Source organism: Candidatus Stoquefichus massiliensis AP9 (assembly GCF_000455285.1).
Classification (GTDB): Bacteria; Bacillota_I; Bacilli_A; order Erysipelotrichales; family Coprobacillaceae; genus Stoquefichus; species Stoquefichus massiliensis.
This window is the reverse complement of sequence record NZ_HG005290.1, coordinates 21979-73188: the sequence shown is the minus strand read 5'-3', so window position 1 is coordinate 73188 and position 51210 is coordinate 21979. Positions and strand designations below refer to the sequence as shown.

Sequence of the window (51210 nt, the reverse complement as noted above, 5' to 3'; positions counted from 1 at the left end):
CGTTCTTTTTGAATTTCATAACCAATAAGTTGGTCTAATGTATTATTCCCAATATGATCGATTGGGATAATTGTATCATTTAAATAACGAAAAGCTTTATTTAATCCATACTTCCCTACCCCATAGTGATTGTAATGATTATATAATATATTATAAAATTCTTCCACTGATGTGCTCTTAGAAAGTTGAAATTGTAGATGTGTCAGTAAATCAAAAATTTCTTGGTTCACAATAGGTTTACTATGTGGAAAATCATAAAAAACATCTTTATATAAAGAATCTAAAAAAGAAAAATCATAATGAAACATATGATAAAGTAATGATATATCATTCATGATTACTTGTTTGAATGGATAAGATATATCTTGTTTACGTTCCAGCGAAAGCGTAAAAGGATTTTCATGATGGGCCAAAAGATAAGTCATCAAACTTTGAAATAAGTGTCCATGTAGATCATATGTTTCAGTTAACTGAAACATTAATGATATAAATTCATCTTCACTTAATAAAGATTTATTCTGAATGAAAGATAAACATTTATAAATATCATTATCATCTGTTAAATTTCTATAAATAATCAATTGATCTTGTTGCATATGTATCCCTCTTTCTGTAAAAAAAGACGATATCATCGCCTTTTTAATTTTTAAAACTATGAATTGGTGCAGGAATTCGTCCTCCACGATCTATAAACTCATCACATGAAAATTGATTCACAGGCATAATTGGAGCATAGCCTAACAAACCACCAAATTCTACAGTTTCTCCAACATCTTTACCAATGACTGGTATAATTCTCACAGCTGTCGTTTTTTGATTAATCATCCCAATAGCCATTTCATCAGCAATAATTCCAGATATTGTTTTTGCAGATGTTTTACCAGGAATAGCAATCATATCTAATCCAACTGAGCAAACACAAGTCATTGCCTCTAATTTTTCTAATGTTAATGCACCAGCTTCTACAGCATCAATCATTCCTTGATCTTCACTCACTGGAATAAAAGCACCAGATAAGCCACCAACATATGAAGATGCCATAACGCCACCTTTTTTCACTTGGTCATTTAAAATTGCTAGAGCTGCTGTTGTACCAGGAGCTCCTACTCTCTCCAATCCCATTTCTTGTAAACAATCAGCAATACTATCGCCTACAGCAGGTGTCGGAGCCAATGATAGATCAATAATCCCAAAAGGAATATTTAACATTGCTGATGCCTCACGTGCAACTAATTGACCAACACGAGTAATCTTAAATGCTGTTTTCTTAACAATTTCACATAACTCACCAAATTCTTTCCCTTTAGCAGTTTTAATTGCGTTTCTTACAACACCTGGTCCACTAACCCCAACATTAATGATAGAATCTGCCTCACTTACACCATGGAAAGCTCCAGCCATAAATGGATTATCATCTGGGGCATTACATAAGACAACTAATTTAGCACAACCAATTGAATCATTCTCTTTTGTAATTTCAGCAGTATCTTTAACGATCTTCCCAATTAATTTTACAGCATCCATATTAATACCAGTTTTTGTAGATCCCACATTAACAGAACTACAAACCAGTTCAGTTTCTTTCATTGCTTGTGGTATTGAACGAATGAGTAATTCTTCAGCTTTTGTCATACCTTTTGAAACAATTGCACTATATCCCCCAATAAAATTAACTCCAATCTCATGAGCACAACGATCCAATACTTTGGCTATTTTAACAAAATCCTCTGATGAACAACAAGCACTTGCCCCAACAAACCCAATTGGTGTAACAGAAACTCTTTTATTCACAATTGGAATACCATATTTCTTTTCAATATATTCTCCTGTTTCCACAAGATCTTTTGCTACAGTAGTAATTTTATGATAAATGTTTTGACAAAGAACATCAATATTTGCATCAATACAATCCAGCAAACTAATACCAATTGTGATTGTACGTACATCTAAGTTCTCTTGTTCAATCATTTTATTTGTTTCTGCAACTTCAAATAAATTAATCATCTTCATCCTCCTTAGATTCTATGCATTTTATTAAAAATATCTTCGTGCTGTAGTCTAATTGTGACACCAATTTCATCACCTAAAACAGCTAATTGATCAGTTAAAACAGAAAATTCATCTGCTGCATGTGATGTATCAACAATCATCATCATATTAAAATATCCTTGTAAAATTGTTTGAGAAATATCGAGAATATTAATTTGTGCATCTGCTAAATATGTACATACTTTTGCAATAATACCAACTTGATCTTTTCCAACAACAGTAATAATCGCTTTTTTCATTTATAAACCCCTCCTAATATTTTTTAATATTATAGCAAACCTACGTAAAAAAAGAAAGAAAAAAAGGAGCATACGCTCCTTTTTATGGAAATTTAATTATCCTAACATTGCTAAAGCTTTATCAAATACAGCTTTACCATTCATTGTTCCATAATCTCTCATATCGATAACATCAACAGGGATTGGTCCAGCCTTTCTTGAAGCAGCTAATTTTTCAATTGCAGCTTTTTGGAATCTTACTTGTGGGCCAAGTAAAATGCAATCAACTTCTTCTAATACTCTTGGTGCATCAGAGAATGGTAATGCAAAGATTTTACATTCAACTCCTGCTTCCTTAGCAGCACCTTCCATTTTTGTTACTAATAAACTTGTAGACATTCCTGCAGAACATACTAATAAAATAGTTTTCATATTTGTTACTCCTTTTCTAGTTATTTCACTGATATTATTTTACCAACTTTTAGAGCAATTGTAAACACTTACGAGACAATTTTTTTCTATTTCAGAAAATTTCATCAATTCATCAACTGAAATTAAATCAAAAAAATTTTTATTTCATAAAAATTATGTTTTGTTAAATGTTTTATATCAACCATTTTTATTTTATAATAAAATGTACGTGATATAATAAATATTAAAAATGATTTTTTCTTATTAAATTATCATATGAAAAAGTGTATACTAAAAAGAGAGTATCATATTATAAAGAAAGAAGCTGATTTTATGAAAATATTAGTTGTGAGTGATAGTCATTTATTTGGTGATGATTTAAAACGAGTTGTTAATTTGTATCAATTAAAAGTTGATCTGATGATTCATTGCGGTGATTCTTCACTTCCATTAGACGATCCTTTAATCCAACAGTTTGATATTGTAGTTAAAGGAAATCATGATGATGCTATGTTTCCACTATATAAAATATATCAAAACATATGCGTTACTCATGGACAATACTATAGTGTCTACTATGGATATGATGAATTAATTACATTGTGTCAAGAAAATCATTGTCATATATGCTTTCATGGACATACTCATGTTCCAACACATCAAATTCATCAAAACATACATTTTATTAATCCTGGCAGTTTAATGATGAATCGTGGTAGTTATGGATATGGAACTTATGCAATTGTTAATCTTGATAACCAAATCGATGTACATTACCATCATCATCATACAGATAATGTTTGTAGTCATGAAATTCTAGATGAGGGACTAGAATTGTTAGAAGAGTTCAAAACATTATTATAAAAAAACAAAAATATTTATGAGTATTCTTGCTTGATAATATCTCAGCAAATAGAAACAATTCGGTTATCCAAATAACATATTTTTCTCATATATTCAATTAGTTTAAGATGATTAACTTCTTAATACAAAGAGTGAAAAATAATGGTTCTTACTTAGCTATGGGTAATCATAAAATGAGAGGCTTCAATATTATTGAAGCCTCTCATTTTATTTACACCCTAAAGTAAGAAAAAACCAATAATATCCCACCTTTTTATTATAATACCTGTTAAATCATCTCAGTTGGATATTCCAGAATATATTGATCTTTAAAATTTCAGAAAATAAAAAAGAAAGAAAACTCCTAATTCTATAAGAATTTAACTTCTTCTTTATTAGTCATTTGTACTTGTACTTCAAAACAAGAAGAAAGCCTAAATAGTTTTGCTTTTTTCTTCAATTCTCTTACGTTTGTATTCAATAATAAACATGACTTCTTTTAAATCATCATCAGGTAACTCAGTTAAAAGACGGGCAATATTTGCAATATTATAATAATCATATTTTTTGCCACTCATGATTTCTTCAACACTTCGCCCATATAAATGAGATAAGATTTTTAATTCTCCAACTGTCACATCACGTTTACCATTCTCAATATCAGATATTGCGGAATGTGGAACATTAAGATGTGCAGCAACTTCTTTTTGTGTCAAATGCTTGAAGTTACGATAAACTTTCAATCTTTTTGCCAAATCCATATCTATTGACATAAATGCCACCTCCATACATCTATTATATCATTATTCGAAAACGATATCAATTTAGATTTATAAAAAAGTTATTTTATGAAAGACACAAACATTAAATACATTATATAATTCGATATTATTCTTTATAATATCCTGAAGTTGTTTGTATTTTTTCTTTTATGCGACTCTTTTTTTCTTTTTTTAATAAAGAAAGGAAATGATTTATAACAAATTTTGTCAATTCTTGATTTTCATTTGTAAAATGAATGAATATTCCCTGAGCATAACATTGCTCAACTTGAGAAAAATACAGAGTTCGACAGTTTAACAGATGCATTCGGCATTGTTCATCCATTAACAAATCGAATCTTTCATTTTTACGATCAATTAAAGAAAATTGATGGTTTTGACATATATGACATTGCTTTTTTTGATATCCAAAATAATACTGCGATATTGGACAATACTCACTTATCATATTTTCTACTTTACCATAAACCTGAATAATACACTTTGAAAAATCAGTTTTTAATTGATTAATTTGATGAAGTGACATTTCTAATGAAAGGATGTGAGGCTCATGATAATGAGCTGATGCATATGAATTATAAATATTGGCACCCATCCCAATAATTCTCAATTTATCCTTGAAATGATAATATGCACCATAATCATTGACCAATACAGTTGTTATTTTTGAAAAAATATCTGATTGATAAATGTCATCAATTTCTTTTTGTTTAATAGCACGAGGTAATCCTAAAATTAATTCTTTATTGCTTTGTTGACATAACAAATAAGCTTTGTCTATATTGGATTGATAAGGATATATCACAGAATCAATCGGATATTGAATAACAACTTTTAACTGTTCTAATGTAGTGACTTGAATGAAGAGTTTTTTAGAATGTTGTTGAGCAAACTTCTGGCTTAATAATGGTAATGGCTGTTTTGCCATGTGATGAATGGTTTGGTTTGATAACTTATTTTTTAATAGTTCACTGCAATCTCTTCTTAACTGATTGATGACTTTGATAGGAATATTCATATTTTGATCTATATCCAATTGCATATTTTGAGGATAAAATGGTGTATCTTTAAGTTTTGATAGTTGCTGAATAATACGTTGTTGGTTAAGTGGGGTTTTTTGAGCATGCTCAACAAGACAATCTGTTAATAATGTGACTTGATGATCGTTATATTGAAATGTAAGTTTAGCTGGTTGTTGGATTTTAGCAGTAAAAAAGACGTTTATAGGTAACTGGCGGTTTTCTTTTTCATAAGTCTGCTGCATTCTTTTTATAACCGTTGTATCAACTGTTTTACGGACATAACCTTGTGAAACCGGATAATCAAATTCGATTTCAACAATTTCTCCAGGATTCCCCTTTGCAACCAATCGCTGCTGATGATAGATTTTATTAACTGGTCTTCCTTTATCTATGTTTTCAAAAACTATGCTATCTCCTTGATATAAAGGTGCATTCAATTGAATAGAAACTCTTTTTTGATCACGCAAATAACGTATAACTTCTCCAAGAATAACACCTTTATTGCCAGAATAATCTCCATCAACAAGATTTTTATCGTTATTGAGATATCCTGATGTATAATTACGATTAAACATAGCTTTCATATCAGCAATATCACAATCTAATTTTGCTGATATATTTTGATAATAATTATCTATTGCTCGACGATATGCCTTTACAACACTTGCTACATATTCTGGTTTTTTCATTCTTCCTTCTATTTTTAAAGAAGTCACACCTGCCTTAATCAGTTCAGGAATTTGATGAATTGTCATCATATCTTTTGGCGATAGAAGAAATGGATATTTATTATCTAATACTTTACCATCTTTTGCTAGCTGATATTGCAAGCGACATGGCTGTGCACATGCTCCTCTATTTCCACTACGCTTACCAATCATGCTGCTCATCAAACATTGCCCTGAATAACAGACACAAATTGCTCCGTGAACAAAAACCTCTACTTCTAATTTTGTAGATTGGCAGATTTCTTGAATTTCTAATAGTGTGTTTTCTCTCGCTAAAACAATTCGAGAAGCTCCCATATCCTCAAAATAGGCCACTGCTGAGCAATTCATAATAGTCGATTGTGTACTCATATGAATCTCAAAATCAGGATAAACAGCCTGTATAACGTCAAATAACCCAATATCCTGTACAATTAAAGCATCAACCTGATTATTATATAAACAATCAATATAACGAAGTAATTCATTAAATTCCTTGTCCTGGTAAAGTGTATTTACAGTAACATAGACTTTGACATTATGACAATGAGCATAGGCAATTGCCCATTTTAATTGCTGATCATCAAAATTTTTAGCAAAAGCACGTGCATTAAAAAGTGTCCCACCTAAATAAATAGCATCAGCTCCATTTTGAACAGCAGCCACAAAAGCCTCTTGATCACCAGCTGGAGCTAATAATTCAATTTTTTTCAATAATTTCACCTCCAAAAAATAAGCAATAACACAAGTTATTGCTCTAAAGAAGAAACAAGCGCATAGCACATTTGGGCTGATGCCTGACTTGCTTTCTTTAAATATTCATCAAATTGTACTGCATTTTCTCCTTTATGAAACACATCACTCAAAGAACGCGTAATAATAAAAGGAATACCAAAAACATGACAGACCTGTGCAATAGCTGCCGCTTCCATTTCAGCACACATTGCTTGCGGAAAGTGATTCACAATCTGTTCAACCTGTTCATCTTGACAAATAAACTGATCACCAGAGGCAATTAAACCAATATGAGAAGAAATATTTTGTTGCTGAAGAATTTCTTGAACAGATGCAAGTAATGCTTGATCAGCAGTAAAATAAAGTGGCATTCCAGGCACTTCACCATAAACTCTTTGAAAAGCTGTAACATCTACATCATGATGAACAACTTGTGAAGAAATCACAACATCACCAACATTTTGCATTTGTGGCAATAATCCACCTGCTGAACCAACATTAAGAACAAGTCCTACTTCATAATGAGTCAATAATAACGTCGTAGAAATGGCTGCATTGACCTTTCCAATACCACCTTGCAATAAAACAACAGAACGTCCATTCATTGTTCCTTCATAAAAAGTATATTCTAAATATGTTTTCTGTACCTTTAAATCAATTAATTTCAATATTTCAGTTACTTCCTCTTCCATTGCACCAATAATACCAATCATGCTTACTCCCCTTTCTGACATACAAAAATTACTCTCTCACAGTCCTCATGATAATCACCAAAATCACTGTAATATTTAATATCAGAAAAACCAACTTCATTTAACCAATACAAATACTGTGAAACACTATATGTCTTTTGATAATGATCCTCATTAACAATTTCATTTTCTATTTTATCTTCAATATAAATATGATGATGAATATAACCATCATCTAAATTTTCAACTTGCCATTCAAATGCAAATTCATTATCCTCTTCTTTTTCATGATAATCTTTAAGAATAACATTCATCTTATAAAGACTATCTATATCAAAAATAAATGTCCCCTGTTCTTTTAAAGATTGATAAACATTAATAAATGTTTTTAGAACATCTTCTACATCTAATAAATAATTCAAAGAATCACAAAGACATAAAATCAAATCAACCTGATGAGATGTAGAAAAATCACTCATATCAACTCTTTGTAACATCAAATTAACATTTTCTGACATTGCCTTTTGTTTTGTTACTTCTAACATATCAATTGAGAGATCTGTTGCAAAAATATTTTTTTGATCTTTTGCAAATCGAATAGCCATTTCTCCTGTGCCACAACCTAATTCTAAAACCTCATCAAATTGACAATTCTTTATAATGAATTGATAATAATCTTCATAAAACAGAGGATCCATTAGACTATCATAATAATAGGCAAAATTTTCATAACTCATTTAGCAAGCATTCCTTCAACATTAATACGAGGCATATCTCCCCATAACTTTTCGAGATTATAACTTTCTCTCTCACTTGCTTCAAAGATATGACATACAATATCACCCAAATCAATCAATAGCCATTTTGAATTTCTTAACCCTTCAATACTTTTAATTTCATATCCCGATTTATCACATTCATCTTTAATATTTTGACTAATTGCCTGCATCAAACGTTCATTACTCGCTGTGCATAAGACAAAAGTATCAAAAATAGGACTAGCATCACGCATATCAATTGCAACAATATGAGTTGCTAATTTATCATCCATTGCTTTTACTACACACTCTAATTTTGTCATTTATATTTCTCCTCCCGTTACAAAATAATCATAAATTTCATAAAAACACCCATCAATAGGACGCTGTTTTTTTGTTGAAAATTCATAAAAATCAATTAAAGAATCTCTAAATCCCTGATGAATATTCTCCATACAAACCTTGATTTGTTCAGATGAATCATAACCACGTAATGGATCAAGTTTATCTGCCACATATACACATTTACCAATTGGCGAAATATGAACTGATCCAGTTGTATGATGTTCAATAGCCTCTAAAACAATCTCATCATCAATTAAATATTCATGTTCACTCACATAACGTGACACCCATTGATGCCAAATGGCTTTTGGTTTATCCATATATAATGAAAAATGCTGTTGCATAATAAAGGAGGCCTGCTCATCATCCATTTCTTTAGCAATATCATGAAACATTCCAGCAATATAAGCCTGATGAGAATTAAGTCCATTACTTTTGGCAATTTGGGCTGCTAAATGTGCAACGCTACATGTATGTTTCCAACGTTTTTCTTTCATTTTACAAGCGACTATTGTTTCTAGATAAAGTCCCTGACAAGTTATATACTTTAACACACCCGGATTCAGCATTTCTATATGACCATTTCTAACATCACTACTAGAAGCATAAACTGGTTCGTTATTAAGTTGTATGAAATGATATTTTTGAATTGATACCTGATTAATCGGATAACCACCACGTTGGAAGGCAACTAATTGAACCATCTCGCTTATTGCTTCAGCATTTTTCCATTCGCTAAATAGATTGGCCTGATCCATCCCCATAATATATGTATATTGCACTTCAGGATTATCCTTAATCAACTGCAATAAAGTATTATAGGTATAATTTTTTTGTTGTCCTTCGGTATTAATTTCAATGGTGTTTACTGTCATTTGTTTATGTGAACCAATGGCAATTTTTATCATTTCGACTCTTTGTGAAGCACTCGCCCCACTTTCATTTTTCCACGGATTGTTTTTTGTCGGAATAAACTGAATTTCATCAAGCTGTAACTGCTTTAAAGCCATATATGCAATATCAATATGTGCTTTATGGATTGGGTCAAAACTTCCTCCCAATAAACCTATCTTTTTCATGGTAATTTATATATTCCTTTATCAGATGATTTATAAAGGACAATAGTATGACCAATAATTTGCACGACTTCTGACTTTGTTTGAACACTTAATTCTAAAGCAACACTGTGAACATCATCAGGACAACTTTCCAAAAGTTTAACTTTCATTAATTCCTGAGAATCTAATGCCTCAATAATACCTTTTACTTGATTGCTTGTTACACCATCTTTTCCTACCTGAAAAATAGCATTTAAATGATGCGCTTCACTTCTTAAATATCTTTTTTGTTTTCCTGTTAACATATAATTTTCCTTTCTTTTATATAATAGCTTCTCTTATCATAACATTCACATGTGGAGGGGCCATGACTTTCACTTTTCCACCTTGTGAACTTATTGTAATAAATCCTAAACCCGAAATCACAATATCACATTTACCTTTAGGTAATTGAAATTCATATGATTTCATCTGATCAATTGTTTCTATCCCTTCAACTTCATATTGTAGAGTAAGATGTCGATTATACAAATCATCAGCTTTCATTGTTTTCGTTCGATGAATTTTCAAATTTTTTGAAAAATAAGCAATAAAATTAGCTTGTTCTCCAGCAATAAAATCCAAACGTGCTAATCCCCCAAAATAAAGTGTTTGATCGCTATTTAACTGATATATCATTGGTTTTAATTCACTTTGTGGAATAACACTTTTTATATCCTGTGGTCTAATCAGATGTGTCATCTGTGATTCATTAATGATGCCCGGTGTATCATATAAATGGGTATGCTCATCTAATGGTATTTCAATGAGATTTAAAGTTGTCCCTGGAAATTCAGAAACAGTAATTAAATTCTGATTCTCAACATCTGCATAATGCTTTAATAAAGCATTTATAAATGTTGATTTCCCAACGTTCGTTACACCAACAACATAAACATCACGATTTTGACGATGTTCCATAATTGCATCATAAATCATATCTAGATTCAAATGTTTTTTACCACTTGTAATTATCACATCAATAGGTTTCAGTCCTTCTTCTTTTAATTGTCTTCTCACCCAATGCTCAAGTTTTCTTTCTTTAACAGATTTTGGCAAAATATCTCGCTTATTTGCTAAAACAAGAACATCATTAAAAGCTATATGACGCATTAATCCTTGAATAAGACTCCCATTAAAATCAAACAAATCAATCATATAAACAACCAAACAGTCTTTTTCACCAATTTGCTGAAGAATATTTAAAAAATCATCTTTTGTTAATGATGTTTCCTGTAATTTATGATAATTTTTTAGTTGGAAGCATCTTTGACACAATACTTTATCTTTATTCATGGCATTCTTGGGAACATATCCAATATGTTTTTCATTTTCATTTTGAATGATGGCCCCACAGCCAAAACATTTCATCATTTTTTCCATACATACCTTCCTTTTTGACTATTGTACCTTATTTCTTAAGAGAAGAAAAGCCTAAACATAAACATCGACAATTTTCATATAATGTTTTGAGGTGGATTATGTTTACAACACTTGTTACATTATTACAACAATTTTTATTTGTCTCATTCATTAAAACGCAAGCTTTCAAACCACAACTCACAGCTCAGCAAGAAAATGAATTATTAGAAAAATATTTTCAAGGTGATCATGAAGCTCGTAATCAGCTCATTGAACATAATTTAAGACTTGTTGCTCATATTGTGAAAAAATATGATGGTGGTAAAGACTTACAAGAAGATTTAATTAGTATTGGGACAATTGGCCTAATAAAGGCTATCGATAGTTATAAGCCTGATAAAGCCACAAAATTAGGCACTTATGCTGCAAAATGTATTGAAAATGAAATTCTTATGCATATGCGAGGTAATAAGAAAACATCTCTTGATGTGTCTTTAAATGAAGTTTTGGGCATGGATAAAGATGGTGGTGAAATGACACTTTTAGATATTTTACCATGCGAACAAAAAGAAATGATTGATCAAATTCAAACAAATGATCAAATTCGTAAATTGCAAGAATATTTCGTATTATTAACACCTAGAGAACAAGATATTCTTGTCTGGCGTTATGGATTAAACAATCATCAAATTTATACTCAAAAAGAGATTGCTGCTCATATGCACATTTCACGTTCCTATGTATCACGTCTAGAAAAAAGAGCATTAATCAAATTATTAAAAGCCTATTTAAATGATAAATAAAAGAATATGAGGATATCTCATATTCTAAAAATCTTCTTTAAAAAGATCATCAAAAGAAATAGGCTCAAAATGTTTATCGTCTTCTTTAGATTCTTTCTTTTTTATAGGTTGAACAATGATTGGTTCAACCTTTTCCTCTAGTAAAGATTCTACCATCTCTTCTTCAAATAAATCAGGTTCTTTATTAACTTCAAATATATCAGTTTTCTCTTCTTTTATTTTCTCTACATCAAAACAATCTGTTGATAAGGTTTGAACATTATAAATATAATGCAATTCTTGATCCTTTAAAGACGTAATTAGGCTTGGTTTACTTTGTAATTGTCCATAGCCATAATCTTTCACTTGAATTGTCAAGTCTTGTTGATATGTTTGTAAAACAAGCTCTGATTGTGTTTTTAATATCATTGCATCAAAAGCATGAATTTGATTTGTTTTTGGTGATTTAAAAACAAGATTTCCTTTTGTAGCTCGGTTACAGCTTGGAATATCAGAAACACGCATACGTTTAATTCCAGGCTGATCACTTAACAGAACATAAGAATCAGCTTGAAGAGGATTGAATACACACATTGAAACAAGTTCATCATTCTTTAAATTAATTCCTTTAATTCCACCAGCCTTCACACCTAGTATAGAAATTTCCTGTTCACTATATAAAGTAGCATAGCCTGCACGTGTTGTTAAAATAATTCCTTGATGATCATCACTTAAACTAATTTTTAAGAGTGAATCATCTTTTTTGAGATTCATACATTTCATTGGTTTGCTATATCTAGCTACTTCAAAATCTTTTAAAGCTACACGTTTAACTTGTCCAAAACGTGAAGCAAAGACAACATAAAGTGGCAAGTCAAATGATTTCACCAAGATAGAACCAATCATCTTCTCATTAGGAGATACTTTCACTAAATAACTAATATGTTTCCCTAATTCTTTCCATTTAAATTCTTCTAACTTATGTAATGGAATAAATAAATAATTTCCCTGATCAGTAAAAACTAACAACTTATCTAAAGTATTAGCAAAATGTAAATCAACCAAGACATCATCTTCTTTTTTACCAATAGGTGTATTTTCACTCGCTTTATATGATCTCTGTGATATTCTCTTAATATAGCCATCTCGAGAAACAGATACATAAATATCTTCTGGTAAAATCATGGCTTCTTCATTAATTGTTACTTCTAAAACTTCATCTTTAATTTCTGTTAACCTTGGTGAAGGATATTGTTTTTTTACATTTTTCAGTTCATCAATGACAACTTTTCTTAAGATTTTATCACTATTTAATATATCATTTAAAGTTGTGATTAAAATTTCTAACTCAGCCTTTTCTTTTTCTAAAGCAACAATATCAGTATTTGTTAAACGATACAATTGTAGCATGACAATTGCTTCTGCTTGTTCTTCAGAAAATTGATATTGTAATTGTAAGTTTTTCTTAGCATCTTGTTTATCTTTAGAATGACGTATTGTATGAACAACTTCATCAAGAATAGATACAGCCTTGATTAATCCATCAACAATATGTTTCCTTTGTTGAGCTTTATTCAAGTCAAAAAGAGAACGTTTAGTAATCACTTCAATCTGATGTCCAATATAACCATCAATAATATCAATAATTCCCATACACTCAGGCCTTTTATTTTTAATAGCAACCATATTATATGAATAATTCTTTTGTAAATCTGTATTCTTATAAAAATAATTAAGAGTGTTTTGAATATCTACATCTTTCTTTAAATCAATAACTATACTTAAACCATTACGATCAGATTCATCACGAACTTCAATAATACCATCAATATTTTTATTAAAACGAATTTCATCTAATTTTCTCACAAGTTCCGCTTTATTGACTTCATAAGGAATTTCACTCACAACAATCTTATTCATATTCTTTTCTTCAACAATATGAACACAAGACCTCACAACAACTTTTCCTTTTCCAGTTTCAAAAGCACCACGAATTCCCTTTTTTCCTTCAACAATTGCTCCTGTAGGAAAATCGGGACCTTTCATAAATTCCATCAAATGATCCAATGTACAATGAGGATGTAAAATACGGTAAATCGTTGCATCTATAACTTCTCCTAAATTATGAGGAGGTATATCTGTTGCATATCCAGCTGAGATGCCTGTTGCTCCATTAACTAACAAATTAGGATATTTAGCTGGTAAAACAGTAGGCTCATATTCAGTATCATCAAAATTCAATGCCATCTTGACAGTTTCTTTATCTATGTCTTTAAGAAGTTCAGAAGCAATTGCTGAAAGTCGTGCTTCTGTATATCGCATAGCAGCTGCTGGATCATTATCAATTGACCCATTATTCCCCTGCATATCAACAAGTGGAATACGCATTTTCCACTCTTGTGACAAACGAACCATCGCTTCATATACAGAACTATCACCATGAGGATGATAATTTCCAATAACATTTCCTACAGTTTTAGCAGATTTTCGATAAGCTTTTAAATGTGTATTTCCTTCCTTATACATAGCATATAAAATTCTTCTTTGAACTGGTTTTAATCCATCTCTGACATCAGGTAATGCACGATCTTGAATTATATACTTAGAATATTTTCCAAAACGATCACCCATGATATCATCTAATGATTCAGTTAATATCTTTTCGCTCATGCATACCCTCCTTAATTTGTAATAAAGAATGAATCTTCTAATGAGAATTGAACATTTTCCTCAATCCATTCTCTTCTTGGTTCCACTTTATCTCCCATTAATACTGAAACACGTCTTTCCACAAGTGCAGCATCCTCAATTGAAACTTGAATTAAAGTTCGTGTTTCAGGATTCATTGTTGTTTCCCATAACTGATCAGCATTCATCTCTCCTAAACCTTTGTATCTTTGAATTGTATAACCACGTCCCACTTTGCCTTTAGCATCTTCCAGTTCATGATCATCCCAAGCATAAAGAGAATCACTGTGTTTTCCATTTTTCTTAGATACTTTATAGAGTGGCGGCATTGCAATATAAACACGCCCAGATGTAATTAAACCACGCATATAACGATAAAAGAAAGTCAGTAAAAGAACTTGAATATGCGCCCCATCTGTATCAGCATCAGTCATAATAATGACTTTCGCATAATTGGAATTCTCAGCATTGAAATCATCACCAATGCCAGCACCAACAGTATTAATGATAGTTGCAATTTCTTCATTTTTAAGAATATCTGCCATTGAAGTTTTTTCAGCATTTAAAACTTTTCCACGCAAAGGCAAGATTGCTTGAAATTTACGATCTCGTCCTTGTTTAGCACTACCACCAGCAGAATCACCTTCAACTAGATATAATTCTTTTTTCTTTTTATCTTTAGACTGAGCAGGAGCTAACTTTCCACTCAAAATCTTTTCAGTCTTATTTCCTTTTCCCTTACGTGCTTCTTCACGTGCTTTTCTAGCAGCATTACGTGCTTGTGCAGCTTTTGTCATTTTATTAATTAACTTATTAGCAACCTCTTTATTTTCTTCAAGATAATAATTGATTTGTTCATAAACAACACTATCAACTATATTTCTTGCTTCTGGTGTTCCTAATTTAGATTTTGTCTGTCCTTCAAACTGCAATAGAGATTCAGGAATCTTTACTGATACAATAGCAGTTAATCCTTCACGAACGTCCGTACCTTCTAAATTCTTATCCTTCTGTTTTAACAAACCATATTTTCTAGCATATTCATTAAAAACTTTTGTTAGACCTGATTTAAAACCTGTTTCATGTGTACCACCATCACCAGTTCTAACAAGATTAACAAATGATATCAATGTCTCATGATATCCATCAGTAAATTGTAAGGCAATTTCTACTTCAATAGAATGAGATGTGTCATCAAAAGATATTGTTTTATGAAGCAATGTTTTATCAACATTCAAATAATCAATGAAAGCTTCTAATCCATTTTCGAATTGAAAAGATTCCTCTCGCTCACTTCTCTCATCTCTCACAACCATTTCAATGCCTCTTAATAAAAAGGCACTTTCTTTAAGTCTTTCACAAATTGTAGAATAATTAAATTCAATAGTTGAGAATATTTCAGAATTAGGTTTAAAATGAATTGTTGTTCCAGTACGTGATGTTTTTCCAATAACTTTTAATGGAGAAATTTTCTTAGCACCATCTTCAAATCTTTGCTGATAGATTTTACCATCACGATATACAGTCACTTCTAACCATTCACTTAATGCATTAACTACTGAAGAACCAACACCATGTAACCCCCCTGATGTCTTATAGCCCCCATCTTCACTAAATTTCCCACCAGCATGTAAAATAGTTAAAATAACTTCAGTTGTTGGTTTACCTGAGGCATGCATACCAGTTGGCATTCCACGTCCATCATCTTCTACTTTAATGCTATTATCTTTACCAATTGTAACAGTAATTTTTTGACCAAATCCTGCTAAGGCTTCATCTATGGAATTATCGACAATTTCCCAAACCAAATGATGTAAACCACGATAATCAGTAGAGCCAATATACATACCAGGACGCTTACGAACAGCCTCTAATCCTTCTAAGATTTGTATATTTGATTCATCATAATGATTTTTTTTCATTTATGATATCCTCCCTTCGCAACTCTTAAATTATACCAAAAAACATTTATTTATGCTAGAAGTTTTCAACTGTTTATCAACTTAGAAAAATAACGACTACTTTCAGCACTTTAAATCATTGATTTTTCACTCTTTTCATGTATAATTATGGTCGAGGATGTGAAAATATGGATATATTCATTTACATAGTATTAGTCATTATGAGTTATTTATATGGTTCCATTCCTTTTGCATTGGTGATAGGAAAATTATTTTATAACACTGATGTAAGAGAGAGTGGTTCTGGTAATCTAGGTGGAACAAATGCAGGAAGAGTTTTAGGAAAAAAAGCTGGTATAGTTGTCATTTTATTGGACGCTTCTAAATGTTGTATTTCTATTTTAATTGCGAAAGTTATTGCTCATTATATAGGATTAAATGGTGATATTATCTACCCTTGTGCTCTAGCTTGCGTGATTGGACATTGTTATCCTATTTTTGCTGGATTTCGTGGTGGAAAAGCTGTTTCTGTGGCCATTGGATATGCTTTGGTTACCAATGTTTTTGCCTTTATTATTGCGATGATTATTTTCTTGATCACTTTAAAGGTTTCAAAATATGTTTCTTTATCTTCAATATTAGCGTCTATATCAATATTGGTTGTTTCCCCATTTATTGGTTATAGTCAGATAGGCATTATAACAAATGCCTGTATTGTTGCCTTATTAGTTTATAAACATAAAGCGAATATTATAAGAATAAAAGATGGTACTGAAAGTAAAATCACTTGGATGTAAAAATAAGGAGCTCGATTAATCGAGCTCCTTATTTTGCAAATGACGCATTCATAATATGTGGCAAAAAATCACATTGATTGTATTTGATAAGTTGATAATGTCCGTTTATCTCTTCAACTAATGTTAAAGAACATCCTTCAACAACTTTTTGATTAATCAGAACATAATCTTTTTTATCTAATCCTAGCATTGTTGCCAATAAAACAATAAAATACATTCCATGAGTCACCACCATAACATGACTATCTGATTCTAATTGTCTTAATTGATTCAAAAAACTATGTGCACGTTTTATAACCTCATCATAACTTTCACCTTGAGATATACGTGTAAATTGTTCTGGATGATGCCACAAACAATTATAAAGTACTTCATCTGTTTTAAGAATATCTGAAATTTTTCGACCTTCAAAAACACCGAAATTCATTTCAACAAGATTATCATCTTGAATAATCAGATTTTCATCAAATAATAACGCTGCTGTTTGATAAGCTCTTTGAATAGGGCTTGAATAAATATAATCAAAAGAGAGTTGAGACTGATCAAGATATTTTTTTAAAGCTATTGCATTTTCTATTCCCTCTGGTGTTAAAGGAGAATCACATCTCCCCTGTAATCTTTTTTCTTGATTCCAGACAGTCTTAGAATGACGTGTTAAATATATTTTCATCGAATAACAAAAAATAAGGGTCTGCCCTTATTTGTATTGATCATTGATACTTTTCATAATTCTCTTGATTTGAGTCTCATTTGGTTTACGTCCCATCTCCATAAACATTGCACGAATCATTTTTTCATTGATTGGTGGATTCTTCTTTAAATTTTTCTTGAATACATATCGTGATACGAAGAACCCTATAGCAAGACCCACAGCAAGTCCTAAAAATCCATATAACATTTTTCAATCCTCCATTTCAATTACTTGATTATTATAGCATACAATGATTTGATTTGTAAAACCAATTATGCCATAATCATATAAAAGTTTTTAGAAAAAGTCTTCATTATATCAAAAATAACATGATTTTCGCCAAATTCATCTACATCTATATCAAATTCATTTAATTTAATTGTTACCTTTTCATCTGTAATTGGATTATTTAACTGATGTATACCATGATAATAATCATAATCATCACGTAATTGAATTGTTTTTAAAAGTCTATCTTTGTTTTTACCAATAGGCTGAAAAATTAATTCTATTTGCTTTGTATCATATAAACTCTTTTGTGAAGAATACAAAAGAGTTATTAGGATTGGATATTGTGTTGCTGTTTCCAAAAAATTTTCTTTCAAATAAACAATTTTATATTTCATAACTATCACCACTCTTATCATACATGAAAGAGTATGAAAATTTTGTCAAGAAAAGGCGTGAATTGCATAAATATTATTAACATAATTTTCTACCAATAAGATAAAGGACAATGATCATTGTCCTTTTAAGTATTATGAAATATCTACTATGAATCTCTTATTTTTTAAATTTATCTTTCTTTTCATAAGTAGTATGCAGCAACTCATGCGCAAGATGAGAATTAGGTTGACCTAAGAAATCTTCATAAAGTTTTTGAATTTGAGTATTTTTGTGAGATTTTCTCGCAGGCATAGCACGATCTTCATCATACAGTGCTTTTGCACGAGCTCCTTTGAAATCGAAGCCACTGTTTCTCATCAAAGCATTGACATAGGATTGTCCACCACCATTAATACATCCACCAGGACATCCCATTATTTCAATAAAATGATATTTAGAATGACCCGTTCGAATATCATCTAACAATGGCTTAGCAATAGCCATACTATGAGCAACAGCAACATGCACAGTCATATCTCCAACTTGCAGACTCGCTTCTTTTAAACCTCTTTGACCTCTTACAGCATGATATTCAATACTATCAAGATCTTGTTGTGTCAGAACATCAACAACTGTACGAAGTGCAGCTTCCATGACTCCACCACTAGCACCAAAAATAACACCAGCTCCTGTATATTCTCCAAACATATCCTGATCAAACTCTTCATCTTTTAAATCAACAAAGTTAACGCCAAACATCTTAATCAGTTTCCCAAGTTCTCTTGTCGTTAAAACTGCATCAACATCTTTCATTCCGTCTTTAATCATTTGTGGGCGTTCTTTTTCACCTTTTTTAGCAACACAAGGCATAATTGAAACAACATAAATATTTTTAGGATCCAGTTGATGTTGCTTAGCATAATAAGATTTAATCATGGCCCCTAACATCATATGAGGTGATTTGCATGATGATAAATGATCAAGCAAATCTGGATATTCTTTTTCACAGTAATTAATCCACCCTGGCGAGCATGAAGTAATCATTGGTAATTTTCCACCATTTTGTAGACGATGAATAAATTCATAACCTTCTTCCATAATTGTTAAATCTGCTCCAAAATTTGTATCATAAACCTTATCAAATCCTAGCAATTTTAATGCTGCAGCCATCTTACCAGTGACACGTGTCCCAATTGGCATACCAAACTCTTCACCTAAACTCGCACGTACAGCTGGCGCAGTCTGAACAACAACATGTTTTGTTGGATCGTTAAGCGCTTCTATTACATTGTGAATCTCTTCTTTTTCCTGCAAAGCTCCAACTGGACAAACATTAATACATTGCCCACATTGCATACAGTTAACATCATTTAAACTACGATCAAACACAGGTCCTACTTTTGTTTTAAATCCACGTTCCATAAAACCTAAAACACCAAGTTCCTGATGTTTCTTGCAAGCTGCAATACAACGACCACATAAAATACATTTTGATGTATTTCTCACAACACCTGGTGAGACTTCATCAAATGTTGGAACAGTTTTCATACCTTTAAAAGCATCTTCACGAACACCTAATTCTTGACATAAACGTTGCAATTCGCAATTTGTGTTTCGAATACAAGACAAACAATCTTTAGAATGATTAGAAACAATTAATTCAACAACTCGACGACGCGCATCTAAAGCACGCATTGAATTTGTTTTAATAACCATACCCTCTCTTACTGGATAAACACAGGCAGCACATAAATTTTTGACACCTTCAACTTCAACCTGACAAACACGACAAGCGCCAGTTCCTGTATAATCCTTTAAATAACATAAAGTAGGTATATGAATGCCATTTTCTCTTGCAACTTCTAAGATTGTTTTTCCTTCATAAGCTTCAACCTGACGATTATTTATAGTTAATTTTATTTTTCCCATTCTTTCCACCTACTTTCTTGTAATGACACCAAAGTGACATGCTTTCAAGCAGTTACCACATTTGATACATTTTTCTTGATCAATATGATATGGGACTTTTCCAAGTTCACCCTCAATAGCATTGGCAGGACATTGTCTTGCACAAAGACCACACTTACGACATTTATCTTCATCAATTTCATAAGATAACAATGCTTTACAAACACCAGCAGGACACTTTTTATCTATAATATGAGCTATATATTCATCTCTAAATTGTGAAATTGTAGAAAGAACAGGATTTGGAGCAGATTGTCCTAAACCACAAAGTGCTGTATCTTTAATGGTATGAGCTAAAACTTCAAGTTCATCCAAAGTTTCCATTGTTCCTTCACCATTACAAATGGATTCTAATAATTCAAGCATACGTTTTGTTCCAATACGACATGGTGAACATTTACCACAAGATTCATCAACAATAAAATCCATATAGAATCTTGCTACATCAACCATACAGTTATCTTCATCTAAAACAATCATACCACCAGAACCCATCATAGATCCTAGTTTAACGAGTTCATCGAACCCAATAGGTGTATCCAATTGACTTTCTGTTAAGCACCCACCTGATGGACCACCTGTTTGAACAGCTTTAAATTGTTTTCGGTTTGGACATCCACCACCTATTTCATAGATAACCTCACGCAATGTCGTACCCATTGGAACTTCAACAAGTCCAGTATTTGTAATTTTACCACCTAATGCAAAAACTTTTGTTCCAGAAGAAGTTTCAGTCCCAATAGATTGAAACCAATCAGCACCATGAATGATAATCTGTGCAATATTTGCATATGTTTCAACATTATTGATAATTGTCGGTTTCCCCCAGACACCTTTATGTGCAGGAAATGGAGGCTTAGGATTTGGCATTCCTCTTTCACCTTCAATTGATTGAATAAGTGCAGTTTCTTCACCACAAACAAACGCACCAGCACCTAAACGAATTTCCAAATCAAAATCAAATCCTGTTCCAAAAATATTTTCACCTAACAAGCCTAATTTTTTAGCCTCACCAATCGCATGTTTTAGTCTTTCAACAGCAATTGGATATTCAGCACGAATATAAATATATCCATAATGTGCTCCAATTGCATAGGCTGCAATCGCCATCGCTTCAATAACACTATGAGGATTTCCTTCAAGTATAGAACGATCCATAAACGCTCCAGGATCTCCTTCGTCCGCATTACAAATAACATATTTTTCATCACCTGGTTCATTTAATGCAAACTGCCATTTAAGTCCAGTTGGGAAACCACCACCACCTCGGCCTCTTAAACCACTCGCTTTGATGACATCCACGACTTCCTGTGGTTGCATTTCTGTAAGGACTTTCCCAAGTGCAAAGTAACCATCTTTCGCAATATATTCGTCAATATTTTCTGGATCAATAACACCACAATTATGTAATGCTATACGTTTTTGTTTAGAATAGAATTTTGTTTTGTTAATATCATGAATTTCATTTGTTTCTTGATCAGATTCATTCAACATTAAGCGTTGAACTGGTCGACCTTTGTAGAAATGTTCCATAACAATTTCTTTAACATCTTCAACTTTAACAGATTTGTAAATAATATTATCAGGATATATAGAAACATTTGGACCAACACCACAAAGACCTAAACATCCAGTACGTAATACACTCACTTCGTTTTCTAATCCCATTGACTTGATTTCACTTCTAAACGCTTCAATCAAATCACCAGAATTACCAATACTACATCCTGTACCAGCACAGACTAATACTTGTATTCTTTCCATGTCCATCCTCCTTATCTCTTATATTTTCCAACAGTATATTCATCAACAACTTCATCATTCATTAAATGACGTACAACAATTTCTTTCGCTTTTTTAGCATCTACTAAAACATATGTCGTTTTATTGTCATCTTTATCAAAAACTTCAACAATAGGTTCCAATGTACACATTCCAATACAACCTGTTTGTAGAACAGTCACTGGTAATTTAGCTCTTGCAACTTCTTCAACTATAGTGTTTAAAACTGGTCTTGCGCCAGCTGCAATACCACAAGTTGCCATTCCTACAACAACACGATATTTCTGATCGTCATCCATGCGCATTGTCATTTTGTTTTGAGCCGCTTCTCTAATTTTCTTTAAATCTTCTAACGATTTCATTTTTTTAGTCCCTCCTTCATAAAATCTTTTATCCATAAGAGAACATCAGGTTCCGTAATTTTGACATCACCTAGAATGTCTTTCATTTCACTTGTTTTCATTAAAAACGAAAAATCATCCGTTTTATAATTAAACTCATAATCAATATATTCATTTGCCTGAATCAAAGTTAACATCGTTTCAATAATATCACCCATTATAGGTGTATCTATATGATTTTTAACAAAATTCGCAGTCAGTATTGTCCCATGATTAATTTGTGATTGAATACTTAATGAACCTCCAGTTAATTCAGCATTCTGTTTAAATAAAGGAATACCCAATCCAACTTTTCGAGTTGTTCTCGTTGTATAAAACGGATCAATAACTTTTTGGACAGTTTCTTCATCCATTCCCTCTCCATTATCTTCAATCACAATTCGAATAAGATTTTTCTTAACACTATCTTCAATAGAAATTCGAATGAAAGAAGCTTTTGCACGAATTGAATTATAGGCAATATCTAAAATATTTAAAGATAATTCATCCATACCGTCTCCTCCATAATCCATAAAAATCTTCTTCACTTATTTGATAACGTGGTTCACTAATCATATCTAATCGATGAGCATCACTACTGATAAACCATGCTTTATTTTTTAAATAAGGATATCGATCAATCAGTTCTTCTTGATGCTTACTTTCCGTAATTTCTATACCATCAATATCCAAAGTTTCATCAATTCCCATAAAAACATGCATAATTGAAAATCTTTCACTCATTGCATGAGCAAATACTGCAATACCATGATGATCATGAATCCAATTAATAATTTCTTCAACAGATAAATCTAATGATTTAATAAGTAATCTTCTTTCTTCATCTATAATCTGATCAAATTCATTAAATATATATTGATGACCAAAATAATATTCATCATTAGGTTCTTCAATAAGATAAGAATCCAAAAATAACTGAATGTCATCTAAACATTGATTTTCTAAAAAATAAGCTAATATATGAACTTCTTCACGACTTTGTATTTCTACTCCATAAACATACTTAACCTTACCTTTTGCAACAGTAGGTAAATGATAAAGTTGTTTCACAGAGTTATGATCAGTGATTGCAATTATATCTAATTCTTTTAAATAAGCCATATTAACAATATTATTTAATGTCATATCATCATCACTACAGGGTGATAATGCAGAATGAATATGCAAATCATAAAACATCATTATATTCCTTTTTGGGCTAATTTCTTAGCTAATATATAGGCATCATCCTGACTAACAAACAAGGGAATGTTTAAATCATTTGCCTTAGTGATAGCATCTTCATCAGGCCACAATCCTTCAACAAAAACAATCGCTGCAAAATCAAGCATTTCAGCAACAGCTATAGCATTCACATGTGTCTGCACTGTCAGCCAAAGAGAATCTTCATTAGCTTTTCGCATAACCATACTCAATAAATCACCGATATAAACATTTTCTACATTTTTATCAAGGGACGCCTCATTAACAAATGTAAATTCTAATTCTTGAATACATATCTCTAATTTCATTTTTTATCACCCTGTTTTCTCACACGACATATTTGAATATCAACCTTTCCATCAACAACACTTTGTGCTAAACTACGGCAATTCGCAAAACCACAAGCACCACAGTCATATTGTGGTAAAGTTTCTAAGATGTCATTGACTTTCGCAAACCAGGTCATTCTTTCTTTCATTGATTTCATTTCCTGGCGATCTAATTGTCGATCTATACGATAATTTTCTTCATCTAACTGAATATTATCTGATGTATACTCATCCATCATACTTTCAATGTTATAACATCCTTCAAAAGGATTTGACCATAAATAATAGCCACCTATACATCCCTGATAACAGGCATACATTGCGACCAAATCAACATGCTGAATACGATCAAATTCAATCAATTCTAACAAACTTTTCGTTTGATTCAATCCTTCTACTCGTACAACAGATAAGCTACGATTACCAAATAAATCTTCAACATTACTTTTTACACCATAACGATTCATTTTAATTGGATATTTTTGATGATCTTTTAATTTATTAATCTTGGGAAAGATATGTGATATTGTCATTGCATAATCAATAGCTGAATTTTCATTACCAAAAGGTTCTTTAGCTAAAGTCATTTTACCAACACATTCACACAATGAATAAATCCCAACATCTACGTCCTTTAATCTTTCACGAATTCTTCTTGCTGCAATTTCTACAGGATAATCATAGGGCAATACTTGATCAAGAAGTGTTGGATAATTCTTTTCAATCAATAAATTGATTGTTGGACAAAATGATGTTAACCATATTCCAGGTTTTTCATGACTTTCCTGAATCGCTTTTTTATATAAAAATCCTTCTATATCACTATAATGCTGTACTTCATCAAATCCCAATTTCAAAATAGCCTGACAAATTTCTTGAAAATCATCATATGATTTCATATCAGACAAAAGACTTGTTGGAATTAAAGCTACATTATATTCATGACACTGAAGTGTTTCATTCATATGAGCGCTTTGAACTTTTAATACACGTGATGGGCAGCATTGAATACATACGTCACAATGAATACATTTGGATTCGTCAATAATGACTTGTTCGTTTACAATAGAAATAGCATCAGTAGGACATGACTTCAAGCATTTGATGCAATGGGAGCATTTCGTATCTAACCAACTAATAACATGTTTCATACAAATGTCATTTGCAAATGAGTTCCTTCACAAGATGATTGAATAGTGAAAGTTGTTGCACAATTTTTCATATTATCTAATCCCATCCCTGCTCCAAAGCCAAATTCACGTGCTTTTTTAGAAGCTGTCGAATATCCAGGAGTCATTGCTAATGTAATATCAGGAATTCCTGGTCCAACATCATCAAAAGATAGATGAACGGTTCCTTCATCATCAAGATCAAAAGTAATTGTTCCTCCATTAGAATGAATGACTAGATTAATTTCCGCTTCATAACACGCAATTGATACACGTTTCAAAACTTTAGGATCTAATCCCAATGTTTTGAGAGTCATTTTTATATCTCTCGATGCCTGTCCCGCATCCTCATAATTATCTTTTTCTATTTGATAAACTTTTTTCATTTTCCAAGCCCTTTTTCATAAAGACGACCACATGTTTCATACATTGTATAATCTGTAACAAAAACACTTACATCACTCATTTTTGCTCCTTGAATCATATGCTCATCTACTGTTTTTCCTCTGACAATCAAGATTGCTGCTAAATCCAATGTGTTGGCAGTATGAAAGATTTGCATATTAGCTAATCCAGTAATTAATAGTTCTGTTTCATCAGCATCTCTTAACTGACATAAAGCATCTGACATTAAATCAGTTCCAAAAGCACTCTGAAAATCTATATCATAGACATGTGAATCAGAAATATAAATTTCTCTTGCATCCACAATATCTAAGATTTCTTTTATTTTCATGCAGGTGCTTCCTCCTTCTTATAGTCAAGAACTAACATTTTCAAATCTTCCAACTGTTTTGTACATCCAAACACTGTTCCATCAACACTAACAACTGGCGCAAGACCGCAGGCACCTACGCAACGTGTCGCATCAATTGAAAATACGCCATCTTCACTTGTGCCATTAACTGGAGCGCCTGTCATTTCAACCAATAAATCTAAAATAGTTTGTGAGCCATTAACATAACAAGCAGTTCCTAAACAAACACTAATGACATGTTTTCCTTTAGGCTCTGTTGTAAACTGCGAATAAAATGTTACAACACCATAGATTTTAGAAATAGGCTCATGAATAACTTCACTCATTCTTTCCATTGCTTCAAAAGGAATATATCCCAATTCGTTTTGAATTTCATGAAGCATCAATTTGATAGGCCCTTTCTCGTCTTTATGTCTATAGATGACATCATCTATAAAATCCAAAGACTTTTGATTTAATTTTTCCATACTCTCACCTCATTCTTTTTTATCTAAAACTATTATATCATAGAAAACGTATAGAATGAAACCGTTTTCTTTTTATCTAAAAAGAAAACTGTCAATGTTTCCATTAACAGTTCATTATATTACATTGATAAAAATGTATTCACGACATTTTCAACTGTAAAACCATATTTTTCAATTACAGTTGAGGCTGGTGCACTTGCACCAAATTGATTGACAGAAATCATTTTTCCATCTAATCCAATATATTTATACCATCCAAAATCAGTACCCATTTCAACTCCAAGACGTTTTCTCATAGTCATTGGTAAAACTGATTCTTTGTATTCAGCACTTTGTGCATCAAACAACTCCATAGATGGCATAGAAACAACACGAATGTCATGTCCTTGTTTTAATAATTCAGTCTGTGCCTGGATTGCCAATTCCACTTCACTACCAGTAGCAATGATAATACCATCTAATTGATGTTGTTCATGAGAAACAATATAAGCTCCATGACTTACATCCTCATAAGTTGCTTTTGTTAAATTTGTAACATTTTGTCTTGTTAAAATTAATGCTGTTGGTTTATCAGTTGTTTCCATAGCTTTTTTCCATGCTGCACACATTTCATAAGCATCAGCTGGTCTCAACACCTGAATATTAACCATTGAACGCATCATTGCTAATTGTTCAACAGGTTGATGAGTAGGGCCATCTTCTCCTACCGCAATAGAATCATGAGATAATGGTAAAACGATAGGTAACTTCATTAAGCATGCCATTCTCAATGCAGCTTTAAAGTAATCACTAAACACAAGGAAACCACCTGAAGCAACTTTAACACCTTGATGTAAAGCCATTCCATTCATAATTGTTACCATTGCAAATTCTCTAATACCAAAATAAAGATTTCTTCCACTATAATCATCGCAACTAAAACGTCCACCATCTTTAATTGTTGTTTTCGTAGATGATGCTAAATCAGCAGTTCCTGATAAGAATGTTGAATTTTGTTTTGCAATTTCATTAATCATTTTTTCACTTGTATTACGTGTTGCTTCACTTAATCCTTCAGGATAATCAGTTAATAATGCATCATAATCAAATGTATATTGACCTTTTACAGCATCAGACAATTCCTTATAAAGATCTGGATAAGCATTCTTATACTCACGCATCATCTTCTTCCATTTATTAAACGCGCGTTTACCACGATTTATAACATTTTTCTGAAAATCTTCATACACCTCTTCAGGAACAAAGAAATCTTCATGATCAAAGCCATAAGATAATTTAGCCTGTTTTCCATCTTCTTCACCTAAAGGTGCACCATGGACCTTACTTGTTCCCTGATTTTGAGAACCATAACCTATAATAGTATCAACAATAATTAATGTTGGTTTAAAACATTCTTTCTTTCCCTTTTTAATGGCTTTTAAGATGGCATTTGTATCATTTCCATCAGAGACACTAATAACTTGCCAATTCATTGCCTCATATCGTTTTTTAATATCTTCACTAAAAGAGTAATCTAATGGTCCATCTAATGTCACATGATTAGAATCATAAATGACAATTAATTTTCCTAATGCTAAATGACCTGCTAAAGATGCTGCCTCATATGTCACACCTTCTTGCATATCACCATCACCACATAATGCATATGTGTAGTGATCAACAACATCATATCCATCTAAATTATAACGTTCTGCTAAAAAGCATTCAGCCATAGCCATTCCCACAGCCATTGGAATACCTTGTCCTAATGGTCCACTTGAAGCATCAACACCATCAGTTAAATCTAATTCAGGATGTCCTGGTGTACGACTTTGCCATTGTCTAAACGCCTTTAAATCATCCATATTTAAATCAAAACCTGATAAATGCAATAAGCTGTATAATAATGAAGATGCATGTCCACTTGCAAGGACAAAGCGATCTCTATTAAACCAGTCAGATTCTTGAGGAAATACTTTTAATTCCTTCGTAAATAAAGTATATAAAGCTGGTGCAGAGCCTAACACCATTCCTGGATGACCTGATTTTGCTTTATTAATCATATCAATTCCCAAAGATCTAATTGTCGCTATTGATAATTCCGATTGATTCATTTCTTCCTTTTCCTCCTCAAAACACACTCATCGTTATTATACACAAATTTATCATAATAGCAAATATCATTTTGACAAATTTCGCTAAATTAATTTAATTTCTTTGCTTTTTTTAATTTTTTAGGCGTAACATCATTTCCTTTTGCATCAACTACTTTAATACTTTTAAGTTGTTGTTCAAAACCGCTTCTAAAAATACGTAAATATTCTTGACGTAATTGTTGTTGTTTTTTCTTTTCTTCTTCAGTTAAACCAACAGTTTTACTTTTATGCGCCAACTCATTAATTTCTTTAATCATTTCATCACTTATTTTCGCCATATTTATTCCTCCAAAAGAAAAACCTAAGAGTTTTTTAGATTAATCCCTGGTATATTCAGGTGGGTATCTTGTGCTCGATTTTAGGATTCCTATTCTAGATAGGCATTCAACACCATCGACCAACAATCAGATTCCCGTATCTATAGTGTAGGAAATACATATATCTCTTAGGTCAATCCCATTATAACATAAAATACAAATCTGTAAACTCCCTTTTTTGATGTTTTTCATTCCAATTTTTATCAAAAAAGGAATGAACATATTATGTTCAATCCCCACTTTTAAGATTTTGGTGATATCATGCAAGTACTTGTGTATTGAATATCAAAGAGATTTCTTAGTTCTAAAACATCATCTAATTTTAAACGTGCAACACTATCGATTAAATCAAAAACCATAATACCTTCAAAATAATAACGACTAAATAAATTTGCAATACTCTCAGGACTATTAAATACACCTATTAAAACACCAATATTTTTCTTTTTCACACGTTCAAAATCTTCTTCTAATAGAGGATAATCTTTCAATGATGCTATTAAATCTAGAATTTTCTCTTTTAATTTCTGCGGTTCTAAAGTATCTCCACCTATTTGTAAGAAAGCATAATCTCTTTCTTGTGTAAAGTTTGCACTAAAACTATCATTAATTAATCCATCATTTGTCCATTTCTCATAAAGTGCAGAACTTCGTGCAAAAAGCAAATCTAATAAAACATTCATTGCTAATTCTCTTTTTAATTTTTCCTTTGGATCTTCTAAGATATCATTCATCTTCATAGAAACAATAATTTTTGGCATAACAACATCCATGTTCAATGTTTGTTCTTTTTTATCAATATCAGTTGGTTCATTAACATGCATTCTTTTAATAGAGTTTTCTTTTTTAAAATCTTTTTGAGATTGATTTTGACGAATGAAATCCATTGTTTGTTGTGGATCAATATTCCCTACGACAAATAACATCATATTGCTAGGATGATAAAATGTATGATAACATTTCTCTAAAGTCTCTTTATCAATTTCACTAATAGTTTGAACTGTTCCTGCAATATCTATTTTGACTGGATGCTGCTGATATAAATTTTGAATACTTCCAAAATAACAACGCCAGTCAGGGTCATCATCATACATTCCAATTTCCTGATTGATAATCCCCTTTTCTTTTTCCACATTTTCTTTTGTCAAATAGATATCTTGTACAAAATCTAACAATAGTTCAATACATTCATTTTCATGACTGGTTGTACTAAATAAATAGGCAGTTCTTGATGAAGATGTAAAAGCATTCGTACTTGCTCCTAACTTAGCAAAAGCATTACTTGCGTCGCCATCTTCCATTTCAAACATCTTATGTTCAAGAAAATGTGCAATTCCATCAGGAACTTTTATCATTTCAGTTTCTCCAATAGGAACAAAAGATGTATCTATTGAACCAAAGTTTGTTGAAAATAGCCCATACGTTTTAGAAAAACCTTTCTTAGGTAATAAATAAACATGTAATCCATTGTCCATTTCTTCAAAGTACAATGTCTCTTGAAGAGTTTGATAATTAATTGTTTTCATCGAAATCCTTTCCTGTCAAAAAGAAAATTGTATCCAATTGTACCTGCTTTGCCACAGCAATAATATCTTCCTTTTTCACATTTAATAATTTTTCAATATATTCATCATTAGTTTCCTGTTTATGCGTAATATCACGATTATAAGTTAACGTAATCATACTACCAGCTTCATCATTTGTTTTACGTAATGCATTTTCTAACATCATTTTAGCAATCTCAATATCATGTTGAGCCAATTCACCTTTTTGAATCTTTTCTAATTCCTGTGTAATAAGATCCATTGTCTTATGATAATCAGCAGCCTCAATTCCAGCATTCACAAGCATCATACCATTAAAAGCATCATAACTTGATGAAACATAATAACATAAGCTGTTTTCTTCCCTAACAACTTGGAATAAACGAGATTGAGAAAAGCCACCAAATATCGCATTAAAAACAGTAAATGCATAATGATTATCAGATGTAAAATTACAATCAATACGATACCCTAAATTTAATTTAGATTGTGTAATATCTTGTTTTTCAATAACTTCTAAGACATCATTTCTATCACTTGTAAATGTATATGCTGATGGATAATCCTTAGAATTTTCAGGAAACTGTAAATACTTTTTAAATATTTTGACAATTTCTTCATCAATATCACCGACAATATAAATGTGTTTTTCGTCTTCTTGAATACATTTCAAGAAATACTCATATAAAGTTTTAGCACTTACACTTTCAATTTCATTTTCATAACCAGTACTTGGAATCCCTAAAGTCTGATCTTTCCCCATATATTCAAATAATTTATCTAATGAGTAAGAAAACTTATCATCTTTAGCGACTTGTAATCTTTCTTTTAATTCTTTTTTCTTTAGTTCAACAATTGTATCATCGAAAGCATCATTCATAATATAGGGATTAAAAAACAAATCACTTAATAATTGAATCTGTTTTTCTAAAAGTTGTTCTTTTTGAGGAAGATAAACATCATTCACAAAACTTGTATAAATATTCATGATTTGTGATTGACCTTTTGTCATGACATTTGTTGATAATCTTGCTCCATAGTTTTCATCAAGATAACTTGCTAATAATTTTGTAGATGGATATTGTTTTGTAGCAGCAATAAGAACAAATGTTAATAATGTCCTTAATGTTGTTGTTTCTTTAAGTAAGGGACTTTGCATACGCAAAGATATTGTAATCGTTTTAAATTTTTTTGTAGGGATAAGATGCAATGTATATCCCTGCATTTGATATACTGTTTTCATAAATCCTCCTTTTTATCACATATTTCTATTATACTCATTTTTTTACAAATTAAAATAAAAAAGACCAAGACTTATCATCTTGATCATTTTTTTATCGTTTTCCTTTATCGTAAGGTTCACCTTCTGCTTTAGGAGCAGCTGAATTTTTTGAAACAAAAGCTAGCACTAGCAACGTTGCAATATATGGAGTAATCTTATAAAAATAATTTGGAATACCTAGTGATAAAAAGAAATCAATTCCTGAATACGCAGAAGCAATTGTTTTCATAAAACCAAAGAAGAAAGCTGCACCAGCAATACGCCAAGGTTTCCATTGTCCAAATATAAGCACTGCTAAAGCCAAAAATCCATAACCAGCAACGTCAGCATTAAAATTCGTACTTGTTGGTAACACAAATACCAATCCACCAATGCCAGCTAAAAAACCTGATATTAAAGTCCCAGCATAACGCATTTTATAAACATTAATACCTGCTGAATCTGCGGCTTGAGGTAACTCACCACATGAACGTAATCTTAAACCAAATTTAGTTTTATAAAGAATAAACCAACTAATAATTAAAATAAGAATTCCTAAAAATGTTGTAATATATGTATTCTTAAATAAAATATCACCAATAATTGGAATACTTGATAAAATTGGAATTTCTTTAATTCTAAAGACATCAGTAAATTCAACCTGCTGTGTTTGTTGTATTAATCTTGCAACAAAGATACAAAAAGCAGGAGCAAAGATATTTAATGCAGTACCACTAATTGTTTGATCTGCTTTTAAATGAATTGAAGCAATTGCATGAAATAAAGTAAATATCATGCCTGCAACTCCAGCAATTAAAATTGCAATAATTAAACATAATTGAGGATTCATAGAATCTTGCATAAAATGAATGAAAAATATACCACAAAATGCACCAATAACCATAATACCTTCTAATGCAATATTAATAACACCACTTCGTTCAGAAAATAGACCACCTAATGCAACAATTAAAAGAGGTATCGCAAAAATCATTGTCTGGCTTAACAAAAATAAAATATCATCCATGAGATTGTTCCTCCTTTTTTATATTATCAGCATTAAATAATTTATGTTTATTTAAGAATTGCTTAATTAATAAAGAAAACGCTGAAAAATAAATTGTAATAGCAACAATAATATCAACAATTTGTGGAATAAAACCATAAATTTGCATTAATGATCCACCAATGGTAATATGTGCAATAAATAATCCAGCAATTAAAACACCAAATGGATTTGATAATCCTAATAAGGCAACAGCAATCCCATTAAACCCTTCAGGTGCTAATGTATCAACAACCTGTAAGCATTGACCAGAGCCTGCCAAATAAAGCAATCCTCCTCCAATTCCTGCTAATGCACCCGCAATCATCATTGAGAAAACAATTTTTTGTTTAGCATTGATTCCAGCATATTTACTAGCATCTGGACTAAATCCACAAGCTTTTAACTCAAAACCAAAAGTCGTTTTATTTAAAATAATATGAATAACTACTACAGCTAAAATAGCAACAACAATACCACCATTAATGTTTGGAACAAGTAAATCTAATCCAAACTTGGAAATAATTGCATTTTGATTAACATTTAATGTTTGATTTTTCATTGAATCAAACACTGTTAATGGAATAATATAATTTACTGTGTACATACCTATATAGTTCATAATAATTGAGGAAATAACTTCATTAACATTAAGATAAGCTTTCATTAATCCTGGCACTGCTCCCCACAAAGAACCAGCAATACCTGCCAGTATAATTGCAACAATCCAATGAAGCGCACCAGGTAAAAAAGTCCACTCAACTCCTACATAAATAGCAACAAATGCACCAACTACAAATTGACCAGGAGTTCCAATATTAAACAATCCTGTTTTAAACGCAAAACCAACTGATAAACCAGTTAAAATAATTGGCACTGCTTGATTTATCACCTGACCAATACCACGTGCTCCATTACTAAATCCACCACTAATTAATGTTAAAAAACCTTCTACAGCATAATCAGAATTAGCAATTAAAATAACAATCAGTCCAAAAATCAATCCAATAAAAACAGCAACACAAGAAGAAAGCAAATCCTTTATACCATCTGAATTCAATATTTTTTTCATACTTGTGCTCCTTTCTTTGAACCTGACATATATAATCCTAATTCATTAAATGTTGTTTCCTTAGGATTAAGTTCTCCTACAATTTCACCTTCATAAATCACTAAAATACGATCAGCCAAGTTCATAACTTCATCCAATTCCAAAGAAATGAGTAATATAGCTTTTCCAGCATCTCTTTCTTCAACAATCTTCTTATGAATATATTCAATTGCTCCAACATCTAAACCACGTGTTGGTTGAACTGCAATCAAGCAGTCATGTGCACGATCCATTTCTCTAGCAACAATCGCTTTTTGCTGATTTCCGCCTGACATGCTGCGTGCTAATGTTTTAGCACCTTGACCACTACGAACATCAAACTGTTCAATTAAATCATTTGTATATTGATTGATTTCTTCAAATTTCAAAAAACCTTTATTCGAAAATGCTGGCTCAAAATATCTTTGTAATACCATATTATATGACAATGGATAATCTAGCACCAATCCATGTTTATGACGATCTTCTGGAATATGTGATAAACCGTGAGTACTGTGATGACGAATAGAAGCATGTGTAATATCCTCACCATTTAAAATAACATGACCAGAACTAATTGGCATCATCCCAGTAAGTGCATAAACCAATTCACTTTGTCCATTGCCATCAATTCCAGCAATACATACAATTTCACCTTTTCTCACATCAAAAGAAATATTATTGATAACATTCTTATGTCCCTTTTTTTCTACAACAAGATCTTTAACACTCAAAACAATATCAGATGGATGAGCGTCATCTTTTTCAATATTTAAATTAACTTTACGCCCAACCATCATTTCAGACATTTCTTCCTTTGTTATATCTTTAATATCAACTGTTCCAATACATTTTCCTTTTCTCAAAACAGTACAGCGATCTGCAACTGCCTTAATTTCATTTAACTTATGTGTAATAAAAAGGATAGATTTTCCTTCAGCAGCTAAATCACGCATAATTGTCATCAATTCTTCAATCTCTTGAGGTGTTAAAACGGCCGTTGGTTCATCAAAAATTAAAATATTGTTATCTCGATATAACATTTTAATAATTTCAACTCTTTGTTGCATTCCAACAGTAATATCACTAATTAATGCATCACAATCAACATTTAACTTGTATTTTTCAGAAATAGCCATAACTTTCTTACGAGCATCTTTTAAATAAAGCATACCTTTACGTGTATCTTCTACCCCTAATACAATATTTTCTAAAACGGTAAAATTATGTACCAATTTAAAATGTTGATGAACCATTCCAATTCCCAAACGATTAGCATCATTAGGATCTTTAATATCTACTTTCTTGCCATTAAGTCTAATTTCACCTTCTTCAGGCTGATAAAGCCCAAACAAAACACTCATTAAAGTGGATTTCCCAGCTCCATTTTCACCTAACAGAGCATGTATTTCACCTTTCCTTAGTTCCAGATTAATATCATCATTTGCAATTATACCTGGAAACTTTTTGGTGATATGCAACATTTCAATAATCTTTTCCATACATACCTCCTATGCTTTCCTCTTATTATTATAACTGAAATAACAAGAAAATTGTATAAAAATTAAAAAAAGAATAGAGATTTCTTAATAATCTCTATTCTCAAGTCTTATTTAATGAAATTAACTTTTACTTTTTCTGTTTTGATAACTGAAACATCTTCACCAGCAGTTGAATTTTTGATTGTTACTTTTCCATCTTGAATTGTTTTGTAAACTTTATCATAATCAGCTTTTGTAAACTTTTTAAATGTTGAAGTATCCATAGGTAAACCAATTGCATTGTTTGCAGCACCTAATACAATATTTTGTCCACCTCTAAATAAAATTTTGTCATCATCAACTTTATCAAAATCACCACTATAAATTGAAGCCAAAGCATCATTAACAGCATTTGCAAGTTGTTTATAAGCAGATGTCATAACTGTTTTACTTTCAGTTGCCTGATCAACGTCTACACCAATAACAGCACCTACAGGATCAGCTTTTTCAGCAGCAGCCATAACTGAATTTCCAACAGCCCCACCACAACCAAAGATTGCAGTAATTCCACTCTTATACCAAGAAGCAGCAGTATTTTGAACTTCAGGAGTTGCTTTAAAATCACCAGTATAATGATAATTCATTGAAACATCAATACCTAATTCTTTAGCAGCAGCATCAGCACCCTGAATATAACCATATCCAAAAGACATAACAGCAGGAACAGCCATACCACCCATAAATCCTAATTTTGTATGACCTTCTTTAACAGCAGCATATCCAGCTAAATAACCAGATTGTTCTTCTTGGAACTTAATTCCAATAGCATTATTTTCAGTATTAGATTTTGGATTTTCTTGATTTCCATCGTTTGGATAACCATCAATTAATATGAATTTTACATCAGAATATTCAGTTTGTTTTGCATAAATAGCTGGTTCAAATAAATAACCTGGAGTAACAATAACTTTTGCACCTTGTTTAACAGCTTGATCAATTGAATTCTTGTATTCATCATCAGTTGCTGCAACAGGTTTTATGTAGTTAAAAGTCTTATTGTTCTTTTTCGCATAAGCCTCTACACCTTCATAAGTCCCCTGATTGAATGACTTGTCATCAATAGTCCCCTTGTCAGTAATCATGATAATTTCAGCATTACCATCTTTTTTAGTAGTGTCATCAGTTTTTTTGTCTCCACCACCGCATCCAACTAGCATTAATGATAACGCTAATAATGACGCAAACATTTTTTTCATATTCAGTTTTCCTCCTTCGAATTTCTACACATATTTTAACATTAAAATAACAAAATGAAAAGAGAGATTGTACATAATAGAAAACATTTTCATATATTATGCCCAATTTCTCTTCAATTATAAATCTTCTTCATGATATTGACGAATGAAAACTTCTCTTGGCTTGCTGCCTAGTTGCGGTCCAATAACGCCCTCTTCCTCTAATTGATCAATAATGCGTGCTGCTTTATTGTAGCCAATACGAAATTTTCTTTGTAACAGTGAAGTGCTCGCTTTCTGAGCCTGAATGACAAATTCACGACACATTTCATATTCTTCATCTTCATCATCCGAACTATCCCCATTCGATGATGAACTAGACGAAATACTTTTTGCATTCACATATTTTTCTTCATAAACTACTTCTTGTTGTGTTGATACATAATGAACAATTGATGCAACTTCTTCATCTGAGACAAAGCATCCTTGTACACGTACTGGTGAAGATGCTCCCATCGGAGAAAATAACATATCTCCTTTTCCAAGTAATTTTTCTGCACCTGATGTATCTAAAATCGTACGTGAATCAATACTTGACGAAACTGCAAAAGCAATACGAGAAGGAATATTGGCTTTGATAACACCAGTAATAATATCAGTTGATGGACGTTGAGTCGCAACAATCAAATGAATACCTGCAGCTCTAGCCATCTGTGAAATACGCATAATACAATCTTCTACTTCTTTACTTGCGACCATCATCAAATCAGCAACTTCATCCAAAATAATGACATGATAAGATAAAATTTCTTTTTGGTCTGATTCATTCTTATCCTCATTGTATGTATGTGCAAATTCATTATAACTTTTAATATTTCTAGCATTGACACTTGCAAAAACATCATACCGTCTTTCCATTTCCGCTACGACTTCACGTAAAACTGCAGCCGCCTTTTTAGGATCAGTCACAACTGGTGCTAAAAGATGAGGAATACCATTATAAATAGATAATTCAACCTTTTTTGGATCTACTAAAATAAGTTTCACTTCATCTGGTTTTGCGCGCATTAAAATGGAAGTGATAATCGTATTAACGCATACTGATTTCCCTGAACCTGTAGCTCCTGCGATTAACAAATGTGGCATTTTATCTAATTCAGCATATATAGGTTGACCTGAAACATCTTTTCCTAATGCTACAACCAATTTATTATCAGCAAGTTTCTTTTGAGATTGCAATGCTTTAAAAACATCTTTAAAACCTACCATTGAAGCAGTCTGATTAGGGACTTCTATACCAACATATGGTTTACCTGGAATAGGTGCTTCAATACGAATATCAGCAGTTGCTAAAGCTAACTTAATGTCATCCTGTAATTGTAATATTTTATTAACTCTTGTACCTGTTTCTAATTTTAATTCATATTTGGTAATTGTTGGTCCAATAAAGGTATTTTCAATGGTAGCATTGACGCCAAATTGTTTAAGAACAGTTGTTAAACGTGTTGCATTTTTATTTGCTGAGTTTCTTTCTTTTGAAGCATTATTTGTTGATTTTGTAGATAATAAAGAGAGTGGTGGTAATTGATAATGAGAAGATGTTTTTACACTTGGTTTGATTATCTTTTCTTCCTCTTCTTTTGTTTCTTCTAATGGTGTCATTTCCTTAATATCTAATTTCATATTTTGATCATTAAATTCAAATGCACTCGTAATTTCTGGATCCAATGGTCGATCTGATGGTGAATCTTCAAAAACATCATCAGGGAATAACGGAATCTCCTGGTCTTTAGATAAGAAATCAAAGAAATGTGATTTCTTTTTTAAAACAATTGTTTGAACTGATGGTTCACTTGATTCAACTGATTGTTTATGTATTGATTTTTTCTTCTTTTTCTTTTTATGTTGTGACTGATATTGCATATAGATCTTACTAAACAATAAAGCACATCCAATTAATAAAATAACAATTGCTAAAATAAGTGCTCCTAAATAATCAAACAACGCACTAAAAGACCCATAAAAAACAGTCCCTAAAAAACCACCTTTATTAAACAAACGACTTTGTATATATGTATTGATAACACCTAGTCCTTTTACCTGTGGTTGGCTTGGCAACGAGGCAATGGTCACAGCACTCACAAAAATTAAATATATACCAATGGCTTCAGGCCCATTCAATCTAGGAATAGACGCCTTATAAATGATATAAATCCCTAAAACAATCAAACCCAAATATACAACCCCATAAAGATTTCCAACGATAAATGCAAAGCATTGATGAAGACCCTGCCCAATAAAACCTAATCTTAAGGCTGCAATAATAATCAAGAAAATACCAAGTAAAGTGATAATTCTTAATCTTAATGTCTCTTCAATAAGTTGTTGTTTAGATTTTTTAGAGCGTTTTGACTTAGCCAATATCCTCACCTTCTTTCGCTTTACCCATTATAACAAAATATTCTTTCAATGAAAAGAAAAAGCAAGATTTTCTCTTGCTTAGATTTCTACAACAACACCTATAAAAACAGGTTTTTTCCCAGTTTCTTTAATAATATATTTCATTGACTGATCTTTCATCATCGATCTAATATCAGCAATTTCTAACTGTGGATCTTCTTTTAACCTACCAACAACATTCTCACAAATTTCAATAACATGTTTAATAACATACTCCGAATCCTTTAAATATACAAACCCTCTTGACTGACAATCAGTTTGAGCAATAATTTCCTTTGTTTCACGAGAAATTGTCAAACCAACAATAACAACACCATCATTTGCAAGCTGAATACGATCATCAATGACTTTCTCACCAACATCACCAATTCCAATACCATCAATCATCACATCTTCAATTTCAAAAGATTCACGTCCTGGTATTAATTCACCATCTTTTAAAGTAATACGTTCACCATTATCTAAAATCACAATATGATCTTTGTCTATTCCCATCTCCAAAGCAATTTGCTGATTAAAAATCAAATGCTGATATTCACCTTTTATTGGAATATAGTATTTTGGATTAAATATCTGAATAATGACTTTAATATCTTCTTCAGAAGCATGCATTGAAAATAAATCTTTATTTTTTAATAAATGAATATGGGCATCTGTTTTATAAAGTCCATTATGTGCTTTATTCGCAATTTTCTCAGTTCCTGGTAAAACTGGAGAAGCAACAACAAATGTGTCTCCTGATCTCAATTTTAACAGTTCATCTCCTCCATCAATAATATCACATATATCATGATAAATATGACGTGGACTTCCACTTAATAAAATAACATAATTACTATCATATTGAGATTGGCCAATATTTTCTTTTTTTCCTAATAATTGCACTGGTACATCAATAATTGGTTCTTTTGATTTTTTTCCTATACGCAATAAACTATTTGTTTTGTCATATTTATCTCTACCATAGAAAACAATCTGACGTTTATATTTCTTTGTTAATTCAATAATCTCTTTTGTTCTAAAAACATTTTGAGCATAACTTGAAATAATAATTCTCTCATTACTATCTTCAAAAATATGATCAATCTTATTTGTTAATTTATGATTTGGTGATGTATAGCCTTCATGCTTTGCACTTGATGATTCCACCAATAAAGCCAAAACACCTTTTTTCCCTATCTCCATCATCTTTTGAATATCACATCTAAATCCCTCAGGAGCACCAAAATCAATAATAAATTCACCACTATAAACCAAATACCCTCTATTCGTCCACAATGCCACGCCTACACTTCCAGGAATCGAATGTGTCACTGGAAAGAACTCAACTGGAATACCTTCTATATCAATAGAAGCATTTCGATTGACACGACGTAAATCTAAATCCAATTTTACACGATTATGACGCTGAAAGCGATCAATCATCTGTTCAATTAAATCTCCAGTTAAATCAGGAGCATATACAGGAACATTCACGCTTTGTAAAAGATATGGTAATGCGGCCATTGCATCATCATGACCATGCGTAATAATAATCGCAGCAATTTGATCTAACCTCTCTTCTAAATATGTAAAACTAGGAATGATGACATCAACACCTAGTTTATCTGAATCAGGAAAACGGAAACCTGAATCTATTATAAATATCTTTTCATTAATTTCAAAGCAGTACATGCTTTTGCCCATTTCTGCCTGTCCACCCATAGGTATAAACCTAATGATATCGTTTTTCATTTTTTCACCCTTTCTTTTCTTTGTATATAACTATAATCATTATACATGTCTTTTTATATTGTGTATAGTTTTTTCAAAAGTATGATTATCATATCATATAAAGTGCCACTCATCAAATCATTTTCTTATATTTTTCAATTAATGGTGCTAACTTAACTTCAGAAGCTTCACCAATTGGTGTTAAAGGACAACGTAATATATTTTGAATATACCCAAGTTGACTTAAGATATACTTAATAGGTGCAGGTGATGGTTCAATAAAAACATATTCACTAATTAATTTTAAATAGCGATCATCAAAGACATTCTCATTTTTGCATATTTCTTCAATTAATGGATAATCTAAATGACTAGTTACTGAAATAACACCATCTGCTCTTTGTTTTAATCCTTCTAATAACAAATGATCATCACCAATATAAACCTTAAATTGAGGTAAAGCATCTTTAATCTGATGAATTTCTTCTAAAGGACCACATTGTTTCATACCAATAATATTTTTATGTTTATTAGCTAAACGAATCACTGTAGATACTTCAATAGCCACTCCACAACGACTAGGAATATTATAAATCATGATTTTCTTTTCTGTTGATGAAGCAATTAAATCAAAATGTTTAAAAATACCACTTTGGCTAGGTTTGATATAATAAGGGACAATAACTAAAAATGCATAAATACGAGGATTATCTTTATACATTTGAATATGTCGTATTACTTGAGATGTGCTATTAGAACTAATGCCCACAATGACACGAATGGTTGGGTATTTTTCCAAAACATTTTCAACTAACATTCTTCTTTCATCTAATTTTAATGTTGAAGTTTCACCAGTTGTTCCACATAATAAAAATGATTTATTCCCTTCTTCAATCAGTTTATCCATAATACGATATAATCCAGGATAATCTATTGATTGATCTTGATTAAAAGGTGTTATTAAAGCAGTAAATATCTCTCTCATTTTATACCTCCTTATATCCTAATATGAAAGGCTGATATTGTTTGTTTTCTAAAGCACATAATAAAGTTTTTTTCACTTTGTTTTTACAGGCAATCATACTGTTAGGTTTATTTTTATAATGATCTTGATACATAGGAACAAAGTAAAAGTGCTTACGTCCCATCAACGTAAATAAATTTTGTCCACTAAAAGACAAAATATCATTAGAATAAACTCCAAGAACAATAGGAGTAGCATTCCTTAAAGATGACTTAATAAGCATTGTCACAGCATTATCATTAATACCATGATTTAATTTAGCTAATGTAGACGCATCACACGGATAAACAAGAACCGCATCTAATTTCTTCATTGGTCCATAAACTTCAGCTTCTTGAATTGTTGTATGAATTTTCTGCCCTACTCTTTTTTGAATTTCAGTTTTTAAATCCTCATGAGAATAAAATCTCGTATTCATTATATTCACATGTGGAGTTAAAAAGACCTCAATATCATAATCATCTTTTAATTCATCTAAAACATATAACATATCATCCATGCTGCAAAAAGATCCAGTAATACATATTCCTAATTTAAGCATTCTCTAACTCCCTTTCAATAACATTAGCAACCATCATACCAGCATATCCATAAGCATATTTACATGGTATTGATGATAAAATCTGACAATTCATTCCTTTTGATAAAGCATAGTGATGATCAATTCCATATGGATATGAAGCAATATCAACAATCATTATATGTTGACAACTATCTTTCAACTGTTCTTCTTTCAGAATAACAGAAGGAACTGTATTGATTAATATATCAGTTTGCGATAAATTCAAATCTTGAATTGCAATATATTGAGCTCCCATTGCTTCGATTTCTTTTTGATATTGTGCGTTTCTTACTGCAACCCTTACTTCAGCTTTCATCGCGACAAGATATTCAATGATCGGTTTTGCACAATGTCCAAAACCTAAAACATCAACATGACTTTGATATATTGGCATCCTACGATGTCCTATGACATAGGCTATCAAACCTTCGGCCGTTAATATACTATTTTTCTTTACAAAATTTTCATCATTCAAAAGAGCAATATATCGAAAATGAAACACTTTCGATAGTTCTTCCAAATATCCATTATCAATCAATGTTATTATCAAACAGTTTTCCTTTAAACTTTTAAAAATATTTTGATCAATAATTTCTGTTTCCTGATGTGTTGTTATACGATTCTTTCTATCTGGTCCTTTCAATCCTAAATAAAGAACATCTGCATATCTCATATCTTTAAACTGATCACTCACATAATAGCCCCGACGTATCATTTCTTCCATCAATTCTAAAGAACGCATATCATCATGATTAACAAATATTAACACATTATCCCACCTCACTTTAGAGTATGTCAAAATACCTAAAATGTGAAAGAAGAAAGACATTATTGTCCTTCTTCTTTCATTACATTATCTAAAGTTATAATCATTTGCGTTAAAGTTGGAATCATACAATGAATAGATTTTTCAATCATTTCATCATCATTTTCAAATATATCATCTTCACAATCAATAATATAAATCATCTTTAAATAAAACCTAAAATCATCAATCTCTTCAATTCCCACATACACATGTAAAAAGAATTTCACCTCACTTTCACTTAAACGTTCATATTCAAAATGAACATGAACCTCAGAACTTTCATCATAGGGATTTCCTACTTCAAAATTAAGTGCATCTAATATTGCTCTCATAATATTTTCCTCCTTACTTCTTATATACGCATTTTTTTACGTTTTTTCTTTTTATTTTTTAAAAAAAGTATATAATTTTTCAAAGAGGTATTTTTTATGGCATATTTATTCTTTTTATTACTCACAATTTATGTATCTTCAAGAGCTGATTTAATGTATGAAAATATAACAGGTGTCTCAACCATGCCAGAATATCATCTGCTGGTGATTGGATTCACTTTATTATCAGCAATCTTTTTTGCATACAAAATGTTAAAGATTCTTCATTTATTAAAACATCATAAAAAAAGCATAATATTTCTGATTATTTTTGCAGCAGTGCTCATGAGTATTGGTGCTTTTGCACCATATACAATCAATCAAAAAGATTTTTTATCACAATTACATGTTTTTTGTTCAATGATACCAAGCCTTGTTTTTATAGGACTCATTTTTATTTATAATCACTTCTTATCATTAAATTATCCACAAATTTATATTCAGATTCATTGGTTTTATGATTTGGGTGTACAGTTTTTAGCTTTACTGCTTATTATTTTTACGAGAGTTAATGGTTATTTAGAAATTTTCTTTACTTTGCTTATTTGCAGTTATCTCTACATTATTGAAAAAAGAGTCTCTCAATTAGAAGACTCCTAATAATTTCGGTATAAAAATCATTAACCCAATAATTGCAGCCATCAAAGCACTCACTAAAACTGCACCAGCCGCAGCATCTTTTGCTAGTTTGGCAAGAGGATGATATTCTGGACTAATCATATCAACGATAGCTTCAATAGCTGTATTGAGGATTTCTAAAGAGATCACGAATCCAAATAGTAAAACGCACACAATCCACTCCATTATACTTAAACAAAATATAAATCCACAAATAATGACTGCTAGCATCATCAATAAATGTATTTTCATATTCCTTTCTTTCTTTAAACATGCAAAAATGCCATCCCATGCATAGCCAACACTTTTATAAAAAGGTGCTTTCTTCATACTCCTCACCTCTTCCATATGATTATTATAACATATAAAAAAGCCTCTTACGAGGCTTAATTTTTGAATGGCGTCCACGACAGGATTCGAACCTGTGACCGCACGCTTAGAAGGCGTGTGCTCTATCCAGCTGAGCTACGTAGACATCTGATTTTCAACTGCCAATATATAATATCATATAATGAACTATATTGCAAGACTTTTTGATTATTTTTTAAAAAAATACAAATATATCCTATAAATATTTTTTTAAATAATGCTTTCTATTAAAAAAAAGAGAGATAGTGATATAATAAAAGGAGAAAAATATTTTAAGGAGGTAATCATTTATGAAAGGATATAATCGATCCATAGACGATGTTGTCCATGATTTAAAAACAGATTCCAATGATGGTCTGACATCAGAAATAGCCAAGCAACGCCTTGCTGAAAACGGATTTAATCAACTTCAGGAAGGTAAGAAAAAAACAAATCTTGAAAAATTTGTAGATCAATTTAAGGATGCTATGATTATTATCTTGTTAATTGCAGCAGCAATATCATTTGGATTAGCATTTCAAGAAGAAGATGCATCAGCTTTCTTTGAACCTTTTTTAATCCTATTGATTGTTGTATTAAATGCCATTATGGGCGTCTTTCAGGAAAATAAAGCTGAAAGATCATTAGAAGCATTAATGTCACTCTCGTCTCCACATGCACGTGTTATTCGTGATAAAAAAGAACAAGTCATTGCTGCCAATGAATTGGTTGTTGGAGATTTAATTAAAATAGAGGCAGGTGATTTTGTGCCAGCTGATGCCAGACTAATAACATCATCTAGCCTACAATCTGAAGAATCTGCTCTAACAGGGGAATCTTTACCAGTTGATAAGAAAGCCGATGTGGTGATTGAAGATAATGCGCCCATTGGTGATCGTATCAATATGATTTACTCTGGCTGTAGCATTACCTATGGAACAGGACTAGCAATTGTGACACATACAGGTATGCATACTGAAATGGGAAAAATTGCTGGTTTATTAAATAACGAAATAGATACCAAAACACCTTTACAAGAAAAATTAGCTGAATTAGGACGTTTATTGGGAATTATGGCAATAGTTATTTGTATGATTATCTTTATTATTGGATTAATTGATGGTATTTCATGGATTGAAATATTTATGACTTCTGTATCTTTAGCAGTATCTGCTATTCCTGAAGGTCTACCTGTTATTGTGACAATCGTTTTATCTATTGGTGTTGGAAAAATGTCCAAGCGCAATGCTATTGTTAAAAAATTACCAGCTGTTGAAACTTTAGGTAGTACGAGTGTCATATGTTCTGATAAAACAGGAACATTAACACAAAATAAAATGACTCTTGTTAAGGCTTTTACAGATGCTAAAATTTTAGAAGATATTAGTGATCATAATACTAATGATATTGTTGAATTATTAAAATATGGAACATTATGTTCAAATGGTTCCGTCAACCATATTGATGGTCAGGATGTTCATATTGGTGACCCAACAGAAACAAGTATCATTGCTGCATGTATGAAAAATCATATTCATATCGAAGAATTAAATAAACAGTATCCGCGTGTATTAGAGTTGCCTTTTGATTCAGAACGTAAATTAATGAGTGTTATTGTCAAAAAAGACAATCGTTTTCTTGTAATCACAAAAGGTGCTTGTGATGAATTAATGAAAAGATGTCATCAGGGCGATTTAGATAATGCAATTATGATGAGTGAAGAATTAAGTCGCCATGCTTTACGTGTCATTGCTGTGGCATATAAATATATAGATGAGATTCCTTCTGATCCAACAATTGAAAATATCGAAAATAGATTAACTTTTATGGGTCTAGTGGGAATGATTGATCCTCCTCGTCAAGAAGCAAAAGAGGCTGTTTCGACTTGCTTAAAAGCCGGCATTAAGCCTATCATGATTACTGGCGATCATATTGTCACAGCTTGTGCTATAGCTAAAGAATTAGGTATATTGCAAGATGGAGATGAAGCGATTACTGGCAATGAATTATCAATGTTAAGTGATCAGCAATTAGAGGAAAGAATTCAAAATATATCCGTTTATGCACGTGTCTCACCAGAAGATAAGATTCGTGTTGTTAAAGCCTGGCAAAAACAAAAAGCCATCGTTTCTATGACTGGCGATGGTGTCAATGATGCCCCAGCTTTAAAAGCAAGTGATATTGGCTGTGCTATGGGAATTACTGGTACTGATGTTGCCAAAGGAGCAGCCGATTTAACATTAATGGATGATAATTTTGCAACCATTGTTGAAGCAGTCAAAGAAGGACGTGGAATTTATCAGAATATTAGAAAGACAATTGGTTATCTACTAGGAACAAATATTGGTGAAGTTCTTGTTGTCTTTATTTCCATGCTCATTTTTAAACAGGCTCCATTACTTTCTATGCAATTACTTTGGATTAATCTTGTCACTGACAGTTTACCTGCAATTGCTTTAGGTATGGAGGAAATCGAAGATGATGTAATGAATGAACCTCCTCGTCATAAAGATGAAAGTATTTTTGCTCATCGATTAGGTGCAAGAATTATAATTCAAGGCTTATTATTTGGAGGTTTATCACTCTTTGCTTTCTATTATGGAAAAACTTCTTTAAATTCACTTGAAGCTGGACGTACACTTTGCTTTATGGTTTTGGCTTTATCTCAAGTTTTTCAATCCTACAATATGCGTTCTAATAAATCACTTTTCAAAATTGGAATATTGACAAATCCAATGCTAAACAAAGCAGCTCTTATTTCTTTTGCATTAGTCGCTATTGTTTTATTTATTCCACCGATATCTACATTATTTGCCTTGACATCACTTCCTATGCAACATTATATCATTGGCTTGGGATTAAGCATGTCCCCTATTCTCTTTATTGAGATACTAAAAGCAACACATATTGTCCATTAAAAAAATTGAGTTTATTATAACTCAATTTTTTTGAATTCACACTGAATTTTACCATGATCAATAGTCACAATCGCATAACTTCTTTCACTTCCACCACGCGGTAAAGAAGTTGACCCAGGATTAATATAATAATATGATCCATCCTGTTGAAAAAGAGGAATATGTGTATGACCACACAATAAGATTTGACACTGATTTCTTGTTAGTAAATCATTCATTGCCAATTCTCGATTAAAAAAATTGAAATGTTGTCCATGTGTAATCAATATTGGGATATCCTCAACGATTAATTTTGCTTCTTGTGGTAAATCCAAAGCCCAATCATTATTCCCTTTCACACATATATATCCAGTTAACATTTCTTGATAATAAGCTTCACTGTCACCACAATGAACGTAATAATCAGCATGTGGTTCCATATCTTTCACATATTCTAACATTCTATCATCGCCATGATTATCAGACATGACTACTATTTTCTTCATATTCATCACCGATAAACATTATATCAAAAATATTTATATTTTTATATAGTTATATTCAATTTGTGATGATTGCTTTGTTCTAACATCTTCACCATTAATCTTAATTTCAACATCTTTCACATCTTTTAATGAAGATAATGATAGGACAATTAAATCTTCCAGATTTTGATCTATTTTTTCATTATCTAATAAAACATTAGAATCGATATTGATTGTTAATAATCCATTTTCTAATTTCGCATCCAATAAATGAATTTTACTTTGCACATAACTTAATATTGTTTGAACTTGTGATTTTAATGATTCATTTTCATCTATTCTCATGGTTGTTGGAACATAATAAGAATATTGATTAATAATTTTCTGATGATATACCATAACAGGAATTGTTTGATGAAGAAGTTGCGATGTTTCTTCAAAATTATTTAAACCAAGTTCATGCGTTAAAGAAGATAAAGGAATTGTACTATTAGGTAAATAGGAAACATCTTCTCCTTGAATTTGAAGTTTTAACTGTCTAATATCCTGATTATCAGTCATCGTAAAAGTTAAAGCTTCAATAATATCTAATGCATCCTGATTAGAATATAATTGATCATTAAAGTTGATTGTTAATAATTTATCCTTAACATCAACCGATTCAACTTCTAAATCCTCACTCAATACCGGATATAATCCATAACTCATCAATTCTTTAGATTTCATAAAATCTATACAATTTCTCACTTCTTCTTCCAATTCAACCTGACTATGAAAATTAACAGAAATAGGAATCAATTCATTATCTTTATCTTTAAATACCATAGTACGCAAATAAACATCCGTATTCTTTTCACTCTCTGTATCTTTTTGCAAATAAATATATGATACAAATGTCAAACATATGATTAAAACAGAAATAACACCTATCTTCTTTTTCATGATCCCACCTCAAGATAAGATATGAAAATCACTTTTAATTAGAACAAGAAAAGTGAAATCTATAAAATTTCACTTTTAAAATCTAAATATTGAATTTCTAAATTCTGATAATCAAAGAATCCTTCTGAAGAATAACGAAATTCCTGTGGATTTCCCGTAGTATAAATCTGTATACTCCCCATCTGCTCAGATTGGCAATGCAAATGATGGACCAATAAATAAGAAGAAACTTCCTCGCATATTGCTTCACTACTAGAAATATAATCCTTATCATAGAAAACATTTTTCATTTGATCTAAGATAATTGGATAATGTGTACATCCCAAAATAAGTGAATCGACTTGATGAATATAAGGCTTTAGATAATCTTTTAATATATCCTCAATACCTTCTTTGTATTGTCCTGATTCAACAAGAGGAACAAGCTTAGGTGTAGCTAATTCATAAACTTGAATCGACTGATCATAGTGATGGATTATTTCTTTGTATTTATGAGATTGAATTGTTGCATGTGTTGCAATAACCAAAACACGTTTTAAATGCCGACTCAAAAAATCATGAACAGTTGAGTTGATAACACCTACAATAGGTATTTGAGGATAGAATTGCTGTAATTCATTTAAGACATTAGCACTTGTTGTATTACAGGCTAAAACAATCATTTTTACATTTTGTGAAATAAAGAAATCACAGATTTCACGTGTATATTTTAATAATTGTTCTTTTGTTTTTTCACCATAAGGACAATGAATATTATCTCCAATATAAATCATATTCTCATGTGGTAATATCATCTTTAAATGATCAAGTACTGTTAACCCCCCAACACCTGAATCAAATATACCGATTGGTTTATCCATATTTTCTCTCCTAACTTATGATTGATTATGATATTCTTCTAATGTCATTTCTGAATCATGCAAAGATTTAGCTAAAGACTTTCCAACATAACGATAAATATGTGCATCATAAGCATGATTTGTTATAGAAGCTTTATGTTGTGGATAACGTAGAATAAAACCATATTCATACGCATGTTCCTGTAGCCATTTTGACATTTCTGTTGTTTCAAAATCTTTATATGCTTTTTGTGACTGAGTGATACATATTGTTAAACCTAACTGATATTCATTGTAACCAACTTCTTTAGCTGATAATGTCTTAGGTGACAAATAAGCCTCTCTTAGAAGAAAACCACTATATGTCTTACTTATTTCTTCATACATCTTTAATAGTGCACTATAGGCATCACTTTGCAAATACATTGCATATCTCACTCTAGGAATATCTTGAGTTAAAAGTAACCCATTTGGTTCATATTGACCAATATAATGATGCTGATCAACAATAGTTGATAATTCATAGGGATTATATACAATCTCTGTTCCCTTAGGTAATTCCTCCATAAGTAAAGCTTTTAAACTCTTTTGATTATATGCAGTTGCTAACATTTTTATTGTTTCTTTCACTTCATTGCTGTCTTTAATACCAAGATTATTTAATTTTTCAACATATATTTCACTATCCTGAATATAAGAATAATCAGTTTCACGATATAATGGTTTCAACGCAACATACAAATCTATGTAATCAAAACGAAAATTCTCTTCATTTAAAAAAGCCATTTCTAATGCTTTATCAATGAGTGTTTTTGCTTCATTTTGTGCATGACTTTTATATAAATAATTTAATCTTGTTGATAAACTATTTCCTGTTTTTAAGATATCAGATATTTTGCTATAGCGTCCTGAATCATCCAAGAAATTATAATATTGATAATTAGATAAATGAAAATCATCATATTCTATATAGTCAATAAACTGATGAATAGGAATTTGATTTTCTACCAAATATGTCTGTTCATCTTCATCTAAATACTTTTCAATTAAGACACGATTATCATTATTAATTCCATTCACACGATAAAATTTATCAAAATTCAAATTAACAACATAAAAAGAGCAACCAAACAAAACAATAATTACTAAAAACAAATGCCATGTTTTCAATCTCATGCAATCACCCTTTCTTGACCATTATAATACATATCACATTATTTTTAAAGAAAAGAAATTGATTTCTAAAAATCAATTTCTTTCATTTTAATTAATTCTAATACAGCCTGTATTCTCGATTGAACACCTAGTTTTTGAATCACATTTGAAATATGATTTCTCACAGTCTTTTCACTGATGCATAAATCATCAGCAATATCTTTTGTTGATTGACCTTGTGTTAATAATGTGAATATTTCTTTTTCTCTTTTGGTTAATAAGGAATGCATTGTAACCCTCCCTTATTTAATATATGAG

General features: G+C 31.2%; 51 protein-coding genes, 1 tRNA gene, 1 other RNA gene and 1 pseudogene. 5 read left to right on the top strand and 49 right to left on the bottom strand.

The features are described 5' to 3' along the window. The 4 genes and pseudogenes from BN350_RS20985 to BN350_RS11490 all read right to left on the bottom strand — a co-directional run. A pseudogene (locus BN350_RS20985) lies at nt 1–596 on the bottom strand (ATP-binding protein); the annotation flags it as partial. Between the two features lie 43 nt (nt 597–639). Then, the gene (locus BN350_RS11500) at nt 640–2004 is read right to left on the bottom strand and encodes a PFL family protein (protein ID WP_028043725.1); all 1365 of its coding nucleotides are present in this window, start codon (nt 2002–2004) and stop codon (nt 640–642) included. Between the two features lie 11 nt (nt 2005–2015). Beyond that, entirely contained in the window at nt 2016–2288 is a 273-nt protein-coding gene (locus BN350_RS11495) for an ACT domain-containing protein (protein ID WP_028043724.1), read from the bottom strand. Between the two features lie 96 nt (nt 2289–2384). After that, nucleotides 2385–2699 carry a PTS sugar transporter subunit IIB gene (locus tag BN350_RS11490; protein ID WP_028043723.1) on the bottom strand — a complete coding sequence of 105 codons (315 nt, stop codon included), beginning with the start codon at nt 2697–2699 and terminating at the stop codon, nt 2385–2387. A gap of 312 nt (nt 2700–3011) precedes the next feature. Between BN350_RS11490 and BN350_RS11485 the strand changes: the two genes are divergently transcribed. Then, on the top strand, nt 3012–3542 hold the full coding sequence (locus tag BN350_RS11485; protein ID WP_028043722.1) for a metallophosphoesterase family protein: 531 nt from the start codon (nt 3012–3014) through the stop codon (nt 3540–3542). Nucleotides 3543–3955: 413 nt separating this feature from the next. Here BN350_RS11485 and BN350_RS11480 read toward each other — a convergent pair whose 3' ends face one another. From BN350_RS11480 to yqeH, 8 genes are all read right to left on the bottom strand, one after another. Continuing rightward, nucleotides 3956–4294: a helix-turn-helix transcriptional regulator gene (locus BN350_RS11480; protein ID WP_028043721.1), complete on the bottom strand. Its 339-nt coding sequence runs from the start codon at nt 4292–4294 to the stop codon at nt 3956–3958. 115 nt (nt 4295–4409) lie between these two features. Continuing rightward, complete coding sequence (locus tag BN350_RS11475; protein ID WP_420885238.1) at nt 4410–6755, bottom strand: U32 family peptidase; 2346 nt, start codon at nt 6753–6755, stop codon at nt 4410–4412. A 26-nt stretch (nt 6756–6781) separates the two neighbouring features. Continuing rightward, complete coding sequence (locus tag BN350_RS11470) at nt 6782–7480, bottom strand: 5'-methylthioadenosine/adenosylhomocysteine nucleosidase (protein WP_028043719.1); 699 nt, start codon at nt 7478–7480, stop codon at nt 6782–6784. A 2-nt stretch (nt 7481–7482) separates the two neighbouring features. Beyond that, entirely contained in the window at nt 7483–8196 is a 714-nt protein-coding gene (locus BN350_RS11465) for a class I SAM-dependent DNA methyltransferase (RefSeq protein WP_028043718.1), read from the bottom strand. Further along, complete coding sequence (gene rsfS, locus BN350_RS11460; RefSeq protein ID WP_028043717.1) at nt 8193–8540, bottom strand: ribosome silencing factor; 348 nt, start codon at nt 8538–8540, stop codon at nt 8193–8195. The genes BN350_RS11465 and rsfS overlap by 4 nt, the downstream gene beginning before the upstream one ends. Further along, nucleotides 8541–9641 (bottom strand): nicotinate (nicotinamide) nucleotide adenylyltransferase, encoded by a 1101-nt coding sequence (nadD, locus tag BN350_RS11455; protein WP_028043716.1) that lies wholly within the window; start codon nt 9639–9641, stop codon nt 8541–8543. It abuts the gene before it with no gap. Continuing rightward, the gene (gene yhbY / locus BN350_RS11450) at nt 9638–9925 is read right to left on the bottom strand and encodes a ribosome assembly RNA-binding protein YhbY (RefSeq protein WP_028043715.1); all 288 of its coding nucleotides are present in this window, start codon (nt 9923–9925) and stop codon (nt 9638–9640) included. Before yhbY ends, nadD begins: the two co-directional genes overlap by 4 nt. Before the next feature lie 16 nt (nt 9926–9941). Next, nucleotides 9942–11042 carry a ribosome biogenesis GTPase YqeH gene (gene yqeH / locus BN350_RS11445; protein WP_028043714.1) on the bottom strand — a complete coding sequence of 367 codons (1101 nt, stop codon included), beginning with the start codon at nt 11040–11042 and terminating at the stop codon, nt 9942–9944. 98 nt (nt 11043–11140) lie between these two features. On the opposite strand from yqeH, the gene sigK reads away from it, so the two are divergent. Continuing rightward, nucleotides 11141–11824 carry an RNA polymerase sporulation sigma factor SigK gene (sigK, locus tag BN350_RS11440; RefSeq protein ID WP_028043713.1) on the top strand — a complete coding sequence of 228 codons (684 nt, stop codon included), beginning with the start codon at nt 11141–11143 and terminating at the stop codon, nt 11822–11824. Nucleotides 11825–11848: 24 nt separating this feature from the next. Here the strand turns inward: sigK and parC are convergent, their stop codons facing one another. Then, nucleotides 11849–14473, bottom strand: a complete 2625-nt coding sequence (parC, locus tag BN350_RS11435; RefSeq protein WP_028043712.1) for a DNA topoisomerase IV subunit A — start codon at nt 14471–14473, stop codon at nt 11849–11851. A gap of 11 nt (nt 14474–14484) precedes the next feature. Further along, entirely contained in the window at nt 14485–16413 is a 1929-nt protein-coding gene (gene parE / locus BN350_RS11430; RefSeq protein WP_028043711.1) for a DNA topoisomerase IV subunit B, read from the bottom strand. A gap of 167 nt (nt 16414–16580) precedes the next feature. Here parE and plsY point away from each other — a divergent pair, with 167 nt between their 5' ends. Beyond that, the gene (gene plsY / locus BN350_RS11425) at nt 16581–17189 is read left to right on the top strand and encodes a glycerol-3-phosphate 1-O-acyltransferase PlsY (protein WP_028043710.1); all 609 of its coding nucleotides are present in this window, start codon (nt 16581–16583) and stop codon (nt 17187–17189) included. Between the two features lie 28 nt (nt 17190–17217). Here plsY and BN350_RS11420 read toward each other — a convergent pair whose 3' ends face one another. The 28 genes from BN350_RS11420 to BN350_RS11290 form a co-directional block, all read right to left on the bottom strand. Next, on the bottom strand, nt 17218–17859 hold the full coding sequence (locus BN350_RS11420; protein ID WP_028043709.1) for a histidine phosphatase family protein: 642 nt from the start codon (nt 17857–17859) through the stop codon (nt 17218–17220). A gap of 27 nt (nt 17860–17886) precedes the next feature. Continuing rightward, complete coding sequence (locus BN350_RS11415) at nt 17887–18087, bottom strand: YneF family protein (RefSeq protein WP_028043708.1); 201 nt, start codon at nt 18085–18087, stop codon at nt 17887–17889. A gap of 65 nt (nt 18088–18152) precedes the next feature. Further along, nucleotides 18153–18506, bottom strand: a complete 354-nt coding sequence (locus tag BN350_RS11410) for a hypothetical protein (RefSeq protein ID WP_231385276.1) — start codon at nt 18504–18506, stop codon at nt 18153–18155. A gap of 157 nt (nt 18507–18663) precedes the next feature. Next, nucleotides 18664–20415 (bottom strand): NADH-dependent [FeFe] hydrogenase, group A6, encoded by a 1752-nt coding sequence (locus tag BN350_RS11405; RefSeq protein ID WP_028043706.1) that lies wholly within the window; start codon nt 20413–20415, stop codon nt 18664–18666. Between the two features lie 9 nt (nt 20416–20424). After that, nucleotides 20425–22224, bottom strand: coding sequence for an NADH-quinone oxidoreductase subunit NuoF (locus BN350_RS11400; RefSeq protein WP_028043705.1), 1800 nt, complete (start codon nt 22222–22224; stop codon nt 20425–20427). A 5-nt stretch (nt 22225–22229) separates the two neighbouring features. Further along, nucleotides 22230–22598: a (2Fe-2S) ferredoxin domain-containing protein gene (locus BN350_RS11395; RefSeq protein WP_028043704.1), complete on the bottom strand. Its 369-nt coding sequence runs from the start codon at nt 22596–22598 to the stop codon at nt 22230–22232. Continuing rightward, nucleotides 22595–23128: an ATP-binding protein gene (locus tag BN350_RS11390; protein WP_028043703.1), complete on the bottom strand. Its 534-nt coding sequence runs from the start codon at nt 23126–23128 to the stop codon at nt 22595–22597. The genes BN350_RS11395 and BN350_RS11390 overlap by 4 nt, the downstream gene beginning before the upstream one ends. After that, the gene (locus BN350_RS11385) at nt 23121–23816 is read right to left on the bottom strand and encodes a PHP domain-containing protein (protein WP_028043702.1); all 696 of its coding nucleotides are present in this window, start codon (nt 23814–23816) and stop codon (nt 23121–23123) included. The genes BN350_RS11390 and BN350_RS11385 overlap by 8 nt, the downstream gene beginning before the upstream one ends. A 2-nt stretch (nt 23817–23818) precedes the next feature. After that, on the bottom strand, nt 23819–24148 hold the full coding sequence (locus BN350_RS11380; RefSeq protein ID WP_028043701.1) for a hypothetical protein: 330 nt from the start codon (nt 24146–24148) through the stop codon (nt 23819–23821). Next, a complete protein-coding gene (locus tag BN350_RS11375; RefSeq protein ID WP_028043700.1) occupies nt 24145–25320 on the bottom strand; it encodes a [Fe-Fe] hydrogenase large subunit C-terminal domain-containing protein in 1176 nt (391 codons plus the stop codon). The genes BN350_RS11380 and BN350_RS11375 overlap by 4 nt, the downstream gene beginning before the upstream one ends. Further along, complete coding sequence (locus BN350_RS11370) at nt 25317–25724, bottom strand: ATP-binding protein (RefSeq protein ID WP_028043699.1); 408 nt, start codon at nt 25722–25724, stop codon at nt 25317–25319. The genes BN350_RS11375 and BN350_RS11370 overlap by 4 nt, the downstream gene beginning before the upstream one ends. Further along, entirely contained in the window at nt 25721–26074 is a 354-nt protein-coding gene (locus tag BN350_RS11365; protein ID WP_028043698.1) for a hypothetical protein, read from the bottom strand. The genes BN350_RS11370 and BN350_RS11365 overlap by 4 nt, the downstream gene beginning before the upstream one ends. Continuing rightward, nucleotides 26071–26562, bottom strand: coding sequence for an NADH-quinone oxidoreductase subunit NuoE family protein (locus tag BN350_RS11360; protein ID WP_028043697.1), 492 nt, complete (start codon nt 26560–26562; stop codon nt 26071–26073). The genes BN350_RS11365 and BN350_RS11360 overlap by 4 nt, the downstream gene beginning before the upstream one ends. Before the next feature lie 119 nt (nt 26563–26681). Continuing rightward, on the bottom strand, nt 26682–28655 hold the full coding sequence (tkt, locus tag BN350_RS11355) for a transketolase (RefSeq protein WP_028043696.1): 1974 nt from the start codon (nt 28653–28655) through the stop codon (nt 26682–26684). A gap of 89 nt (nt 28656–28744) precedes the next feature. After that, on the bottom strand, nt 28745–28975 hold the full coding sequence (locus BN350_RS11350) for a DUF896 domain-containing protein (protein ID WP_028043695.1): 231 nt from the start codon (nt 28973–28975) through the stop codon (nt 28745–28747). A 16-nt stretch (nt 28976–28991) separates the two neighbouring features. Further along, nucleotides 28992–29152: non-coding RNA, 6S RNA (gene ssrS, locus BN350_RS20305), on the bottom strand. A 104-nt stretch (nt 29153–29256) separates the two neighbouring features. After that, nucleotides 29257–30540, bottom strand: coding sequence for an EF-P 5-aminopentanol modification-associated protein YfmH (yfmH, locus tag BN350_RS11345; RefSeq protein ID WP_028043694.1), 1284 nt, complete (start codon nt 30538–30540; stop codon nt 29257–29259). Continuing rightward, complete coding sequence (yfmF, locus tag BN350_RS11340) at nt 30527–31801, bottom strand: EF-P 5-aminopentanol modification-associated protein YfmF (RefSeq protein WP_028043693.1); 1275 nt, start codon at nt 31799–31801, stop codon at nt 30527–30529. The genes yfmH and yfmF overlap by 14 nt, the downstream gene beginning before the upstream one ends. A 91-nt stretch (nt 31802–31892) precedes the next feature. Next, the gene (locus BN350_RS11335) at nt 31893–32846 is read right to left on the bottom strand and encodes an ABC transporter permease (protein WP_028043692.1); all 954 of its coding nucleotides are present in this window, start codon (nt 32844–32846) and stop codon (nt 31893–31895) included. Then, nucleotides 32839–33936 carry an ABC transporter permease gene (locus BN350_RS11330; protein WP_028043691.1) on the bottom strand — a complete coding sequence of 366 codons (1098 nt, stop codon included), beginning with the start codon at nt 33934–33936 and terminating at the stop codon, nt 32839–32841. Before BN350_RS11330 ends, BN350_RS11335 begins: the two co-directional genes overlap by 8 nt. Continuing rightward, a complete protein-coding gene (locus BN350_RS11325) occupies nt 33933–35456 on the bottom strand; it encodes an ABC transporter ATP-binding protein (RefSeq protein WP_028043690.1) in 1524 nt (507 codons plus the stop codon). Before BN350_RS11325 ends, BN350_RS11330 begins: the two co-directional genes overlap by 4 nt. A gap of 107 nt (nt 35457–35563) precedes the next feature. After that, on the bottom strand, nt 35564–36691 hold the full coding sequence (locus BN350_RS11320; RefSeq protein WP_028043689.1) for a BMP family lipoprotein: 1128 nt from the start codon (nt 36689–36691) through the stop codon (nt 35564–35566). A gap of 117 nt (nt 36692–36808) precedes the next feature. Continuing rightward, entirely contained in the window at nt 36809–39091 is a 2283-nt protein-coding gene (locus BN350_RS11315; protein WP_028043688.1) for a DNA translocase FtsK, read from the bottom strand. A gap of 78 nt (nt 39092–39169) precedes the next feature. Continuing rightward, entirely contained in the window at nt 39170–40864 is a 1695-nt protein-coding gene (locus BN350_RS11310) for a ribonuclease J (protein ID WP_028043687.1), read from the bottom strand. A 112-nt stretch (nt 40865–40976) separates the two neighbouring features. Beyond that, nucleotides 40977–41828, bottom strand: a complete 852-nt coding sequence (gene dapA / locus BN350_RS11305; RefSeq protein WP_028043686.1) for a 4-hydroxy-tetrahydrodipicolinate synthase — start codon at nt 41826–41828, stop codon at nt 40977–40979. A 1-nt stretch (nt 41829) separates the two neighbouring features. Further along, on the bottom strand, nt 41830–42408 hold the full coding sequence (locus BN350_RS11300) for a dipicolinate synthase subunit B (protein ID WP_028043685.1): 579 nt from the start codon (nt 42406–42408) through the stop codon (nt 41830–41832). Beyond that, nucleotides 42401–43198, bottom strand: a complete 798-nt coding sequence (locus BN350_RS11295) for a hypothetical protein (RefSeq protein ID WP_028043684.1) — start codon at nt 43196–43198, stop codon at nt 42401–42403. The genes BN350_RS11300 and BN350_RS11295 overlap by 8 nt, the downstream gene beginning before the upstream one ends. Before the next feature lie 59 nt (nt 43199–43257). Beyond that, nucleotides 43258–43569, bottom strand: coding sequence for a hypothetical protein (locus BN350_RS11290; protein WP_028043683.1), 312 nt, complete (start codon nt 43567–43569; stop codon nt 43258–43260). A gap of 96 nt (nt 43570–43665) precedes the next feature. On the opposite strand from BN350_RS11290, the gene BN350_RS11285 reads away from it, so the two are divergent. After that, the gene (locus tag BN350_RS11285; RefSeq protein ID WP_028043682.1) at nt 43666–44208 is read left to right on the top strand and encodes a hypothetical protein; all 543 of its coding nucleotides are present in this window, start codon (nt 43666–43668) and stop codon (nt 44206–44208) included. Here BN350_RS11285 and BN350_RS11280 read toward each other — a convergent pair. Together BN350_RS11280 and BN350_RS11275 are read right to left on the bottom strand one after the other, a co-directional pair. After that, nucleotides 44194–44556 (bottom strand): diacylglycerol kinase family protein, encoded by a 363-nt coding sequence (locus BN350_RS11280; RefSeq protein WP_081652906.1) that lies wholly within the window; start codon nt 44554–44556, stop codon nt 44194–44196. The two genes, BN350_RS11285 and BN350_RS11280, sit on opposite strands and share 15 nt — an antisense overlap. A 68-nt stretch (nt 44557–44624) precedes the next feature. Further along, nucleotides 44625–44701, bottom strand: a tRNA-Arg gene (locus tag BN350_RS11275). Between the two features lie 184 nt (nt 44702–44885). Between BN350_RS11275 and BN350_RS11270 the strand changes: the two genes are divergently transcribed. Then, nucleotides 44886–47492, top strand: coding sequence for a cation-translocating P-type ATPase (locus BN350_RS11270; protein ID WP_028043680.1), 2607 nt, complete (start codon nt 44886–44888; stop codon nt 47490–47492). A gap of 14 nt (nt 47493–47506) precedes the next feature. On the opposite strand, the gene BN350_RS11265 is transcribed toward BN350_RS11270, so the two are convergent. The 5 genes from BN350_RS11265 to BN350_RS11245 all read right to left on the bottom strand — a co-directional run bounded on the left by BN350_RS11265 (nt 47507) and on the right by BN350_RS11245 (nt 51182). Further along, on the bottom strand, nt 47507–47977 hold the full coding sequence (locus BN350_RS11265) for a metallophosphoesterase family protein (protein WP_028043679.1): 471 nt from the start codon (nt 47975–47977) through the stop codon (nt 47507–47509). 33 nt (nt 47978–48010) lie between these two features. After that, entirely contained in the window at nt 48011–48898 is an 888-nt protein-coding gene (locus BN350_RS11260; RefSeq protein WP_028043678.1) for a GerMN domain-containing protein, read from the bottom strand. A 59-nt stretch (nt 48899–48957) separates the two neighbouring features. Continuing rightward, nucleotides 48958–49758: a glutamate racemase gene (gene murI / locus BN350_RS11255; RefSeq protein ID WP_028043677.1), complete on the bottom strand. Its 801-nt coding sequence runs from the start codon at nt 49756–49758 to the stop codon at nt 48958–48960. Nucleotides 49759–49773: 15 nt separating this feature from the next. Continuing rightward, a complete protein-coding gene (locus BN350_RS11250; protein WP_028043676.1) occupies nt 49774–50913 on the bottom strand; it encodes a M15 family metallopeptidase in 1140 nt (379 codons plus the stop codon). Nucleotides 50914–50978: 65 nt separating this feature from the next. After that, nucleotides 50979–51182 carry a helix-turn-helix domain-containing protein gene (locus tag BN350_RS11245; protein WP_028043675.1) on the bottom strand — a complete coding sequence of 68 codons (204 nt, stop codon included), beginning with the start codon at nt 51180–51182 and terminating at the stop codon, nt 50979–50981. Nucleotides 51183–51210 lie beyond the last annotated feature (28 nt).

Bases quoted from the DNA above. Each gene is read 5' to 3' on its own strand.
- BN350_RS11395 (WP_028043704.1), bottom strand. From the start codon at position 22,598: ATGAAATCGTTAGAAGATTTAAAGAAAATTAGAGAAGCGGCTCAAAAC.
- BN350_RS11360 (WP_028043697.1), bottom strand. From the start codon at position 26,562: ATGGAAAAATTAAATCAAAAGTCTTTGGATTTTATAGATGATGTCATC.
- BN350_RS11420 (WP_028043709.1), bottom strand. From the start codon at position 17,859: ATGAAAATATATTTAACACGTCATTCTAAGACTGTCTGGAATCAAGAA.
- BN350_RS11490 (WP_028043723.1), bottom strand. From the start codon at position 2,699: ATGAAAACTATTTTATTAGTATGTTCTGCAGGAATGTCTACAAGTTTA.
- BN350_RS11380 (WP_028043701.1), bottom strand. From the start codon at position 24,148: ATGAAATTAGAGATATGTATTCAAGAATTAGAATTTACATTTGTTAAT.
- plsY (WP_028043710.1), top strand. From the start codon at position 16,581: ATGGATATATTCATTTACATAGTATTAGTCATTATGAGTTATTTATAT.
- BN350_RS11285 (WP_028043682.1), top strand. From the start codon at position 43,666: ATGGCATATTTATTCTTTTTATTACTCACAATTTATGTATCTTCAAGA.
- BN350_RS11415 (WP_028043708.1), bottom strand. From the start codon at position 18,087: ATGTTATATGGATTTTTAGGACTTGCTGTGGGTCTTGCTATAGGGTTC.
- BN350_RS11385 (WP_028043702.1), bottom strand. From the start codon at position 23,816: ATGTTTTATGATTTGCATATTCATTCTGCATTATCACCCTGTAGTGAT.
- nadD (WP_028043716.1), bottom strand. From the start codon at position 9,641: ATGAAAAAGATAGGTTTATTGGGAGGAAGTTTTGACCCAATCCATAAA.
- murI (WP_028043677.1), bottom strand. From the start codon at position 49,758: ATGGATAAACCAATCGGTATATTTGATTCAGGTGTTGGGGGGTTAACA.
- BN350_RS11325 (WP_028043690.1), bottom strand. From the start codon at position 35,456: ATGGAAAAGATTATTGAAATGTTGCATATCACCAAAAAGTTTCCAGGT.
- BN350_RS11260 (WP_028043678.1), bottom strand. From the start codon at position 48,898: ATGAAAAAGAAGATAGGTGTTATTTCTGTTTTAATCATATGTTTGACA.
- parC (WP_028043712.1), bottom strand. From the start codon at position 14,473: ATGAGCGAAAAGATATTAACTGAATCATTAGATGATATCATGGGTGAT.
- BN350_RS11335 (WP_028043692.1), bottom strand. From the start codon at position 32,846: ATGGATGATATTTTATTTTTGTTAAGCCAGACAATGATTTTTGCGATA.
- yhbY (WP_028043715.1), bottom strand. From the start codon at position 9,925: ATGTTAACAGGAAAACAAAAAAGATATTTAAGAAGTGAAGCGCATCAT.
- BN350_RS11485 (WP_028043722.1), top strand. From the start codon at position 3,012: ATGAAAATATTAGTTGTGAGTGATAGTCATTTATTTGGTGATGATTTA.
- BN350_RS11270 (WP_028043680.1), top strand. From the start codon at position 44,886: ATGAAAGGATATAATCGATCCATAGACGATGTTGTCCATGATTTAAAA.
- BN350_RS11465 (WP_028043718.1), bottom strand. From the start codon at position 8,196: ATGAGTTATGAAAATTTTGCCTATTATTATGATAGTCTAATGGATCCT.
- BN350_RS11310 (WP_028043687.1), bottom strand. From the start codon at position 40,864: ATGAAAAACGATATCATTAGGTTTATACCTATGGGTGGACAGGCAGAA.
- BN350_RS11290 (WP_028043683.1), bottom strand. From the start codon at position 43,569: ATGAGAGCAATATTAGATGCACTTAATTTTGAAGTAGGAAATCCCTAT.
- yfmH (WP_028043694.1), bottom strand. From the start codon at position 30,540: ATGAAAACAATTAATTATCAAACTCTTCAAGAGACATTGTACTTTGAA.
- BN350_RS11410 (WP_231385276.1), bottom strand. From the start codon at position 18,506: ATGAAATATAAAATTGTTTATTTGAAAGAAAATTTTTTGGAAACAGCA.
- BN350_RS11495 (WP_028043724.1), bottom strand. From the start codon at position 2,288: ATGAAAAAAGCGATTATTACTGTTGTTGGAAAAGATCAAGTTGGTATT.
- BN350_RS11280 (WP_081652906.1), bottom strand. From the start codon at position 44,556: ATGAAGAAAGCACCTTTTTATAAAAGTGTTGGCTATGCATGGGATGGC.
- BN350_RS11300 (WP_028043685.1), bottom strand. From the start codon at position 42,408: ATGCTTAAATTAGGAATATGTATTACTGGATCTTTTTGCAGCATGGAT.
- BN350_RS11375 (WP_028043700.1), bottom strand. From the start codon at position 25,320: ATGAAACATGTTATTAGTTGGTTAGATACGAAATGCTCCCATTGCATC.
- BN350_RS11480 (WP_028043721.1), bottom strand. From the start codon at position 4,294: ATGTCAATAGATATGGATTTGGCAAAAAGATTGAAAGTTTATCGTAAC.
- sigK (WP_028043713.1), top strand. From the start codon at position 11,141: ATGTTTACAACACTTGTTACATTATTACAACAATTTTTATTTGTCTCA.
- BN350_RS11350 (WP_028043695.1), bottom strand. From the start codon at position 28,975: ATGGCGAAAATAAGTGATGAAATGATTAAAGAAATTAATGAGTTGGCG.
- BN350_RS11500 (WP_028043725.1), bottom strand. From the start codon at position 2,004: ATGATTAATTTATTTGAAGTTGCAGAAACAAATAAAATGATTGAACAA.
- BN350_RS11245 (WP_028043675.1), bottom strand. From the start codon at position 51,182: ATGCATTCCTTATTAACCAAAAGAGAAAAAGAAATATTCACATTATTA.
- BN350_RS11370 (WP_028043699.1), bottom strand. From the start codon at position 25,724: ATGAAAAAAGTTTATCAAATAGAAAAAGATAATTATGAGGATGCGGGA.
- BN350_RS11365 (WP_028043698.1), bottom strand. From the start codon at position 26,074: ATGAAAATAAAAGAAATCTTAGATATTGTGGATGCAAGAGAAATTTAT.
- rsfS (WP_028043717.1), bottom strand. From the start codon at position 8,540: ATGACAAAATTAGAGTGTGTAGTAAAAGCAATGGATGATAAATTAGCA.
- BN350_RS11250 (WP_028043676.1), bottom strand. From the start codon at position 50,913: ATGAGATTGAAAACATGGCATTTGTTTTTAGTAATTATTGTTTTGTTT.
- BN350_RS11400 (WP_028043705.1), bottom strand. From the start codon at position 22,224: ATGGACATGGAAAGAATACAAGTATTAGTCTGTGCTGGTACAGGATGT.
- BN350_RS11405 (WP_028043706.1), bottom strand. From the start codon at position 20,415: ATGGGAAAAATAAAATTAACTATAAATAATCGTCAGGTTGAAGCTTAT.
- BN350_RS11265 (WP_028043679.1), bottom strand. From the start codon at position 47,977: ATGAAGAAAATAGTAGTCATGTCTGATAATCATGGCGATGATAGAATG.
- BN350_RS11390 (WP_028043703.1), bottom strand. From the start codon at position 23,128: ATGGATGAATTATCTTTAAATATTTTAGATATTGCCTATAATTCAATT.
- BN350_RS11470 (WP_028043719.1), bottom strand. From the start codon at position 7,480: ATGATTGGTATTATTGGTGCAATGGAAGAGGAAGTAACTGAAATATTG.
- BN350_RS11320 (WP_028043689.1), bottom strand. From the start codon at position 36,691: ATGAAAAAAATGTTTGCGTCATTATTAGCGTTATCATTAATGCTAGTT.
- dapA (WP_028043686.1), bottom strand. From the start codon at position 41,828: ATGAGAGAGATATTTACTGCTTTAATAACACCTTTTAATCAAGATCAA.
- BN350_RS11330 (WP_028043691.1), bottom strand. From the start codon at position 33,936: ATGAAAAAAATATTGAATTCAGATGGTATAAAGGATTTGCTTTCTTCT.
- yfmF (WP_028043693.1), bottom strand. From the start codon at position 31,801: ATGAAAACAGTATATCAAATGCAGGGATATACATTGCATCTTATCCCT.
- tkt (WP_028043696.1), bottom strand. From the start codon at position 28,655: ATGAATCAATCGGAATTATCAATAGCGACAATTAGATCTTTGGGAATT.
- parE (WP_028043711.1), bottom strand. From the start codon at position 16,413: ATGAAAAAAAATCATTATGATGAATCAAATATACAAATCTTAGAAGGA.
- yqeH (WP_028043714.1), bottom strand. From the start codon at position 11,042: ATGGAAAAAATGATGAAATGTTTTGGCTGTGGGGCCATCATTCAAAAT.